The sequence below is a fragment of the Streptomyces sp. DSM 118878 genome, from assembly GCF_052936595.1.
In genome coordinates this window covers 6,440,343-6,498,013 of sequence record NZ_CP193622.1, presented here as the reverse complement: position 1 = coordinate 6,498,013, position 57,671 = coordinate 6,440,343, and the positions used below count along the sequence as shown (strand labels likewise).

The 57,671-nt window shown below is 71.1% G+C and carries 45 protein-coding genes and 1 riboswitch (2 of these 46 cut by a window edge); of the genes, 15 read left to right on the top strand and 30 right to left on the bottom strand.

Translation table 11 applies throughout. The features are described 5' to 3' along the window. Both ACRAKF_RS28825 and ACRAKF_RS28820 read left to right on the top strand, forming a co-directional pair. On the top strand, positions 1 to 775 hold the 3' portion of the coding sequence (locus ACRAKF_RS28825) for an MFS transporter (protein WP_447040452.1). Its footprint begins 464 nt before the window's first position; 775 of the gene's 1,239 nt are visible here — the last part of the coding sequence; the start codon falls outside the window, past its left edge; its stop codon occupies positions 773 to 775. After that, a complete protein-coding gene (locus tag ACRAKF_RS28820) occupies positions 735 to 2,054 on the top strand; it encodes a D-arabinono-1,4-lactone oxidase (RefSeq protein ID WP_447040451.1) in 1,320 nt (439 codons plus the stop codon). The genes ACRAKF_RS28825 and ACRAKF_RS28820 overlap by 41 nt, the downstream gene beginning before the upstream one ends. Before the next feature lie 6 nt (positions 2,055 to 2,060). Here the strand turns inward: ACRAKF_RS28820 and ACRAKF_RS28815 are convergent, their stop codons facing one another. After that, entirely contained in the window at positions 2,061 to 3,296 is a 1,236-nt protein-coding gene (locus ACRAKF_RS28815; protein WP_447040450.1) for a hypothetical protein, read from the bottom strand. Positions 3,297 to 3,768: 472 nt separating this feature from the next. On the opposite strand from ACRAKF_RS28815, the gene sepH reads away from it, so the two are divergent. Continuing rightward, positions 3,769 to 4,884, top strand: a complete 1,116-nt coding sequence (gene sepH / locus ACRAKF_RS28810) for a septation protein SepH (RefSeq protein WP_447040449.1) — start codon at positions 3,769 to 3,771, stop codon at positions 4,882 to 4,884. A 64-nt stretch (positions 4,885 to 4,948) separates the two neighbouring features. Here sepH and ACRAKF_RS28805 read toward each other — a convergent pair whose 3' ends face one another. After that, positions 4,949 to 5,776 (bottom strand): sulfurtransferase, encoded by an 828-nt coding sequence (locus tag ACRAKF_RS28805; protein WP_447040448.1) that lies wholly within the window; start codon positions 5,774 to 5,776, stop codon positions 4,949 to 4,951. A 400-nt stretch (positions 5,777 to 6,176) separates the two neighbouring features. Between ACRAKF_RS28805 and ACRAKF_RS28800 the strand changes: the two genes are divergently transcribed. Then, entirely contained in the window at positions 6,177 to 6,989 is an 813-nt protein-coding gene (locus ACRAKF_RS28800) for a VOC family protein (RefSeq protein ID WP_447040447.1), read from the top strand. A gap of 108 nt (positions 6,990 to 7,097) precedes the next feature. Here the strand turns inward: ACRAKF_RS28800 and ACRAKF_RS28795 are convergent, their stop codons facing one another. The 9 genes from ACRAKF_RS28795 to ACRAKF_RS28755 all read right to left on the bottom strand — a co-directional run bounded on the left by ACRAKF_RS28795 (position 7,098) and on the right by ACRAKF_RS28755 (position 18,744). Next, positions 7,098 to 9,704: an FtsX-like permease family protein gene (locus ACRAKF_RS28795; protein ID WP_447040446.1), complete on the bottom strand. Its 2,607-nt coding sequence runs from the start codon at positions 9,702 to 9,704 to the stop codon at positions 7,098 to 7,100. Then, positions 9,701 to 10,438, bottom strand: coding sequence for an ABC transporter ATP-binding protein (locus ACRAKF_RS28790; RefSeq protein ID WP_447040445.1), 738 nt, complete (start codon positions 10,436 to 10,438; stop codon positions 9,701 to 9,703). The genes ACRAKF_RS28795 and ACRAKF_RS28790 overlap by 4 nt, the downstream gene beginning before the upstream one ends. A gap of 24 nt (positions 10,439 to 10,462) precedes the next feature. Further along, positions 10,463 to 10,894, bottom strand: coding sequence for a hypothetical protein (locus ACRAKF_RS28785; protein WP_447040444.1), 432 nt, complete (start codon positions 10,892 to 10,894; stop codon positions 10,463 to 10,465). A 170-nt stretch (positions 10,895 to 11,064) separates the two neighbouring features. Beyond that, positions 11,065 to 11,739 (bottom strand): response regulator transcription factor, encoded by a 675-nt coding sequence (locus ACRAKF_RS28780; protein WP_447040443.1) that lies wholly within the window; start codon positions 11,737 to 11,739, stop codon positions 11,065 to 11,067. After that, a complete protein-coding gene (locus ACRAKF_RS28775) occupies positions 11,739 to 13,007 on the bottom strand; it encodes a histidine kinase (RefSeq protein WP_447040442.1) in 1,269 nt (422 codons plus the stop codon). The genes ACRAKF_RS28780 and ACRAKF_RS28775 overlap by 1 nt, the downstream gene beginning before the upstream one ends. Before the next feature lie 326 nt (positions 13,008 to 13,333). Continuing rightward, positions 13,334 to 13,984: a thymidine kinase gene (locus ACRAKF_RS28770; RefSeq protein WP_447040441.1), complete on the bottom strand. Its 651-nt coding sequence runs from the start codon at positions 13,982 to 13,984 to the stop codon at positions 13,334 to 13,336. 48 nt (positions 13,985 to 14,032) lie between these two features. Further along, positions 14,033 to 15,220, bottom strand: coding sequence for an alkaline phosphatase family protein (locus ACRAKF_RS28765; protein WP_447040440.1), 1,188 nt, complete (start codon positions 15,218 to 15,220; stop codon positions 14,033 to 14,035). After that, positions 15,220 to 15,807: a DUF5998 family protein gene (locus ACRAKF_RS28760; protein WP_447040439.1), complete on the bottom strand. Its 588-nt coding sequence runs from the start codon at positions 15,805 to 15,807 to the stop codon at positions 15,220 to 15,222. The genes ACRAKF_RS28765 and ACRAKF_RS28760 overlap by 1 nt, the downstream gene beginning before the upstream one ends. A 69-nt stretch (positions 15,808 to 15,876) precedes the next feature. Then, on the bottom strand, positions 15,877 to 18,744 hold the full coding sequence (locus ACRAKF_RS28755; protein WP_447040438.1) for a bifunctional acetate--CoA ligase family protein/GNAT family N-acetyltransferase: 2,868 nt from the start codon (positions 18,742 to 18,744) through the stop codon (positions 15,877 to 15,879). Between the two features lie 166 nt (positions 18,745 to 18,910). Between ACRAKF_RS28755 and ACRAKF_RS28750 the strand changes: the two genes are divergently transcribed. After that, positions 18,911 to 19,192, top strand: coding sequence for an HPr family phosphocarrier protein (locus ACRAKF_RS28750; RefSeq protein ID WP_062780101.1), 282 nt, complete (start codon positions 18,911 to 18,913; stop codon positions 19,190 to 19,192). 189 nt (positions 19,193 to 19,381) lie between these two features. Here the strand turns inward: ACRAKF_RS28750 and ACRAKF_RS28745 are convergent, their stop codons facing one another. The 4 genes from ACRAKF_RS28745 to ACRAKF_RS28730 form a co-directional block, all read right to left on the bottom strand. Further along, complete coding sequence (locus ACRAKF_RS28745) at positions 19,382 to 20,068, bottom strand: GntR family transcriptional regulator (RefSeq protein WP_447040437.1); 687 nt, start codon at positions 20,066 to 20,068, stop codon at positions 19,382 to 19,384. Positions 20,069 to 20,278: 210 nt separating this feature from the next. Continuing rightward, positions 20,279 to 21,094 (bottom strand): M23 family metallopeptidase, encoded by an 816-nt coding sequence (locus tag ACRAKF_RS28740; RefSeq protein ID WP_447040436.1) that lies wholly within the window; start codon positions 21,092 to 21,094, stop codon positions 20,279 to 20,281. Between the two features lie 12 nt (positions 21,095 to 21,106). Then, a riboswitch (cyclic di-AMP (ydaO/yuaA leader) is annotated at positions 21,107 to 21,269 on the bottom strand. A 227-nt stretch (positions 21,270 to 21,496) separates the two neighbouring features. Further along, entirely contained in the window at positions 21,497 to 22,882 is a 1,386-nt protein-coding gene (locus ACRAKF_RS28735) for a M16 family metallopeptidase (RefSeq protein ID WP_447040435.1), read from the bottom strand. Then, positions 22,879 to 24,267 (bottom strand): M16 family metallopeptidase, encoded by a 1,389-nt coding sequence (locus ACRAKF_RS28730; protein ID WP_447040434.1) that lies wholly within the window; start codon positions 24,265 to 24,267, stop codon positions 22,879 to 22,881. The genes ACRAKF_RS28735 and ACRAKF_RS28730 overlap by 4 nt, the downstream gene beginning before the upstream one ends. Before the next feature lie 214 nt (positions 24,268 to 24,481). Here ACRAKF_RS28730 and ACRAKF_RS28725 point away from each other — a divergent pair, with 214 nt between their 5' ends. Beyond that, the gene (locus tag ACRAKF_RS28725) at positions 24,482 to 26,935 is read left to right on the top strand and encodes a DNA gyrase/topoisomerase IV subunit A (RefSeq protein ID WP_447040433.1); all 2,454 of its coding nucleotides are present in this window, start codon (positions 24,482 to 24,484) and stop codon (positions 26,933 to 26,935) included. A gap of 188 nt (positions 26,936 to 27,123) precedes the next feature. Here ACRAKF_RS28725 and ACRAKF_RS28720 read toward each other — a convergent pair whose 3' ends face one another. Then, complete coding sequence (locus ACRAKF_RS28720; RefSeq protein ID WP_447040432.1) at positions 27,124 to 28,326, bottom strand: CobW family GTP-binding protein; 1,203 nt, start codon at positions 28,324 to 28,326, stop codon at positions 27,124 to 27,126. A gap of 372 nt (positions 28,327 to 28,698) precedes the next feature. Between ACRAKF_RS28720 and ACRAKF_RS28715 the strand changes: the two genes are divergently transcribed. Further along, positions 28,699 to 29,262, top strand: coding sequence for a DUF6082 family protein (locus ACRAKF_RS28715; protein ID WP_447040431.1), 564 nt, complete (start codon positions 28,699 to 28,701; stop codon positions 29,260 to 29,262). Positions 29,263 to 29,646: 384 nt separating this feature from the next. Continuing rightward, the gene (locus ACRAKF_RS28710; protein WP_369213559.1) at positions 29,647 to 29,886 is read left to right on the top strand and encodes a hypothetical protein; all 240 of its coding nucleotides are present in this window, start codon (positions 29,647 to 29,649) and stop codon (positions 29,884 to 29,886) included. Positions 29,887 to 29,924: 38 nt separating this feature from the next. On the opposite strand, the gene ACRAKF_RS28705 is transcribed toward ACRAKF_RS28710, so the two are convergent. After that, positions 29,925 to 31,106, bottom strand: a complete 1,182-nt coding sequence (locus tag ACRAKF_RS28705; protein ID WP_447040430.1) for a citrate synthase/methylcitrate synthase — start codon at positions 31,104 to 31,106, stop codon at positions 29,925 to 29,927. A 121-nt stretch (positions 31,107 to 31,227) separates the two neighbouring features. Here ACRAKF_RS28705 and ACRAKF_RS28700 point away from each other — a divergent pair, with 121 nt between their 5' ends. From ACRAKF_RS28700 to ACRAKF_RS28685, 4 genes are all read left to right on the top strand, one after another. Further along, positions 31,228 to 32,496, top strand: a complete 1,269-nt coding sequence (locus tag ACRAKF_RS28700) for a citrate synthase family protein (protein ID WP_447040429.1) — start codon at positions 31,228 to 31,230, stop codon at positions 32,494 to 32,496. 27 nt (positions 32,497 to 32,523) lie between these two features. Then, a complete protein-coding gene (locus tag ACRAKF_RS28695) occupies positions 32,524 to 33,477 on the top strand; it encodes a sucrase ferredoxin (protein WP_447040428.1) in 954 nt (317 codons plus the stop codon). A 191-nt stretch (positions 33,478 to 33,668) separates the two neighbouring features. Next, positions 33,669 to 35,306: an ATP-binding protein gene (locus ACRAKF_RS28690; RefSeq protein WP_447040427.1), complete on the top strand. Its 1,638-nt coding sequence runs from the start codon at positions 33,669 to 33,671 to the stop codon at positions 35,304 to 35,306. Then, on the top strand, positions 35,306 to 35,983 hold the full coding sequence (locus ACRAKF_RS28685; protein ID WP_447042225.1) for a response regulator: 678 nt from the start codon (positions 35,306 to 35,308) through the stop codon (positions 35,981 to 35,983). The genes ACRAKF_RS28690 and ACRAKF_RS28685 overlap by 1 nt, the downstream gene beginning before the upstream one ends. Positions 35,984 to 36,023: 40 nt before the next feature. Here ACRAKF_RS28685 and ACRAKF_RS28680 read toward each other — a convergent pair whose 3' ends face one another. The 3 genes from ACRAKF_RS28680 to ACRAKF_RS28670 form a co-directional block, all read right to left on the bottom strand. After that, complete coding sequence (locus ACRAKF_RS28680; RefSeq protein WP_447040426.1) at positions 36,024 to 37,616, bottom strand: solute symporter family protein; 1,593 nt, start codon at positions 37,614 to 37,616, stop codon at positions 36,024 to 36,026. Next, entirely contained in the window at positions 37,613 to 38,179 is a 567-nt protein-coding gene (locus tag ACRAKF_RS28675) for a DUF485 domain-containing protein (protein ID WP_447040425.1), read from the bottom strand. Before ACRAKF_RS28675 ends, ACRAKF_RS28680 begins: the two co-directional genes overlap by 4 nt. A gap of 140 nt (positions 38,180 to 38,319) precedes the next feature. After that, on the bottom strand, positions 38,320 to 40,443 hold the full coding sequence (locus tag ACRAKF_RS28670) for a DNA gyrase/topoisomerase IV subunit B (protein ID WP_447040424.1): 2,124 nt from the start codon (positions 40,441 to 40,443) through the stop codon (positions 38,320 to 38,322). 439 nt (positions 40,444 to 40,882) lie between these two features. Between ACRAKF_RS28670 and ACRAKF_RS28665 the strand changes: the two genes are divergently transcribed. Beyond that, positions 40,883 to 41,113, top strand: coding sequence for a DUF7455 domain-containing protein (locus ACRAKF_RS28665; protein ID WP_062780115.1), 231 nt, complete (start codon positions 40,883 to 40,885; stop codon positions 41,111 to 41,113). A gap of 156 nt (positions 41,114 to 41,269) precedes the next feature. Here ACRAKF_RS28665 and ACRAKF_RS28660 read toward each other — a convergent pair whose 3' ends face one another. From ACRAKF_RS28660 to ACRAKF_RS28630, 7 genes are all read right to left on the bottom strand, one after another. Next, positions 41,270 to 42,100 carry a S1 family peptidase gene (locus ACRAKF_RS28660; protein ID WP_447040423.1) on the bottom strand — a complete coding sequence of 277 codons (831 nt, stop codon included), beginning with the start codon at positions 42,098 to 42,100 and terminating at the stop codon, positions 41,270 to 41,272. A 133-nt stretch (positions 42,101 to 42,233) separates the two neighbouring features. After that, complete coding sequence (locus ACRAKF_RS28655) at positions 42,234 to 43,775, bottom strand: RNA polymerase sigma factor (RefSeq protein ID WP_447040422.1); 1,542 nt, start codon at positions 43,773 to 43,775, stop codon at positions 42,234 to 42,236. A gap of 441 nt (positions 43,776 to 44,216) precedes the next feature. Then, on the bottom strand, positions 44,217 to 45,104 hold the full coding sequence (locus ACRAKF_RS28650; RefSeq protein ID WP_447040421.1) for a FadR/GntR family transcriptional regulator: 888 nt from the start codon (positions 45,102 to 45,104) through the stop codon (positions 44,217 to 44,219). A 158-nt stretch (positions 45,105 to 45,262) separates the two neighbouring features. After that, complete coding sequence (locus ACRAKF_RS28645; protein ID WP_447040420.1) at positions 45,263 to 47,251, bottom strand: ABC transporter ATP-binding protein; 1,989 nt, start codon at positions 47,249 to 47,251, stop codon at positions 45,263 to 45,265. Between the two features lie 200 nt (positions 47,252 to 47,451). Continuing rightward, on the bottom strand, positions 47,452 to 48,213 hold the full coding sequence (locus ACRAKF_RS28640) for an NUDIX hydrolase (RefSeq protein ID WP_447040419.1): 762 nt from the start codon (positions 48,211 to 48,213) through the stop codon (positions 47,452 to 47,454). A 117-nt stretch (positions 48,214 to 48,330) separates the two neighbouring features. After that, positions 48,331 to 50,241 carry a glycogen debranching N-terminal domain-containing protein gene (locus tag ACRAKF_RS28635; protein ID WP_447040418.1) on the bottom strand — a complete coding sequence of 637 codons (1,911 nt, stop codon included), beginning with the start codon at positions 50,239 to 50,241 and terminating at the stop codon, positions 48,331 to 48,333. 381 nt (positions 50,242 to 50,622) lie between these two features. Beyond that, positions 50,623 to 52,101 (bottom strand): DUF4192 domain-containing protein, encoded by a 1,479-nt coding sequence (locus ACRAKF_RS28630; protein ID WP_447040417.1) that lies wholly within the window; start codon positions 52,099 to 52,101, stop codon positions 50,623 to 50,625. 310 nt (positions 52,102 to 52,411) lie between these two features. On the opposite strand from ACRAKF_RS28630, the gene argB reads away from it, so the two are divergent. Then, positions 52,412 to 53,443: an acetylglutamate kinase gene (argB, locus tag ACRAKF_RS28625; protein ID WP_447040416.1), complete on the top strand. Its 1,032-nt coding sequence runs from the start codon at positions 52,412 to 52,414 to the stop codon at positions 53,441 to 53,443. 127 nt (positions 53,444 to 53,570) lie between these two features. Here the strand turns inward: argB and ACRAKF_RS28620 are convergent, their stop codons facing one another. The 3 genes from ACRAKF_RS28620 to ACRAKF_RS28610 all read right to left on the bottom strand — a co-directional run bounded on the left by ACRAKF_RS28620 (position 53,571) and on the right by ACRAKF_RS28610 (position 56,239). Next, positions 53,571 to 54,092 (bottom strand): GNAT family N-acetyltransferase, encoded by a 522-nt coding sequence (locus ACRAKF_RS28620; RefSeq protein WP_447040415.1) that lies wholly within the window; start codon positions 54,090 to 54,092, stop codon positions 53,571 to 53,573. 203 nt (positions 54,093 to 54,295) lie between these two features. Continuing rightward, positions 54,296 to 55,879 carry an amidohydrolase gene (locus ACRAKF_RS28615; RefSeq protein ID WP_447040414.1) on the bottom strand — a complete coding sequence of 528 codons (1,584 nt, stop codon included), beginning with the start codon at positions 55,877 to 55,879 and terminating at the stop codon, positions 54,296 to 54,298. Between the two features lie 147 nt (positions 55,880 to 56,026). Beyond that, positions 56,027 to 56,239, bottom strand: coding sequence for an MbtH family protein (locus ACRAKF_RS28610; RefSeq protein WP_447040413.1), 213 nt, complete (start codon positions 56,237 to 56,239; stop codon positions 56,027 to 56,029). 310 nt (positions 56,240 to 56,549) lie between these two features. On the opposite strand from ACRAKF_RS28610, the gene ACRAKF_RS28605 reads away from it, so the two are divergent. Then, positions 56,550 to 57,671: the 5' portion of an alpha/beta hydrolase-fold protein gene (locus ACRAKF_RS28605; RefSeq protein ID WP_447040412.1), read on the top strand. The gene runs 147 nt beyond the window's last position; only the first 1,122 of its 1,269 coding nucleotides appear in the window; its start codon is at positions 56,550 to 56,552; the stop codon falls past the right edge of the window.

Below are 57,671 nucleotides of genomic sequence, written 5' to 3'. Positions count from 1 at the left end.
CGGGCCGATCATCTCGATCGGGCTCTCCACGGTGTGGTTCCCCGAGGCGGGGCCGCTGCTCGCCGGGGCCTTCCTCGCCGTGGGCGTCTTCTGGCTGACGGCCCAGCGGGAGACCGAGCCCGTCCCCCACCCGCGCGAACACCACACCAGCGGCTCGGCGTTGCGCTCCGGCGGCCTCCAGGTGCTCGTCGCCACCTTCGTGGCGACCGGCGCGATCTTCGGGGCGATCGACGTGGTCACCGTGGCCTACGCCGAGGACCAGGGGCACAAGTCCATGGCGAGCCTGGTGCTCGCCGTCTACGCGCTCGGCTCCTGCCTCGCCGGCGCCGCCTACGGCCTGCTGCACTTCAAAGGTGCGCCGGCCTCCAGGTGGCTGCTGGGCGTCTGTGCGATGGCCGTGAGTATGATCCCGCTGCAAGTGGCCGGGAACCTGCTGTTCCTGGCCGTGGCGCTGTTCGTGGCGGGGCTCTTCATCGCGCCGACGATGATCACGACGATGGCCCTCGTCGAGCAGCACGTACCACGCGCGAAACTGACCGAGGGCATGACCTGGGTGAGCACCGGGCTCGCGGTCGGCGTCGCGCTCGGCTCCTCCGCGGCCGGCTGGGTGATCGACGCCGCGGGCCCGGACGCCGGGTACGCGGTCCCGGGCGTCTCCGGAGCCGCCGCGGCCGTCATCGGGTTCTTGGGGTATCGCCGGCTGAAGCGGCCGGTTCCGCAACCGAGGGGGACCCATGAGCACGGGCAGCGCGAGGAGCACAGCGACGTGGCGTAACTGGGCGGGCAACGTGACCGCGCGGCCCGCCAGGGTGGCCACGCCCGCCTCGGTGGACGAGCTGGCAGAGGCGCTGCGCGGGGCCAGGGAGGACGGCCTCAGGGCGAAGCCCGTGGGCTCGGGGCACTCCTTCACCGCGGCCGCCGCGACCGACGGCCTCCTCATACGCCCGGACCTGCTCACCGGCATCCGCCGGATCGACCGCGAGGCCGGCACGGTCACCGTGGAGGCCGGCACCCCGCTGAAGCGGCTGAACACGGCCCTCGCGCGCGAGGGCATGTCCCTCACGAACATGGGCGACATCATGGAGCAGACGGTCTCCGGGGCCGTCAGCACCGGTACGCACGGCACGGGCCGGGACTCGGCGTCGATCGCGGCCCAGATCACCGCACTCGAACTGGTCACCGCCGACGGCACCGTCCTCACCTGCTCCGCGGAGGAGAACCCCGACGTCTTCGCCGCCGCCCGCGTCGGGCTCGGCGCCCTCGGCGTCATCACCGCGATCACCTTCGCCATCGAGCCGGTCTTCTACCTCACCGCCCGTGAGGAACCGATGACCTTCGACAAGGTCACCGCCGACTTCGACGCGCTCTTCACGGAGAACGAGCACTTCGAGTTCTACTGGTTCCCGCACACCGGCAACTGCACCACCAAGCGCAACAACCGCGGCCATGGCCCCGCCGCCCCGCCCGGCCGGATCAGCGCCTTCGTGGAGGACGAACTCCTGTCCAACGGCCTCTTCCAGGTGGTCAACATCATCGGCAGGGCCGTGCCCGCGACCATCCCGGGCATCGCCAAGATCTCCAGCAAGGCGCTCTCCGCGCGTTCGTACACGGACATCCCGTACAAGGTCTTCACCAGTCCGCGCCGGGTGCGCTTCACGGAGATGGAGTACGCCGTGCCGCGCGAGGCCCTGGTGGAGACCCTGCGCGAACTGAAGGCCATGGTGGAGCGCTCACGGCTGCGGATCAGCTTCCCCGTGGAGGTCCGCACGGCGCCCGCGGACGACATCGCGCTCTCCACGGCCTCGGGCCGGGAGAGCGCGTACATCGCCGTCCACATGTACAAGGGCACGCCGTACCAGGCCTACTTCACGGCCGCCGAGCGGATCTTCACCGCCCATGAGGGGCGGCCGCACTGGGGCAAGCTGCACACGCGCGACGCGGAGTACTTCGCCGGGGCGTACCCGCGCTTCGGCGAGTTCACTGCGCTGCGCGACCGCCTCGACCCCGACCGCATGTTCGGCAATGAGTACCTGCGGCGGGTCCTCGGCGACTGACCCCGCCTACGGACTGGGGGTCTCGCCCTGCTGTGCGCCTCCGTCGGTGTCCGTGCCGTCGCCGGTGCCGGTGCCGGTGCCGCTGGACGGGGTGGGCGTCGGGGGCGTGGTCGGCGTCGGGTCCGTCCGGGAGTCGTCGTTCCCCGAGCCGGAGCCCGTGTCCTTGTCGGTGTCGCCGCCGGAGTTCTCGTCGGCGTCCTTGGAGCCGGAACCGGAGCCGGAGCCCGAGTCGGTGCCGTCACCCGTGCCGGGGGTCCGGCCGCCGGTCCCCTCCGGATCCTGCATGGCGCCGCCGTCATCCTTTCGGGTGCCTTCGTCGTCCGTGCCCGAAGTGCCGTTGTCCGAGGGCTGTCCCGTCGGTTCGTCGGCGGGCGTGGACGGCTCCTTCGGAGAGGTGTGCCTGTTACCCGTGAGGTTGCTGATGGTGGTGCCGTCGCCGCCGCTGAAGTCCTTGCCGGCCACCAGCTCGTATGTGGTGATGCCGCCCATGGAGACGCCGAACACCACGGCCGCCGCGATCAACGGCCGCTTCCAGCTGCGGATCCGCGCGCGGTGCGTCGTCCCCTCGGTGAACTCCTCGGCCACCTCCCCGGCCGGGAGCGGCGGCATGGCCACCGTCTCGGGAACCGCCGTCTGGAGAACCGCCGTCTCGGGTGCCCCCGGCAGGGCGTCGGCGCGCAGCACGCGCGTGGCGTCGTCGGCCGCGGCGAGCGAGGGCAGCACCGTCGTCTCGTCGGCCTCGGCCTCGGCCTCGGCTTCGGCGGTCCGGGGTCTGCCCCACGTCGTGGTCACGGGCCCGGCAGCAGTGGTCCCCGCGCGCGTGGCCGTCTGGAACGTCACAGGCGTCGCGGAGGTCCCAGCCGCCGCGGACGTACCGGACGTACCGGACGTACCGGAGATCTTGGACGTCTCCGGTGGCTTGAAAGTGTCGGGCACCGACGAGGCCCTGGCCCCGGGAACCTGCTGCGCCTTGGGCTTGGCCTGGACGGCCACGACGCGTATCTGTTCACCCGTACGCCTGAAGAAGTGCTGGAATATGGTGCCGCCACAGGTCGCCACGCCGCTCACGACGCCGGCGCCGAGGATCGTCCCGTAGACGCCGAGGTTCGAGGCGAGCTTCGCCGCCACGACCGCGGCGATGGCGCTGCCCGCCACCTGCGGCACGCTGAGATCGAGGCGCCGCTTCTCCTTCGGCTCCTCCTGGTCCTGCGACTCCTTGCCGTAATCCGGCTTTTCTCGCATCTCCGCCCCTTGCCTACCTTTCTCGCCTTTCTCGACTGTCTGCACGAGAAAGGGACGCATGGGCGAAGTGATTAGTTCCGTTTCGGGTGATTCCGTGAAGTGCGCCACGCATGTGTGCGAACGCGGGAACGGGGAAGGCGTTCAACTCCGTTCACCTACGAGAAGTTCGGCGGCGCGGCGGTCCACCCGCGTGGCCCGAATGGAGTACTGTTGCGAGCCCTGGGTCCGGTCTCCCGCCAGGATGCCCGGGGCCTCCACGGACCGCCGGGTGGGGGGCTCGTTGCACAGGGTGACGAACTTCGTCACTTAGGGTTGCGAAAGGGTAACCGTGCCATAACGGCGCTGCAGGGCCCATGCCCGACACGCCGGGCAACTCGGCAAGGTTGTGGCAGGCTGCACCCGGGCAGGCCACACTCGACTAGCGGAAGCAGCGACGCACGTGACGTCGGCAGGCACCACCCGGGAGGTCCCCATGCCCGAACTGCGTGTCGTGGCCGTCAGCAACGACGGCACACGGCTGGTGCTGAAAGCTGCGGACAGCACGGAGTACACGCTTCCGATCGACGAGCGGTTGCGCGCGGCCGTCCGCGGTGACCGGCCCCGACTCGGCCAGATCGAGATCGAGGTGGAGAGCCACCTCCGCCCCCGTGACATCCAGGCGCGGATACGTGCCGGTGCCAGTGCGGAGGAAGTGGCCCAGTTCGCCGGCATCCCCGTCGACCGCGTCCGCCGCTTCGAGGGACCCGTCCTCGCGGAGCGCGCCTTCATGGCCGAGCGCGCACGGAAGACTCCCGTCCGCCGTCCCGGCGAGAACACGGGGCCCCAGCTCGGCGAGGCCGTCCAGGAGCGGCTGCTCCTTCGCGGCGCCGACAAGGAAACCGTCCAGTGGGACTCCTGGCGCCGCGACGACGGCACCTGGGAGGTCCTGCTGGTCTACCGCGTCGCGACCGAGCCGCACTCCGCAAGCTGGACGTACGACCCGCCCCGGCGGCTCGTCCAGGCCGTGGACGACGAGGCGCGCTCGCTGATCGGTGAGACCGACGACATCGCGGCGCCCGAGCCCAGCTTCCCGTTCGTGCCGCGCATCGCCCGCCTGCCCAGGGACCGGCCTCTCGACAGGCCGCTCGACCGGCCGCTGGACCGTGCCCTCGACCGGCAGATGGACCGCCCGAGCATCCCGCCGGTTCCCGTCGAGCCGCCGGAGGAGGGTGTCGGCGCGGGCTCCGCGGTGGCCGAACAGGAGCGCGACTCGCTGACCAGCCTCCTGGAGGCCGTGCCCAGCTTCCGCGGTGACATGGTCGTGCCCGAGCGCCCCTCGGTCGCGTCCACCACGGAACTGCCGCCCGTGCCCGCACAGGACGAGCCCGAGGAGGAGGCCGACGCCGAGGATCCTCCCGCGGCTTCGGCCGGCGCCGGGGCCGCCTATGCGGACGTGCTCATGCCGCGCGCGGTGGCCAGCCACCGCGACCGCCTCGTCGGCTCCACGGACCGTCAGGCCGAGGCCGACGGCGTGCGCCCTGGGCGCCGCGCGGCGGTGCCGAGCTGGGACGAGATCGTCTTCGGCACGCGCCGCAAGAAGCAGGAGTAGTCAGGTCGTACGCCGGCGGCCCCGCACCGTGAAGGTGCGGGGCCGCCGCGCGTGTGCCCGGCCGCTACTGCGGGTCCGCGCCCGTGGCGACCGGACGTGATCCGTCCGCCGACCACTCGGACCACGAGCCGACGTACAGCGCGGCCGGGATGCCCGCCACCGCGAGGGCGAGCACCTCATGGGCGCCCGAGACGCCTGAGCCGCAGTAGACGCCGACCTCCGTGCCGCCGTCCGCGCCGAGCGACGCGAAGCGGTCGGCCAGCTCGGCGGCCGGCTTGAAGCGGCCGTCCTCCTCGACGTTCTCCGTGGTCGGCGCCGAGACCGCGCCCGGGATGTGGCCCGCCACCTTGTCGATCGGCTCGACCTCGCCGCGGTAGCGCTCGGCCGCGCGGGCGTCCAGGAGCAGGCCCGAACGGGCGAGAGCCGCCGCGGAATCCGCGTCCAGGTAGTCCGTGCTGTTCGGGGCGGGCTCGAAGGAGCCTTCGGCCGGCGCCTGTCCCGCGCCCCGCTCCAGGGGGCCCGTCCACAGGGCGATGCCGCCGTCGAGGACACGGACGGACGTGTGCCCCGTCCAGCGCAGCATCCACCACAGACGCGCCGCCGCCCAGTTCTGGCCACCGTCGTACACCACCACGTCCCGGTCGGCCGAGACCCCCGCCGCCCGCATCACCGCCCCGAAACGGTCCACGTCGGGCAGGGGGTGCCGGCCGCCCTGTCCGGGAGGTCCCGCCAGGTCGGCGTCCAGGTCGACGAAGACGGCCGAGGGGATGTGCCCCTCCTCGTACGCGGAGCGCATCGAACCCTGGTGCTGCCAGCGGACGTCGAGGAGGACCGGCGGATTCTCGCCCGTCAGGTCGCTCGCGAGTTCGGTCACGGAGATGATGGCGTTCATGGGCCCATCCTTGCGCATGGGGTGGCCGAGCGGCCGAGCTCCGGCTAGCCTGCTCGGCCGGACCTCACCCGGACACAGGGTGTACGGAACCCGGCACTCCCCGTACAGGAAGCGGACAGTGATCGGACATAGGGCGTCGGCGGATCGATGGCCGGTGTCGGCGGATCGATGGCCGCGGTCAGCGGATTGACGTCCGCGAAACGGGCATCCTCCGCGGGAGGCGGGAAACCGCCGACGCGGCGCGGCCGGAACGCGCGGCGCGACGGGTGGTGCGAGCATCTGCACGGTGCGCGGGCGTGCGTCGAGGGCACACCGCGCGACAGCGGGCGTGCGTCCAAGGCACACCCGCGCGACGGAGAAGACGAAGCGGCCCTCACGAAGGGCCGAGGAGAAGGTGACGATGACCGAGGCACGGGCGTCCGCCGGACGGCGTGACGGCGCGGGAGCCGGTCCGAGCACACCCGGCACACCCTGCTGGGTGAGCCTGATGGCGCACGGCCTGGAAGCGACCCAGGAGTTCTACGGAGCGCTTTTCGGCTGGGAGTTCCGCCCGGGACCCGAACAGCTCGGCCCCTATGTGCGGGCGCTGCTGGACGGCCACGAGGTGGCCGGCATCGGCCAGCTCCCGCCCGGCAGGCAGCTCCCCATCGCCTGGACGCCGTATCTGGCGACGGACGACGCGGACGCGACGGCCGAGGCGGTACGGCACTGCGGCGGCACGGTGGGCGTCGGGCCCATCACGGCGGGCCGGGCCGGGCGCATGGCCGTGGCGCTGGATCCCACGGGCGCGGTGTTCGGGCTCTGGCAGGCCGCCCGCCACCTGGGCTCCGCGGTGGTCGGCGAGCCGGGGGCGCCCGCCTGGTACGAGCTGCTGACCCGGGAGACCTCCGGCGTCTTCCCGTTCTACCGGAACGTCTTCGGCTTCACCGAAGACGCCGTCGTTTCGGCCGACTTCGACTACGTGAAGCTGTGCATCGACGGCGTCCCTGTGGCGTCCATGCACGGCGTCGGCGACGCGCTGCCGCGCGACCGGGGCCCGCACTGGATGACGTACTTCGAGGTCGCCGACGCCGACGAGGCGGCGAGCCGGGTCGTCGAGCTCGGCGGCCACGTGGTCCGGCCGGCGTGGGACGACGCCTACGGACGGATGGCGGTCGTCGCCGACCCGGAGGGCGCGGTCTTCACCGTCGTACGCTCCGACCGCGAGAGCTGACGCACGCTCCCGGCGCGGACGGCGGCGGTAGACCGACGAGGCTCCATGCCCACCAGGCCCCCTGGTGGGCTGCCCGCCCGCCGGCCGCCCGCTTTCCGGCTGCTCGGCCTACTCGGCCCGGGCCACGGCGACCGTCGGCGAGGTCCGCGAGGCGCTGAGGGCGGGCACCATTCCCGCGGCGGCGGTCACCAGGACGAGGGCGGTGAAGACCGCCGCGAGCTCCCCGGTCGGCACGCTGAACGGGGCGTTCGTCTGGGCGACGCGGACCACCAGCCAGGAGTAGGGCACGCCGAGGGCCAGACCGAGGACCGCGCCCAGTACGCCGTAGAGCGCGCATTCCGCGGTGACCATGCGGTGCACGGCCGCCCGGCTGAGCCCCAGGGCCCGCAACAGGCCGAACTCGCGCTTGCGTTCGACGACGGTGAGGCTCGCCGTGGTCGCGACTCCGACGACCGCCACCAGGACGGTCAGCCCCAGGACCATGATCACTGTCGTGGCCATCGTCCGCAGGTCGTCGGACTCCCCTGCCTGTCCGGCCGAGTCCTCGGCGATGACGCGGCCGTCGCCACGCTGGGGACCGGTCAACGTGTCGGTGATGGCCCGCTGCGCGTCCATCCGCCCCTGGGCACCGCCTTCCGAGGCATTGGCGATGACCGTGGTGGGCGCCGCGCCCACTCCCATACGGGTGAGAGCCTCGGCGGTGACGAAGAAGTTCCCTCCGTAAGGACCTTCTCCGGGCAGCGTCCCCGCCACGGTGAGGCGGACGGTGCGGCCCTTGGCCTTCAGCGTCACGCGGTCGCCCGCTTCGACGCCGAGCCGGTGGGCGTTTTCGGCGTCCACGACGACCTCGGAGGGTTCGAGGCGGTCCAGGGTGCCCGTACGGGCGGTCAGGCCCACGCCGGAGCGGACGGTGCCGAGGCCGAGGTCGGAGATCGTCGCGCTGCGGGTGCTCTCGACGACCTCCGCCGTGCGGAACGCGGTCACGTCGATCAGTTCGGGGTGAGCCGTCAGATCGGCGGCCAGCGACCGGTCCAGCGAGTCGCTGTCCCTCGCGTGCAGGTGGAAGTCCGCGGGGGCCTCCACCGCCTGCTGGTGCCGATCGTAGGCTTGCAGGGAGGCGAGGCAGGTCAGCGTCGAGCCGACCAGGCAGACGCCGAGGGCCACGACGACCGAGACCGAGGCCGCCCTGCCCGGCGCGCCCCCGACGCCCGCGACCGCGAGCCGGCCGGCCGCACCGGTGCGGCGCAGGGGCACGGCGACGGCCGCGAGCACCGGCCGGACCAGACGGGGGCCGAGGGCGATCAGGGCCAGGAAGGCCAGCGCGCCCGAGACCACCACGACGGTCAGCGCCGTGAACCGGTCGTACTGCGTGTCGCCCGGCTGGGGCAGCCCGTCGTACTGCTGCCAGGCGAGCAGCGCGGCGCCCGCCGCGCACACCAGGCCCAGCACGGTCCGTCCGACGCCGCTCGCCGCGCCCTCCCCGGTGGCCGCGCTCCGCAGGGCCTGCATGGGAGAGATCCGTGAGGCGGTCAGGGACGGGGCCAGGACCGCGAGGACCGCGAGGAGGCCGACGCCGAGGACGGTGAGAGCGGCCTCCGTCAGCGGGACCTGGGAGGGTGCGTACAGGTCGTGCCCGAATCGCCGGGCGACCGGAGGGGTGAGTTGCCCGCAGCCCCAGGCCGCCAGGACACCGGTCGCGCCGGCCAGCAGGCCGACCACCGCCCCTTCGACGACGAGCGCGGTCGCGAGCCTGCGCCGAGTCGCCCCGATGGCGCGCAGCAGCGCCAGTTGGCGTACGCGCCGCGCGAAGACGATGCGGAAGGTGGACGTCGCGACGAGAACGGCCGCGCCGACGGCGACGGCGAGGAAGATGGTGACCAGCTCCAGGACGTCCTTCGCCTTCACCACCGCCTCGCGGGCCTCCTCGTCCCGCACCTCGTCCCCGGACCGCACCTGCGCTCCGGGCACCGCCCGCCGGATCCGCTCCGCCGACTCCGCCGAGGCGGAACCGGACGCGGAGGGCCCGGAACCGGACGCGGAGGACGCAGAGGACGCAGAGGACGCGGTGTCGGTGCGGACGTCGATGCGGGAGTAGCCCGACACGCCGAGCATCTTCCCGAGCTGGGGGCCGGGGGCGTAGCCCGTGGGCCCCGCCTCGTTCGTGGCGGTGGCGCGGACGATGCCGGTGACCTCGACCGTCACCCGTCGGCTGCCTTCGCCGTCGGGTTCGGGCCGCAGCAGGGTGAGCGACGATCCGGGAGCGAGATCGTAGTCCCGCGCGGCCCGCGTGTTGACGGCGAGCCGGCCGGGGCCGGATGGATACGTGCCGTTGACCAGCCGGACTTCCGCCAAGGCGCCGGTGCCCGGGTCGGCCGACAGATCGAGGTAGCGTTCGACGGCACTGCCGCCCAGCGGGCTGCCGCCGGTGATCCTGCCGACGGCCTCGGTGACTCCGGGCGTCTCGCGGATCTCGCGGAGGCGGGCCGCGCCGATGTCCTCCCCGTCGCCGGGCGTGACCACCAGCGACACCGCTTCGGGTGTTCCGCGGAACTTCTCGATGACGGTCGCGGTGATGATCTGCTGGGCCATGACGGCCCCGAAGACGACGAATGCCGCGATCAGCAGCGACAGTCCGGTGGCCGTGAACCGTCCCGGCCGCCTCAGGAGTTCCGCCACCTGCGAGCCCAGGACGGTCGCGCGCCACGGGGTTCTCATGGCCACCTCCCCGTGACGTCGGCGGCGAGCTCGTCCTTCACGACGCGTCCGTCCGCCAGGGTCAGCACCCGGTCCGCGTACCGCGCGGCCGCGGGGTCGTGGGTGACCATCACGACCGACTGGCCGAGGTCGTCGACGGACTGGCGCAGGATGGCGAGGACTTCGGCGCCGGACCGGGAGTCGAGGTTGCCGGTGGGCTCGTCGGCGAAGACGACGGCCGGCCGGGCCACCAGCGCCCGGGCCACGGCGACCCGCTGCTGCTGCCCCCCGGACAGCTCGGCGGGGCGGTGCGACGCCCGGTGGGCGATGCCCAGGACTTCGCAGAGGTGGTCCGCCAGGTCGCGGTCGGGGCGCCCGCCGGACATGGTGACGGGGAGCACGATGTTCTCGTAGGCCGTCAGCTGCGGCAGCAGGTTGAACGACTGGAAGACGAAACCGATCCGCTCCCTGCGGACCCGGGTCAGCTGCCGGTCGGAGAGCCCTGCGAGCTCCGTTCCGTCCAGGACGATGCTGCCGGAGGTGACGGTGTCGAGTCCGGCGGCGCAGTGCATCAGTGTCGACTTCCCCGACCCGGAGGGGCCGACGACGGCGGTGAACCGTGCCCTTTGGACACCGACGGAGACCTCGTCGAGGGCCCGCACCTCGGCGGTTCCCTGACGGTAGGTCTTCACCAGGGCGGTGGCGGTGATGACGTCGTCCGGTGCGTGGCCGCGGGCGGCGGTGTGGACAGCCATGGGTGACGGCTCTCGCGTTCCGGGTCAGGAGCCGAGCGGCGGCATGGACAGGGTGACGCCGGAATCCGAGCAGTGTCCCCGTGCCTCGCCCTGGAGGTTCTTCACGTCCTTCGCGGACGGCGCCTCGGGGGACTTCTTGGCGGTCGCGAGCGCCCAGCCCTCGTACTGGGAGATCTTGGCTCCGAGGTAGCCGTCCTTCATCTTCGCGCGGCGCTCGTCGCCCGTTTCCTTCCACCACTTCTCCGCTTCCGGCACGGGGCCGGTGGAGACCTCCTCGGCCTCGGTGATGATGCTCTGCGCCAGTCGGCAGTCCTCGGCGGACGCCTGGCTGAGCTCGTCGCGGTCCTGCCACCAGTAGCCCGCCCCGGCGACCAGGGCCGCGGCGATCACGGCCGTGGCCGTGCCGATGACGAGGCGGTTCCGCTTGCGGGTCTGCGTGGTGGCCGTGGTGTTCATCGAGTTCTCCAGTGTCTTCTTGGCCGCGTTCGGCGACAGTGAGAAGTCTGGAGTTCGGCGGCCCGCCGGGCATCGGCCACGAATCCGAGATCACAGGAAGCGGATCTGGCCCCTCGGTCGGGGTGGTTCCTGCACCCCCGGGGGCAGAAGCCGGGGGCACTCCTGCACCCTCAGGGGGAGGGACGGACCAGCCCGGACTCATAGGCGAACGCGACGGCCTGGGCACGGTCGCGCAGGTGCAGTTTCGCCATGAGGTTGCCCAGGTGCGTCTTCACCGTGGCCCCCGCGACATACAGCTCCGCCGCGATCTCGGCGTTGGACAGTCCCCGGGCGACCAGGGCGAGCACGTCCCGCTCGCGCGCGGTGAGAGCGTCCAGCCGTTCGGCCTGTCCGTTCGCCGGTGCCAGCTGGTCCGAGACCCGGTCGAGGAGCAGCCGGGTGATGCGCGGCGCCACCACCGACTCCCCGGCGGCCAGGACCCTGATGGCGTTCACGACCTCGGTGGCGGGGGCGTTCTTCAGGAGGAAGCCGCCGGCTCCGGCGCGCAGCGCCGCGAACGCGTCCTCGTCGTTGTCGAAGGTGGTCAGCACCAGCACGCCGGGCGGATCGTCCAGCCGCATCAACTGCTCCGTGGCCTGGATGCCGTCCATGACGGGCATGCGGATGTCCATGATGACGACGTCCGCCTCGATCCTCCGCAGCAGGTCGAGGGCGTCCGCCCCGTTCTCCGCCTCACCGACGACCTCGATGTCGTCCTGACCGGCCAGCACCATGGAGAAGCCGGCCCGGATCAGCGGCTGGTCGTCCACCACGGCCACCCGTATCGGCCTGTCTGCCTGCGTCATCACTTCGTCCTCGTCGGAATCTTCGCCCTTGTCGGAATCTTCGCTCTTGTCGGAATCGAGGCACGTACGTGCCATCCGCTGCCGAGCCGGGGGCCGGCCTCGAAGCTTCCGCCGGCGAGCTCCACCCGCTCCCGCATCCCCACGAGTCCGTTCCCTCCGGAGTGCCCGCCGATGCCGCGGCCCGCGAGGGTGCCCGCCCCGTCGTCGACCACGCTGATCAGCAGTGTGCCCTGCTCCTCATGGAGCCGGATGTCGACCCCGGCCCCTGATCCGGCGTGGCGGAGCACGTTCGTGAGGCACTCCTGGACGATGCGGAAGGCCGTCATCTCCTCCGCCGACGACAGGTGCCCTTCACCGACCTCGACCGACACGTCCACGGTCAGCCCCGCGGCCCGTGCGCGTTCGGCGACGACCTGGATCTCGTCGAGGCTGACCAGACGCCGTGGCGGGCCGCTGTCGGCGGAGTCCGGGTTTCCCTCGCGCAACACCCGGACGATGCGGTGCATGTCGTCGATCGCGTCCCGGCCCGTGGCGGAGATCGCCTTCAGCGCGGACTCCGCCATGTCCGGCGACTTCCGCAGCACGCACTCGGCGCCGTCGGCCTGAAGGATCATCACGGCCAGACTGTGTGCCACCACGTCGTGCAGTTCACGGGCGATCTCGGCCCGCTCCCGGGCCGCGGCGAGCCGGACCCGCTGCTCCTGTTCCCCCTCGACGGCCCGGGCGCGGGCCGCCTGGCTCTCGGCGTAGAGGCGCCGCGTGTGCAGGGCGAAGGCCGTCAGCCAGACCGTCAGCGTCAGTCCCCAGAAGGTCAGGAGCGTCTGGGGATCGGAGAACGGCTCGATGCCGAGAGCCGGCACCCCCACCATCCCGGCCCCCGTGGCCAGCAGCACCACGGCGCCCGCGAGATACGGCATCCAGGTGGTACGTGAATGGTGGATGACCGACATCATGGCGAACAGGACGGCCACGTTGTACGAGGCCGGCGCCGACGCCGAAGGAGAGTCGGACAGCCCGTGCAGGACGAACTGGACGACGCTCAGCGCCAGGATGACGGTCATCACCGTGCCGGGGAACCGTCTGCGGGCCAGCAGGCACAGTGCCATCAGCGCGCCCAGGAGCAGGTCGTAGTCGGCGTCGTAGTACTCCGCCGCCACCAGGACCACCAGCGCGAGACCGATGTCGCACGCCCGGGCGACGGCGCGTCCGGGCCCGCCGGACAGCGTCATCCAGGACGACGGGACCGGGACCGTCCTCTCCTCAGTCAACCGTCGTACCTTTCTCGTCCGGCAGCGGCGCGGCCGCGTGGCCCGCGGCACAAGTGCCGTCGAGCCGCGAGGACTTCGCGATCAGGGCGATGCCCTCAGAGCCTGTGTCATAACCCCGGCCGGGCGCGCGACGCCTGGCACGCACGCTCGCGGCGTTGCCGAAACGCCCTAGTAGCTCCGCTACGAGGACGCTCCGGCGCCTTGCGATCGCACGCACCAGACGCCGCGCGCTGATCCGACCGGGGTTATGACACAGGCTCTCACGCGCCCATACTGCCTCAGCGCGGGACCGGCGGGCGCCCGTGGCGGCCATGGCCGCCGCGGCGTCAAGCGGACGACACCGGCAGGACGTCCGGGGACAGCGCGCCCACGTGAGCGGACGCGGCCGTCATACGACGCCGGTGGTGACGGCGGCAGAGAACCTCGTAACCGGTCTCGCCCATCGGCCGGTTCACGTCACCCACCACGACCTGAGCCCCCTCGACGACCATCTCGCCGTCCATGGTCCGCGCGTTGTGCGTGGCACGGGCTCCGCACCAGCAGAGAGCCTCGACCTGGAGCTGCTCGATCCGGTCCGCCAGCTCGACCAGTCGCTGCGAACCGGGAAACAGCCTCGTGCGGAAGTCCGTCGTGATGCCGAAGGCGAAGACGTCCATCTCCAGGTCGTCCACGACGTGAGCGAGCTGATCGATCTGTGCCGGAGCCAGGAACTGCGCCTCGTCCACGATCACGTAGTCGACCCTGCCGCCCTTGGTCAGCTGGGCGACCAGGTACGCGTACAGGTCCATCCCCTCGTTCGCCTCGACAGCCTCCGTCACAAGGCCCAGCCGTGAGGACAGCTTGCCCTCACCCGCGCGGTCGTCCCGGGTGAAGATCACACCCTGGAGCCCCCGAGCCGACCGGTTGTGCCCGATCTGGAGAGCCAGGGTGCTCTTTCCGCAGTCCATCGTTCCGGAGAAGAACACGAGCTCGGGCATGGGAGGTGGTAGACCTTTCGAGACTTGCGGGGCGGGGCGGGGGTGCGGTCAGGACCGTACTTCGAGGAGGGGGACGAGCTGCTCGACGGGGGTCATGGAACCGTGCATGCCGATCAGTGCGGATTCGTTGGGCTCACGGCGCGTGGCGATGATCGCGGCGTCGTCGTACGCGGCGGCGACGACATCACCGATGCGCTCGTACACACGTTGATCAATGTGTGGACCGAACCAGCCCGCGGCGATCGCCTCGTCACGTGAGGCGATCCAGAACTGCTCGCCGAGCACCTCGCGCCACACCGTCAGGACGTCGCTCTGCGCGCCGGGCACCGCGTAGACATGGCGGGCACGGCCCTCGCCGCCGAGGTGGGCGACGCCGGCCCGCAGCTCCCAGTCCTCGTCGAAGTCGATGCGGGACTGCTCGTCGAAGGGGATGTCGAGCATGCCGTGGTCGGCGGTGACGTACAGGGCGCTGCGCGGCGGGAGCTGCTCGGCGAGGCGCTGGGCGAGCCGGTCGACGTACATGAGCTGGCCGCGCCAGGCGTCGGAGTCCACGCCGAAGCGGTGGCCCTTGCCGTCGACCTCCGCGTAGTACGTGTAGACCAGCGACCGGTCGCCCGCGGCCAGTTGCTCGGCGGCGAGGTCCATGCGGTCCTCGCCGGAGAGCTTGCCGCGGAAGGTGCCGCCACTGAGAGCGATCTTGGTCAGCGGGGTGTGCTCGAAGGTCGGTGCGGAGACCTGAGCGGTGTGCACCCCCGCCTCGTGGGCCTGCTGGAAGACGGTGGGGTACGGCTGCCAGGTGCGCGGGTCGGTCCACGGGTTCCAGCGGAGCTGGTTCATCAGCTCGCCGGTGGCGGGGTCGCGCACGGTGTAGCCCGGCAGGCCGTGCACGCCGGGCGGCAGGCCCGTGCCGACCGAGGCGAGCGACGTCGCCGTGGTGGCGGGGAAACCGGCGGTGATCGGCTCTCCCGTGCCGCCCCGCGAGCCCGGCATCAGCGAGCTCAGGAAGGGTGCCTCCGCGGCGTGCGCCTTGAGCTGCTCCCAGCCGAGGCCGTCGATGAGGAAGACGCAGTTGCGGTCGGCCGGGGCGAGCTCGGCGATGACCGGCGTGTGGCCGGGCACGCCCTGGTGGGCGACGAGCGTGGGCAGCAGGTCGGCGAGCGATCCCGAGCCGTACGCGGGCACGGGGGCGGTGTCGAGGGCGAGCGGCTCCACGTCGTCCCAGGCGGGCAGCGACATCAGCGGGCGGTCTCCGCGGTGGCCTCGGACAGCGCCTGGGCGAAGGTGAGCGTCTGCCGCACGGCGTCGGGGCCGTCACCGGCCTCGCTGACGCGCAGGCTGAGGTCGTCGGCGGTGGAGCTGCCGGTGTACCCGTGGTCGGCCTCGCAGTTGGGGTCGCCGCAGGCCGCGGGCTCCAGGTCGATGCGGGAGACCGCGCCCCAGCCGATGGTCAGGACGACCTCGCGGGGCGGTGTGCCGGGGACGTACTTCTCCGGGTTGGCGACGACGCGGCTGAGGACGACCGAGGAGATCCGGCCGATCTTGACCGACTCCGTGGAGGTCGTCGCGTACGGCGTCGGAGAGGTGCCGTCCGCCGCCTGCTCGTCGGTGTGGCTGACGATGAAGCGGGTGCCGGTCAGCACGAGGACCGTGACGTGCCTGCGCACTTCATTGGCGTCGAACGTCGTCTCTTGGTGGACCAGGTACGACCCGATGGCCTCGCCGCCGATGGCGGCCTCCACGGCCTCGGCCACGAGGGCCGGGTAGTAGCCACTGCGCTCGATCGCCGCGCGCAGCCCCTGGGTCGTCGTACCGGTCTTTGCCATGCCGTCCATCCTACGGCCCGGCGCGGGGCCCACGGCCCCCCGCGGGCGGCTCGGCGCCGGGAAGCGCCCTCAGTAGCCGGGGAGCGTCCGCGGGCCCAGGTCGTCGCGGGCGGGCGGGGGTGCGAGCCGGACCGACGCGCCGAGCACGGAGAGGCCGCGCGGGGCCACCACCACGGGTTCGAGGGAGACGCCGGCCACTTCCGGATGGTCGTCGACGAGCTGGGAGACCCGCTGGAGCAGCTCCTGGAGCGCCGGGGTGTCGACGGGGGCCGAGCCGCGCCAGCCGAACAGGAGCGGGGCGGTCCTGATGGACCTGACCAGGGAGGCCGCTTCCCGGTCGGTGACCGGGATCAGGCGGTGCGCGGTGTCGCCGAGCAGCTCGGACGGGGCGCCCGCGAGGCCGAAGGAGAGCACCGCTCCGGCCGCCGGGTCGATGACGGCGCGCACGACGGTGTCGACGCCGCGCGGCACCATGCCCTGTACGACGGGCCGCAGCTCGGCGGGCTTTCCGAACAGGTCGATCAACTCTTGATAGGCCCGTCGCAGCTGCTCCTCGTCGGCGAGGTCGAGCCGTACTCCGCCGAGGTCGGCGCGGTGCCGCAGATGCGGGGCGGTGGTCTTGAGGGCCACGGGGTAGCCGAGCCTGCGCGCGGCCTTCACGGCCTCGTCGGGGCCGGGCGCGGGCAGTGCCTCGCGTACGGGGATGCCGTACCGCCCGAGCAGTTCGTCGGCGTCGGCCGTGGCGAGGGTCAGGCCACGGCGGCCGTCCTCCCCCGCGAGCAGCTCCGCGATGCGCTCGGCGGTCCCGCTCTCGTCGATGTCGTCGTACTCGTGCACCCTGCCGGGCTCGGCCGCCTCGCGCCGCCACTGGGCGTACTTGACGGCTTCGGCGAGGGCACGGACGGCGCGCTCGGCCGCGGGGTAGGCGGGGATGCGGTGCGGCTGCTCCGGGGCGGGGCCGGCTTCGGGGGCGTCCGCGGCGGGGGCGGGGCCGGCGGGGGGCTTTGTGGGCGCGTCGTCCGCGGGCGCGGGCGCGGGGCGGCCGGTCCGGTCGCCGGGGGCCGCGTCGGGCCGGGTCCTGGCCGCGGCGGCCAGGGCTTCGGCGAGGCCGCCGAGCTCCACGTGGACCACGGCCACGGGCTTCGCCGGGCACCCCGCGGCGGCGGCGCTCAACTCACCGGCCAGCGTCTCCGGATCGGCGGCGACCTTGTCCTCCCGTACCCAGGGGATCGCGTTGACGATCACCGCGTCGCACCCGTCGTCCGACAGCGCCTCGGCGAGCGCGGCCCGGAAGTCGGCCGGGGTGGCCCCCGTGGTCAGGTCGCGCGGCGGCAGCGGTCGCAGCCCTTCGGCGATACAGGCGTCGTACGTGAGGAGCCCCAGCGACTCGGAGTTGCCGAGGATGCCCACCCGCGGCCCGGACGGCAGCGGCTGCCCGGCGAGCAGCAGCCCGGCGTCGACCATCTCCGTGACGGTGTCCATGCGGATGACACCCGCCTGGCGCAGCAGCGCCGACACCGTGGCGTACGGCAGCCGCGTGGCCTGCACGGCGTGCCCGGTGGGCGCGATGCCGCTGTGCCGGGCGCCCTGGACCACGACGAGCGGCTTGGCGGTCGCTGCCCTGCGGGCGAGGCGGGTGAACTTGCGCGGGTTGCCGATGGTCTCCAGGTACATCAGCGCGACGTCGGTGTCCGGGTCCTCGTACCAGTACTGGAGGACGTCGTTCCCTGAGACGTCGGCCCGGTTGCCGGAGCCGATGAACGTGGACAGGCCCGCGCCCCTGCGGTGCAGCCCGGAGAGCAGCGCGATGCCGATGGCCCCGGACTGGGTGAACAGGCCGATGCGCCCGCGCGCGGGTGACTGCGGGGCGAGCGAGGCGTTGAGCCGCGTCTCGGGGGACGTGTTGATGACGCCGAAGGCGTTCGGGCCGACGATGCGCATTCCGTACGAGCGCGCCTGGCGCACCAGTTCGCGCTGCCGCTCGCGCCCTTCGGCGCCGCTCTCCGCGTACCCGGCGGAGAGCACCACGAGCCCGCGCACCCCGTGCTCGCCGCACTCGGCGACGACCTGTGGCACGCGGTCGGCGGGCACGGTGACCACGGCGAGGTCGACGGGCTCGGCCACGGACGTCACGGAGGGGTGCGCGGGCACGCCCTCGATCCGTGTGCCCTCCTCGAAGGCGCTGTTCACCGCGTACAGGCGCCCGGTGAACCCGGCGTCGCGGAGGTTGCTCAGCACGCTGCGGCCGACCCCGCCGGGGGCCCGGCCCACGCCGATGACCGCGACCGAGCCCGGCGTCAGCAGACGCTGCACGGACCGGCCCTCGGCGCGCTGCTCACGGGCTCGCTGCACGGCGAGCGAGCGGTCGGTCGGCTCCAGGTCGAACTCCAGGCGCACGACGCCGTCCTCGAAGCTGCGCTTCTGCTGGTAGCCCGCGTCCGTGAACACCCTGATCATCTTGGTGTTATCGGGCAGCACCTCGGCCGCGAAGCGCCGGATGCCGCGCTCCCTGGCGACCGCCGCGATGTGTTCGAGGAGGGCGGAGGCCACCCCTCTGCCCTGGTGGGCGTCCTGCACGAGGAAGGCGACCTCGGCCTCGTCGGCGGGCGCGACGGCGGCCATGCCGCGCTCGTCGATGCGGTCGTAGCGCACGGTGGCGATGAACTCGCCGCCCACCGTCGCCGCGAGCCCCACGCGGTCCACCTGGTCGTGGTGGGTGAAGCGGTGCACGTCCTTGGCGGAGAGGCGGGGGTAGGGCGCGAAGAACCGGAGGTACTTCGACTCGTCGGAGACCTGCTCGTAGAAGCTGACCAGGCGGTCCGCGTCCTCGGCCGTGATGGGCCTGATCCGGGCGGTGCCTCCGTCGCGCAGCACCACATCGGCTTCCCAGTGCGCGGGATAGTCGTGCCGCTCCTGCTGATCCGACGGGGTCTGCATGGGGCCAGGGTACGGGGCGCGGGGCCGTATGGACCGTGGCGGAGCGGGGGTCCGGGTGACCGATGAGGCACGGCCGGACGACCAGGGCGTACGGTCGGCAGAGCACCCGTGTCGACATGAGACACTGGTCTAGACAAGTGTGAAACACCTGGAAGGGCAGCAACACATGGCTGAGCGCCGCGTCAACGTCGGCTGGGCCGAGGGCCTCCACGCCCGACCCGCCTCCATCTTCGTCCGCGCGGCCACGGCCGCCGGCGTCCCCGTGACGATCGCCAAGGCCGACGGCAACCCGGTCAACGCCGGCTCCATGCTCGCGGTGCTCGGCCTGGGCGCCCAGGGCGGCGAGGAGATCACCCTCGCCTCCGACGCCGAGGGCGCGGACGCCGCTCTCGACCGTCTGGCCAAGCTCGTCGCCGAGGGCCTTGAGGAGCTCCCGGAGACGGTCTGAACCGAGCAGCACCGACCGGAGGGTCCACCCTGATGCGGGGTGGGCCCTTCGGCGTATGCGGATACGGATACGGATACGGATACGGATACGGCACTACGGAATTCCCTGGGCGATGCGAAATGCGCGTGCGCGGTAAAACGGACGAGCCGCACTTCTGCCACTTCTGCACTTCTGTATACGGCGCCCGCGTTAATTCAAAAGGCTCGCCGTGTTTACGGCACGTTGCGGATCCCTCACGCGAGGGGCGCGCCCGGCGGGCCGCGGCCTGTACGCGGACGTCGCGCGCTCCACGTGCGCCGCGGTGAGCGCCCTGGCCCGTTCCGCGTCCCCGCGGGAGATCGCGTCGACGATCGCCGCGTGCTCGGCCCAGGCCTCGTCCGGCGCGGCGGAGGGCTCGACGACGTACATCCAGGCCGTCTTCTGCCGGAGCTGGGTGAGCAGCGCGATCAGCCCTGGATTGCCGGACGCCTGGGCGAGCGTCTCGTGGAACCAGCCGCCCAGCGAGCCCAGATCCTCCCCCTGGCCCCTCCTGCGGCGCTCCTGGCCCACCCTGACGAGACCGCGCAGGACCTTGAGGTGGGCGTCGGTGCGGCGCCGTGCCGCGCGCGCCGCGGCCAGCGGTTCGAGCAGCAGGCGGACCTCCAGGAGGTCGGCGGCCTCCTGCTCCGTGGGCTCGGCGACACACGCGCCCGCGTGCCTGCGCCTGACGACGAACCCCTCGGCCTCCAGGGTGCGCAGGGCCTCGCGCACGGGGACGCGGGAGACGCCGTAGCGGCGCGCGAGGAGGTCCTCGGTGAGCCGGCCGCCTCTTTCATGGACGCCGGAAATGATGTCGTCCCGTATCGCCGTGCATACAGAGTGCGCGGGAATGCGCATGACCGGTCCTCCGCCTTGATCCCCGCGCGACGCGGTCGATTGACGCTCTTTCCGTGACTCTATTGCAGGACGACGCGTTTTCCGAAGGGGGGACGGAATTCATGGATATCTTTTGGCCAGACTCCGAAAGCCCGGACACCGAAAGTCCAGACGCCGAAAGCCCCGGCTCTTCGTGAGCCGGGGCTTTCGGTACGACGTCAGTGGCGTCGGTCAGACGTTGACGCCGTGCGCGCGGAGGTACGCGACGGGGTCGATGTCCGAGCCGTACTCCTCGCCGGAGCGGGCCTCGAAGTGCAGGTGCGGGCCGCTGGAGTTGCCCGTGGAGCCGGAGAGGCCTATCTGCTGGCCCGGGGTGACCGCCTGGCCGACGGTGACGCCGAGGGAGGACAGGTGGCCGTACTGGGTGTACGTGCCGTCGTTCATCTTGATGACCACGTTGTTGCCGTAGGCACCGCCCCAGCCGGCCTCGACGACGGTGCCGGAGCCGACCGCGTGGACCGGGGTGCCGGACGAGGCGTGGAAGTCGACGCCGGTGTGGCTGCCGGAGGACCACATGGCCCCGCCGGTCTGGTAGCCCGTGGAGACGTAGGAACCGGAGATCGGGGAGACGTAGGTGTTCAGGCGCTTGCGCTCGGCCTCGCGGGCGGCGCGCTCCTTCGCCTCGCGCTCCTTCTTGGCCTTCGCCTCGGCCTTCGCCTTGGCCTCGGCCTCGGCCTTGCGCTTCTCCTCCGCGGCCTTCTTCTTGGCGGCCTCTTCGGCCTTCTTGGCGGCGGCGGCTTCCTCGGCGGCGTGGCGCTGGGCGGCGGCCTGCGCGTCGATGCCCTCGGCGAGCGTGTCGCCGACGGAGATCGCCTGGGTGAGTCCGGTGTGCTCGATGGCCGCGTCGTCGGCGGCGGCGAGCGCGGGAGCTGCCAGGCCTCCGATGACACCGGTGGTGGTGAGCGCGGCGACGCCCGCGGCATTCGCCGTGGTGCGCGTGAGGCGGCTCGGACGACGGTGCTTCCCGGTGGCACGGGTGAACGCCATGAAGCGGCTGATCCTTTCCTTCCCTCTCGCCTACCGGGTTAGCTGACGGGTTCGGAGCAGGAAGGTCTCCTACGAGCCCCTCACCTCGCGGCAAGGTTCCCGATTCACCCCAGGGGACATGTGGGTCCCCGGCTCCCCTGGCTCGCGCCGTACGGGGACTCGGCGATGACTGTCCGGTGCCGCGGCTGCGGCGTACTGCGTGACGAACAGCCGGACCGACGCTAAACGCGACGTCTTTCGAACGACAAACAGAACGCCTCTTTTGTAGCGCACGCCACACGGCAGACAGGCAACCTCCGTAGTAATTCGGACATATGAGGACCCCGGTGACCGTTTGGGTCACCGGGGTCCTCATATGTCGTGACTTGCTGGCTGTCGGCTGCCCGTCAGGCGGCCTGTCGCTCAGCCGGGGACGACGCTCACGTCGCCGATGCCGAGGGCCCTGACGGGCTCCTCGATGCGCGCGGCGTCACCCACGAGGATCGTCACCAGGTGGTCCTCCGGGAAGGCGCTCACGACGGCCGCGGTGGCCTCCACGGTGCCGGTGGCGGCCAACTGCCGGTAGAGCCGCGCCTGGAAGTCGTCCGGGAGGTTCTGCTCGACCTGGTCGGCGAGCGTGGCCGCCACGGAGGACGCCATCTCGTACTTGAGCGGGGCGACGCCCACCAGGTTCTGCACCGCCACGTCGCGCTCGGCGTCGGTCAGGCCCTCCGCGGCGAGCGTGCGCAGCACCTTCCAGAGGTCGTCGAGCGCGGGCCCCGTGGACTCCGTGTCGACCGATCCGCTGATGGCGAGCATCGCGGCGCCCGTGCCGTCCGGGGCGGAGCGCAGGACCTGGGCGAAGGAGCGCACTCCGTAGGTGTAGCCCTTCTCCTCCCGCAGGACCCGGTCCAGACGGGAGGTGAGGGTGCCGCCGAGGCAGTACGTGCCGAGGACCTGGGCCGGCCAGACGCGGTCGTGCCGGTCCGGGCCGATGCGGCCGATCAGGAGCTGCGTCTGGACCGCTCCGGGACGGTCGACGATGACCACGCGGCCGGTGTCGTCGGCGGTCACGGCCGGTACGGGGCGCGGCTCCGCCGTGCTGCCCGTCCAGGTGCCGACGGTGTCCGCGAGGATCGCGTCCAGGTCGGTGCCCTCCAGGTCGCCGACGATCACCAGGGTGGCCGCCGCCGGACGGACGTGCTTCTCGTAGAAGGCGCGCACCGCCGCCGAGTCGATGGCGGTGACCGTCTCCTCGGTGCCCTGGCGCGGCCGCGACATGCGCGAACCGGCCGGGAAGAGCTGCTTGGAGAGCTCCTTGGCGGCGCGGCGCGCCGGGTTGGCCGCCTCGTGCGGGATCTCGTCGAGCCGGTTGCGTACGAGGCGCTCGATCTCGCTGTCCGCGAAGGCGGGGGCGCGCAGGGCGTCGGAGAGCAGCCCGAGCGCCTTCGGGAGGCGGGAGACGGGCACTTCGAGGGAGACGCGGACGCCGGGGTGGTCGGCGTGCGCGTCCATGGAGGCGCCGCAGCGGTCGAGCTCGGCAGCGAACTCCTCCGCGGAGTGCTTGTCCGTGCCCTCGTTGAAGGCCCTCGCCATGATCGTGGCGACGCCGTCGAGGCCCTTCGGCTCGGCCTCCAGCGGGGCCTCCAGGTGGACCTCCACCGCGACGACCTGCTGGCCGGGGCGGTTGCAGCGCAGCACCGTCAGGCCGTTGGGCAGGGCGCCGCGCTCGGGCGCGGGAAAGGCCCACGGCTTGGCCGTGCCGGGCTGTGGCTGCGGGTGGAACTGCATGGTCGCGGCCTCCGTCACTTCGCCGCCTCCTCTTCCTGGTCGGTCTCGCCGGCGGCGGTCTCTTCGGTCCCGTCGGCGGCCGTCTCCTCGGCTCCTTCGGCGGCCACGGGCTCGTACACGAGCACCGCGCGGTTGTCGGGCCGCAGGCGGGCCTTGGCGACCTCCTGGACCTCCTCGGCGGTGACGTCGAGGACACGCCCGACGGCGGTGAGGGCGAGCTGCGGGTCACCGAAGAGGACGGCGTACCTGCACAGTTCGTCCGCGCGCCCCGAGACCGTGCCGAGCCGGTCGAGCCACTCGCGCTCCAACTGGGCCTGGGCGCGTTCCATCTCCTCCGGGGTGGGGCCCTCCGCGGCGAAGCGGGCGAGCTCCTCGTCGACGGCGGCCTCGATCACCGGGACCTCGACGTCACCGGACGTCTTCACGTCGAGCCAGCCGAGCGAGGGCGCGCCGGCGAGCCGCAGCAGACCGAACCCGGCGGCGACGGCGCTGCGGTCCCGGCGCACGAGCCGGTTGTAGAGCCGTGAGGACTCACCGCTGCCCAGGACGGTCAGCGCCAGGTCGGCCGCGTCGCACGCGCGTGTGCCGTCCTCCGGCAGCCGGTAGGCGGCCATCAGGGCGCGGGCCGGGACGTCCTCCTCGATGACCTCGCGGAGCTCCTTGCCGATGCGCTCGGGGAGGGAGCCGTCGCGCGGCGGCTGCTTGCCGTCGTGCGAGGGGATGGACCCGAAGTACTTCTCGACCCAGGCGAGCGTCCGCTCCGGGTCGATGTCGCCGACGACCGAGAGCACGGCGTTGTTCGGCGCGTAGTACGTGCGGAAGAACTGGCGCGCGTCCTCCAGGGTGGCCGCGTCCAGGTCGGCCATGGAGCCGATCGGCGTGTGGTGGTACGGGTGGCCCTCCGGATACGAGAGGGCGGTCAGCTTCTCGAAGGCGGTGCCGTAGGGAACGTTGTCGTAGCGCTGGCGGCGCTCGTTCTTGACGACGTCCCGCTGGTTCTCCATCGACTCCTCGTCGAGCGCGGAGAGCAGCGAGCCCATCCGGTCGGCCTCGAGCCACAGGGCCAGCTCCAGCTGGTGGGCGGGCATCGTCTCGAAGTAGTTCGTGCGCTCGAAGCTCGTCGTGCCGTTGAGCGAGCCGCCGGCGCCCTGGACCAGTTCGAAGTGTCCGTTGTTCGACACCTGCTGCGAACCCTGGAACATGAGGTGCTCGAAAAGGTGAGCGAGACCGGTTCGCCCCTTGACCTCGTGGCGTGAGCCGACGTCGTACCAGAGGCACACCGCGGCGACCGGGGTCAGGTGGTCCTCGGAGAGCACCACGCGCAGGCCATTGGCCAGCCGGTGCTCGGTCGCTGTCAGGCCGCCGGAGCCGGCCTCGGCTGTGGCCGTGTGACCCATGGGCATGTACGTCCCTTCGATCGCTGAAATCTGCAGAATCACTGCGAGTCCCGACACTGTATGCAGCGTGCCGACACCTCACGAAGTTCCCGGTCCGCTCACGGCGTAGTCCCGGCCGACGACGCCCGGTGCACGGGTCGTGGTCGGCGTTGTCAGTGGGACAGTCCACAATGGTCGGCGTCAGAACCCGCACTTGCTTGGTGAAGGAGCCGCAGCAGCGATGGCCCGCCGCAGCACGAAGACCCCGCCGCCCGACGAGTCGTTCGAGGAGAGGATCCTCGACATCGACGTCGTCGACGAGATGCAGGGCTCCTTCCTCGAGTACGCGTATTCGGTCATCTACTCGCGCGCCCTGCCGGACGCCCGCGACGGCATGAAGCCGGTGCACCGCAGGATCGTCTATCAGATGAACGAGATGGGCCTGCGCCCCGACCGCGGCTATGTGAAGTGTGCCCGTGTCGTCGGCGAGGTCATGGGTAAGTTGCACCCCCATGGCGACGCGTCGATCTATGACGCCCTGGTGCGCATGGCCCAGCCCTTCTCGATGCGCCTGCCCCTGGTGGACGGCCACGGCAACTTCGGCTCGCTGGGGAACGACGACCCGCCGGCCGCGATGCGGTACACCGAGTGCCGGATGGCCGACGCCACGTCCCTGATGACGGAGTCGATCGACGAGGACACGGTCGACTTCGAGCCGAACTACGACGGCCAGGAGAGGGAGCCGACCGCCCTCCCGGCGGCGTACCCGAACCTCCTGGTCAACGGCGCGTCGGGCATCGCCGTCGGCATGGCGACGAACATGCCGCCGCACAACCTCGGCGAGGTCATCGCCGCGGCCCGTCACCTGATCAAGCACCCGGGGGCCGACCTCGAGACGCTGATGAAGTACGTACCCGGCCCCGACCTGCCCACGGGCGGCAAGATCGTCGGCCTGACCGGCATCAGGGACGCGTACGAATCGGGCCGCGGCAGCTTCAAGATCCGCGCCACGGTCACCGTGGAGAACGTGACGGCGCGCCGCAAGGGCCTCGTCGTCACCGAACTGCCCTTCTCCGTGGGGCCCGAGAAGGTCATCTCCAAGATCAAGGACCTGGTCGGCTCGAAGAAGCTCCAGGGCATCGCCGACGTCAAGGACCTCACCGACCGCTCGCACGGTCTGCGCCTGGTCATCGAGATCAAGAACGGCTTCGTCCCGGAAGCCGTCCTGGAGCAGCTCTACAAACTGACGCCGATGGAGGAGTCCTTCGGCATCAACAACGTGGCGCTGGTCGACGGCCAGCCCCTCACGCTCGGCCTCAAGGAACTCCTCGAGGTCTACCTCGACCACCGCTTCAACGTGGTGCGCCGGCGCAGCGAGTTCCGCCGCGGCAAGAAGCGCGACCGCCTGCACCTGGTCGAGGGCCTCCTCGTCGCGCTCCTGGACATCGACGAGGTCATCCGCCTCATCCGCTCCAGCGACAACTCCGCGCAGGCCAAGGAGCGCCTGATCGGACGCTTCTCGCTGAGCGAGATCCAGACGCAGTACATCCTGGACACCCCCCTGCGCCGCCTGACGAAGTTCGACCGCATCGAGCTGGAGTCCGAGCGCGACAAGCTCACCGGTGAGATCGACGAGCTGACCGGAATCCTGGATTCGGACGCGGAGCTCCGCAAGCTGGTCTCCGCCGAGCTGGCCTCTGTCGCCAAGAAGTTCGGCACGGACCGGCGCACGGTGCTCCTGGAGTCGGCGGGCTCCCCCGCCGCCACGGTCTCGCTCCAGGTCGCCGACGACCCCTGCCGCGTGCTCCTGTCGTCCACGGGCCTGCTGGCCCGCACGGCCAACGGCGACCCCTTCAGCGAGGACAGCACCAAGCGCGTCAAGCACGACGTGATCGTCTCCGCGGTGCCCGCCACCGCGCGCGGCGAGGTCGGCGCCGTCACGTCCGATGGCCGGCTCCTCCGCCTCTCCGTGGTGGACCTCCCGCAGCTCCCGGAGACGATGGGCGCGCCCAACCTCTCCGGAGGCGCGCCCGTCTCCGAGCTGCTCCCCCTGGAGAAGGACGAGAGGCTCATCTGCCTGATGACCCTCGACGAGTCCTCGCCGGGCCTGGCCCTCGGCACCGAGCAGGGCGTGGTCAAGCGGGTGGTGCCCGACTATCCCTCGAACAAGGAGGAGCTGGAGGTCATCACCCTCAAGGACGGCGACCGGATCGTCGGCGCGGCCGAGCTGCGCACGGGCGAGGAGGACCTGGTCTTCGTCACGGACGACGCCCAGCTCCTGCGCTTCCAGGCCTCCCATGTCCGCCCCCAGGGGCGTCCCGCGGGCGGCATGACGGGCGTGAAACTGACTGCCGGGGCGAAGGTCATCTCCTTCACGGCGATCGACCCGGCGGTGGACGCGGTCGTCTTCACGGTGGCGGGCTCGCGCGGCACGCTCGACGACTCCGTCCAGACCACGGCCAAGCTGACACCGTTCGACCAGTATCCGCGCAAGGGCCGCGCCACGGGCGGCGTGCGCGTCCAGCGGTTCCTCAAGGGCGAGGACTGCCTGAGCTTCGCCTGGGCCGGCCCGACACCCCCGCACGCGGCGCAGCGCAACGGCACGCCGGCCACGCTCCCCGACATCGACCCGCGCCGCGACGGCTCGGGCGTCTCCCTGGCAAAGCCGGTGGCGGCGGTGGCGGGACCGGTGTGAATGGCGTGACCGGCGGGCTTCTGGTGTGACCGGCGGACTGCCGGTGTGACCGGGCGGTCCTGCGGGTTGCCGCGGCGGGTGCGAAGCGAGGCACGGGCACCCGTCGCGGAGCCGACCACGTCAGCGAGCTCTGCGTGAGGAGGGGCAGCGCGGCAACAGAGCGACTACGTCACCGCGTCTGCTTGCACCTACTCGCGCCCAGGATCGACGTCCGCCGCCTCCTCGGCCTCCTCGGCCTCCTGCACGTAACGCAGCACGCCCCACATGCCCTGCTCGTCGGCGGTGTGCGGGGCGTCCGCGCGACACGCGTCGAGGCCCTTCTCCAGGCCTGCCACGTCGATGCCCGATCCGATGAGCACCAGTTGGGTCAGCCGCGGCTCGTCGGGGCCCCAGGGCTCCGGGTAGAACCGCAGGAACCGCCCCACCGCGTGCACGGCGTACCGGTTCCGCGGATCGGAGGCGCCGAAATCCACGTAGCCCTTGATGCGGTAGAGCCCTTCCGGCCTGCTGTCCAGCAGAGCCATGAGGGGACGCGGGCCGAGAGGCGCCTCCGAGGTGAAGGAGAGGCTCTCGTAGGCGGAGTGCAGGTGATGGGCGTGGGCATGAGCATGGGCCCGGGAATGGTCGTGGGAATGCGCCCGGGAATGGTCGCGGACGTCGTGAGGACAGCCGCCTTCAGCGGAACAGCACCCCTCAGCGGACCACTCGTCTTCGGCGTCCCCCTCCTGGACAGCCGCCGCATCGTCGTCCCGCAGATCGTCGAAGGAGAGCTGCCCGACCCGCTCCCCCACGGGCGCCCGGTCGAAGAACAGCTCCACGTCGACGCGCCCGTACGAGGCGGCGACGACGGCCGCGCGCCCGGCGAGACCACGGACGACGTCGAGTACGCGCGCACGCTCCGCCTCGGGCACCCGGTCGGTCTTGTTGACGACGACGAGATCGGCGATGCCCAGGTGCCGGTTCACCTCGGGATGCCGCTCCCGGGTCGCATCGAACTCGGCGGCGTCGACGACCTCGACGAGCCCCCCGTACACGACGTTCGGGTTCTCACTGGCGAGCAGCATCTTGACGAGCTCCTGCGGCTCGGCGAGCCCGCTGGCCTCGATGACGATGACGTCGATCCGGGCTGCGGGCCGCGCGAGCCGCTCCAGGTACTCGTCGAGCTCACTGGCGTCCACGGCGCAGCACAGGCAGCCGTTGCCGAGCGAGACGGTGGAGTCACCGAGCTGTCCGGCGACCGACATGGCGTCGATCTCGATCGACCCGAAGTCGTTGACGATCGCCCCGATACGGGTGCCGCCGCTGCGGTGCAGCAGATGGTTGAGCAGGGTGGTCTTGCCGGAGCCGAGGAACCCGGCGAGGACGACGACGGGAATCTGCCGCTTGTTCACAACCGTGGGCCCCTCGCACCGACACTCGTACGGGCGTCGGTGAATTCCGTACGACGAATGAGACGGAGCCAGGATATGCGCGGTGCGCGGCGCGGGAGCCACACGGATGCGCGTGGAAAAGCGGCGCCACGTGCGCGTGGAGGGGCCACGAAGTGAACGATTGTTAGCGGCGCTCGCGGGGCACACATTGGGCACGGCGCCGGGATGTGCGACCACCGCTTCCTTCCGTGCGCCTCCTCTCCGCCTCCCCCGCCGATCAGAGCCGCTCGGCACCCTGGGAGACGGCAAGCGCACCGCCCATCGCTCGCCGGTCCGCTCCCTGTCGACCGCACCCCGACGACCGGCGGACGGTCGCCTAAATCGGGGGTTGACATGCTCACTAAAAGGTTCGCCGCCGGAGGTCTCCGGCCCGCCGTCGCGGCCGGGGTCGGCCTCGTGGCGGGAGCCATCGGCGCCCTGACCGCACAGCGCCACACCATCGAGGCGCTGCGCATCCGCCTCGAACGACTGGAACAGACCGCGCACAACCAGCACCACACCAACCTGGCGATGCAACAGCGCCTGCACTGGGAGCTGTTGAGCAAGGCGATGGACGACCAGGACCTGGCCGAGGTCCTGAACACCTACGAGGAAGACGTCACGCCGCAGCGACACCGCCAGTACCTCTTCGCCAATGCCCTGTACACGAATCTGCTTTTCTACCATCGCGTGGGAAATATCGACCGCGACGAATTCTTCGGGTTCGTGCGCGGAATCTTCCAGAACCCGATCGTCAGGGAGTACTGGAACGCGGGCAGACACCACAGGGCCACCATCGCGGACGCCTCCGACGAAGCCCGGCTCGGACGCCTGGTGGACGACCTCCTGATGCAACTGGAGGAGGCCGACATCGACGAATGGTGGGTCATCGGCGAGCCACCGAGCAGGGAAGCCTGAGAAAGAAAGCCGCAGCTCGCCGAGGCCCCGCGAGACTGCGGCACACTTCCCCGCCTCCTCGCGCCGCCCGGCGCCCCCGCCCGCTTCCGCGCCCCTGGTCGCGCCGTTCACGGCCATCACGCGGACGGGTGAGAAACCAGGGCGGGCACCGATCGTTCACTAAATGCCAACTTGGGCTGCTGACTGCGCGGACCGCGCAAGAAGCGGACCGCGCAAGAAATCACCCCGTCAGAACCGACGCCCCACGCCGCCGGCATGCCCACGAGGACGCCCGGTCAGTCTCAGTGTCAGCGCGTCACCTTGCGACCACGTCAGCTTGAGACGACGTCACCTTGCGACCACGTCAGCTTGAGACCACGTCACCTTGCGACCAGAGGGAAAACAGTGAGCCACATCATCCGTCGGATCGGCGCTTCTCCACGCGCGCGAGGCAGCGTATCCGGACAGAACTGCCCGGATATCTTCGAATTGTCCGACGGAGATTTCGCGGTGATCGGAACAGACGCCACCGCGAAACTCGATGCCGAACTCCCCTCGGACGCGTCCCGGGGCGACTACGAGCGCATCGTCATCGTCACCAGGGAAACACTGCTGCGCGCCAAGGCCGATATCCCCGACAGCTGACCCCGGGGCACGTCGAAGCCCGCCCGGCGACGTGATTCCTACGTCGCCGAAGCCGACGGCACCGCAACCGGCGGCTCCTCCCCCACGTACCGTGCCGCCGGGCGGATGATTTTCGGGTCACGCGCCTGCTCAAGGATGTTGGCCCCCCAACCCACCACCCGCGCACAAGCGAACGTCGGCGTGAACATCTCCCGTGGCAGCCCGCACAGCTCCATGACGACGCCCGCGTAGAACTCCACGTTCGTGTGCAGTTCCCGCCCGGGCTTCAGTTCGGCGAGGATCGCCTCGACCTGGCGCTCGACCTCCACGGCGAACTCCACCAGGTCACCGCCGAACTCTCGCGCGATCCCCCGCAGCATGCGCGAACGCGGGTCCTCCGTGCGGTAGACGGGGTGCCCGAAGCCCATGATGCGATCGCCCGCGAGAACCCGTTCGCGGATCCAGCCGTCAATGCGGTCAGCAGTGCCGATGGCGTCCAGGGTGTCGAGGGCCCGGCTCGGCGCACCGCCGTGCAAGGGGCCGGACAGCGCGCCGACCGCACCGACCAGGCAGGCCGCCACGTCCGCACCGGTCGAGGTGATGACCCGAGCCGTGAACGTCGACGCGTTGAATCCATGATCAATGGTTGAGATCAAGTACTGCTCGATCGCCCGCGCACGGGCCGCGTCCGGTGCGGAACCGGTCATCATGTAGAGGTAGTTGGCGGCGTACGACAGGTCCTCGCGCGGTTCCACCGGCTGGAGCCCCTGGCCGAGCCGGTACAGCGCGGTGAGCAGCGTCGGCACCACCGCGGACGCGGCCAGGGCGTCCGCGCGGCGGTGGTCGTCGTCGATGTCGTACACCGGACGCAGCCCCTTCGACGCCCCGAAGAGCGACAGGGCGGTACGCAGCCCGGAGAGCGGACCCGAGAGCACGCCGGCGCGCGCGATCGCGGGCAACGCCTCGCGCACCTCGACGGGCAGGTGCCGCAGCGACGCGGTGTGCGCGGCGAAGGCCGCGCTCCGACCGGCGTCCGGCAGCTCACCGTGGAACATCAGGTGCCATACGTCCTCGAAGCTTCGCTTCTGCGCGAGCTCGACGGCCGAGTACTGGCGGTAGTGGTAGAAGCCCTCATATCCCCGCACGTCCCCGAGTTGGGTCTCGGTGACCACGACACCCGCGAGTCCTCGTGGGACCTCGACGGGCTCGGTGGGGACGGCGGCGGAGCCATTGATCGGCATGTTGTTCCTCGACTTCCTCCCTGGACTTGATTCGACTGTCCATGCTTGACTGAACTTGTGTCAATATTGATTGGATCAATATGTACATCCACATACTGCCGCGGCGGATACGGTGGCGCCCATGACGGAGCAAGGAACCGCGCCCGAGGGTCGGCGGCTGAGCACCAAAGAGGCCGCCGAGCTGCTCGGCGTGAAGCCCGAGACCGTGTACGCGTACGTGAGCCGGGGCCAGCTGAGCAGCCGCCGCGGCCCGGGGTCCCGGGGCAGCACGTTCGATCCGGGAGAGGTCGAGGCGCTGGCCCGCAGGAATCGGCGGGAGCCCGCGGCGTCGGCCACGGGCGACCAGCTCTCCGTACGCACCCGCATCACGCTCATCGACGGCGACCGCTACTACTTCCGCGGGGTCGACGCCGTGCGGCTGGCGCTGGACCACTCCTACGAAGAGGTCGCCGAGTGGCTGTGGACCGGTGTCCTGCGCCCGGGCATCGAGTTCACCGCCCCCAAGGAGACCGTCTCCGCGGCCCGTAGGGCCGTCGGCGCGCTCCCCGAGCACAGCGGCCCGACCGACCGGCTGCGTGTGGCGGCCATCTCCGCCGCTGTAGCCGACCCCCTCCGCTTCGACCTCTCCGAAGAGGCCGTCATCGGCACCGGCCGTACGTTGATCCCGACCCTCGTCGCCGCGCTCCCGCCGGTACCGTCAGGCCGCCACGACGACGGCCCGCTGGCCCGACGCCTGTGGACACGGTTGACCGGCATCAAGCCCGACGAGGCCTCGCTGCACATCCTGGACACCGCCCTGGCCCTGCTCGTCGACCACGATCTCGCGGCGTCCACCCTCGCCGTCCGGGTCGCCGCATCGGCACGCGCCCACCCCTACGCGGCCGTGTCGGCGGGGCTCGGCGTCCTTGAGGGCCCTCTGCACGGCGCGGCCAGCGGTATGGCCCACCGTATGCTCCTGGACGTACTCGACCGGGGCAGCGCGGCTCCAGTGGTCGCCGACGAACTCCGCGCAGGCCGTCGCGTACCCGGCCTCGGCCACCGTCTCTACACCGGCGAGGACCCGCGCGCGCAGGCGTTGTTCGCCCTCCTGGAGAACAGGCCCAAGGCGGCTCCCGCCCTCGCCGCGGCCCGCGACGTCGTGGCCACCACCGCCCGCCACACCGATCTGCGGGCCAACGTCGACCTCGCCCTCGCCGTCCTCACCGCCTCCTCCGGGATGCCGGCGGAGGCGGGCGAGACGATCTTCGCGGTGGCCCGTACGGCGGGCTGGATCGCACACGCCCTGGAGGAGTACGACGAACGCCCGCTGCGGATGCGCCCGAGCGGCCAGTACGTGGGGCTGCGCCCGCCCCGGGCGATGCCCTCGCCGGATGAGGCGCCAAAGGCCTGAAGAGACCCGCGGGTTAGGCTCGCCCGCGTGAGCACCTGCGCGACCACCTCCCGAGAACTGGACGAGCCTCTCGCGGGCACCGCCGCCACCGCCAGAACGTGGCTCCTGATCGAGCAGCAGGGCCCCTGGGGCGCGAAAGCGCTGACGGGCAGCCACCTCGACACCGAGCTCGGACGCGCCCTGGAGACGGCCGCACAGGGGACCGGCGTCCGCGTGGCGCTCATCCGCCGCCCCGGCCCGCACGCCGACGGCCGGACGGCGTCCCGGCGCCAGGTGTACGTGGCCCATGCCGTCCCCGGCCGCACCTGGCTGCGCTCGTACGTGACGGAGGACCCGCGGCGGCTGCTCGACCTCGATTTCGCCGCCCTCGGCGCGGGCGACCACGGCGGCTTCGGCACCCCGTACACCGGCGCCCCGCTGGCTCTCGTCTGCACCAACGGCAAACGGGACCGCTGCTGTGCCCTGCTCGGCAGGCCGCTCGCCGCCGAGCTGGCCGCCGCGGGCGAGGAGGGCGTCTGGGAGATCACGCATCTGGGCGGACATCGCTTCGCGCCCACGGTGCTGGTCCTGCCGTACGGCTACGCGTACGGCAGGACCGAGGCGCACGCCGTCAAGGAAATCCTCGCGGCGGTGCGCATGGACCGCGTGGTCCTCAAGGGCTGCCGGGGCAACTCCGCGTGGGAACGGCCCGGGCAGGCGGCCGAGCTCGCGGTGCGCGCGACGACGGGCGAGGACGCCGCGGGAGCCCTGGACGTCGTCGGCACCCGGGAGGCGGACGGCGGCTGGGAGGTGTTCGTCGCCCACACCGACGGCCGCCGCTGGCAGGTCACGGTCACATCCGGCGCCTCGCTTCCGCCCCGCCCGGAAAGCTGCGGCGCGGCCCTCAAGACGCCGGCGCGAATGGACGTGGTGGCGGTCCGGGAGCTTCCGGCCGAGCCTGCCGACGCGGACGGCGGGCCTCCGGGCACGACGGGCCCGTAGACACCGAGGCAGGCGGAGACGGCGAACCCGCGAGGCGATGGCTGGACCCGACCGCGCCGGACCGACGGCCGGGCACGCGGTGATTCCGCGATTCCGCAGCCGCGCCCCAAGTGGACTCGGCAGCTCCGCGCACGAGATCCCCGCCACACCGGCTTCGGAGTACCCCGCTCACGGCCGTACCGTTCGTACACATGAGCCCGACCTCTCCCGCGCGACGCCTCCGCCTCGGTCTGCCGAGGCGCGTGTTCTCGCAGGTGCTGCTGATGCAGCTGGCGATCGCCGCCGGGGTGGCGGTGCTTGCCACCGGACTCTTCCTCGCACCGCTCGGCGATCAGCTCGACGACCAGGCGATGCGTCGCGCGCTCGCCATCGCGCAGACGACGGCGGCCCACCCGGAGATGGCCAAGGACCTGGAGGCCTCGCGGCCCGCCGCCGACGGGCCCGTCCAGACGGCGGCCGACCGAATCCGCAGGGCCAGCGGCGCCGAGTACGTCGTCATCATGAACAAGGAAGGCGTGCGCTGGTCACACACCGATCATGACCAGATCGGCAAGGTCGTCTCGACGGACCCCAGTGACGCGATCGCGGGCCGCGAGGTCATGGAGATCGACAACGGCACCCTGGGCCGCTCGGCGCGCGGCAAGGTGCCGCTGCGGGACGCCGACGGGGACATCGTGGGCGCGGTCTCCGTGGGCATCGAGTACGACAGCGTGCGGGCCATCCTGATCCACTCCATCCCGGGACTGCTCGCCTACGCGGGTGGCGCGCTCGCCGTCGGCGCGATCGCCGCGTATCTGATCTCGCGGCGGGTCCAGCGGCAGACCCGTGACCTGGCCTTCTCCGACATCTCGGCCTTGCTGGCGGAACGGGAAGCCATGCTGCACGGCATCCGCGAAGGGGTCGTGGCCCTGGACCGCGACGGCCGGGTCCGGCTGCTCAACGACGAGGCCCAGCGGCTGCTCGGCCTCGGCGAGGAGGCGATCGGGCAGCCGCTGGACGAGGCGCTGGGCTCCGGGCGCACCACGGACGTCCTGGCAGGCCGGGTCACCGGCACCGACCTGTTGACCGTCCGCGGACAGCGCGTACTGGTCGCCAACCGGATGCCCACCGACGACGGAGGCGCCGTCGCCACCCTCCGTGACCGCACGGAACTGGAGCAGCTCGGCCGTGAGCTCGACTCCACCCGCGGCCTCATCGACGCCCTGCGCGCCCAGGACCACGAGCACGCCAACCGTATGCACACGCTTCTTGGTCTGCTCGAACTGGAGATGTACGAGGAGGCCGCCGAGTTCGTCGGCGAGGTCGCCGGCGCCCACCGGGTGACCGCCGAGCAGATCACGGAGAAGATCCACGATCCGCTGCTCGCGGCCCTCCTGGTCGGCAAGGCCACGGTCGCCGCGGAGCGTGGCGTCACGCTGTCCGTGCCGTCGGACACCGCGCTGCCGGACCGGCTCGTCGATCCCGGCGGCCTCGTCACGATCGTCGGCAACCTCGTCGACAACGCGCTGGACGCCGCCGCGGGCACCGGCCACGCACGCGTGGAGGTCGCTGTGCGGGCCGAGAACCGTTCCGTCGTCCTCAGGGTGCGCGACACCGGGCCCGGGGTGCCCGCCGAGCGGCGCGAAACGATCTTCACCGAGGGGTGGACCACCAAGGAGCCGCCCGCGCACGGCAAGCGCGGCATCGGCCTCGCCCTGGTCCGCAGGCTCGCCCAGCGTCAGGGCGGCAGCGCGCGGGTCGGCGAAGCGCCCGAGGGAGGCGCGGAGTTCACCGTGGTTCTGCCCGAAGCGCTCACGGAGTCCGCGTTCGCCGCCACGGAGGAAGCATGATGATCGAGGTCCTTGTCGTGGACGACGACGTCCGGGTCGCGGACGTCAACGCCGCCTATGTCGCGAAGATCCCCGGCTTCCGCGTGGCGGCGAAGGCACACAACGCCACCGAGGCGCTGCGGCTCGTCGATGAGGTCCCCGTGGACCTGGTGCTTCTCGACCACTACCTGCCCGACGAGACGGGTCTGTCGGTCGTCCGAAGGCTGCGTGAGCGCGGGCACCAGACCGACGTGATCATGGTGACGGCGGCGCGCGACGTGGCCACGGTCCAGGCGGCGATGCGGCATGGCGCGCTCCAGTACCTGGTCAAGCCGTTCTCCTACGCGGGCCTGCGCGCCAAGCTCGACGCGTACGCGACGCTGCGCCGCACGCTGGACGGCGGGGGCGAGGCCGAGCAGGCCGAGGTCGACAAGATCTTCGGCGCCCTGTCGGCGACTCCGGCGCCGGAGCTGCCCAAGGGCCACTCCCCCACCACGGCGGAGCTCGTACGACGGGCTCTGATGGCCGCTGAGGGCCCTCTCTCCGCGGCGGAGCTGGCGGACCTCACCCAGCTGAGCCGGCAGACGGCACAGCGCTATCTGAAGCTCCTGGAGCGCACGGGCCGGGTCAGGCTGAGCCTCAAGTACGGCGACACGGGCCGCCCCGAACACCGCTACGAGTGGGCCGCGAGCGGCTAGCCCCATCCCGCCGACAGGGAATCGTCCCCGCAGGGAATCGTCACGCCGCTCCAGCTCCCGTCAGCGACCGCACCTCCGTCTCCGCGTGCTTGGCCTCGTCCGCCGGTTCGCGCGAGGTCACCGTGCCGAGCCAGCCCGTGAGGAAGCCGAGCGGGATGGAGACCAGGCCGGGATTCTCCAGAGGGAAGTACTGGAAGTCCAGGCCCGGAAAGAGTGAGCCGGACCCCCCGGAGACCACGGGCGAGAGCACGACGAGCACGAGCGCGGGCAGCAGCCCTCCGTACACCGACCACACCGCGCCCCGCGTGGTGAAGTTCCGCCAGAACAGCGAGTACAGCAGCACCGGCAGATTGGCGGAGGCCGCGACCGCGAAGGCGAGCCCCACGAGGAAGGCGACGTTGAGATCGCGGGCCAGCAGTCCGAGCCCGATCGCGGCCACGCCGATGCCGACCGCGGCGATACGTGCCACCGCCACCTCGCCGCGCGGCTTCGCGTGACGCCGCCGCAAGGACGCGTAGAGGTCATGGGCCACCGACGCCGAGGAGGCCAGCGTGATCCCCGCGACCACGGCGAGGATGGTGGCGAACGCGATGGCGGCGACGACCGCGAACAGAACCGTCCCCCCGGTGGAGTCCGCGCCGCCGCCCAGGTCCAGGGCCAGCAGCGGAATCGCCGTATTGCCCGCGGCGTTCGACCCCCGCACCGCGTCGGAGCCCACGATCGCGGCCGCACCGAACCCGAGCACGATCGTCATCAGATAGAAGCCGCCGATGAGACCGATGGACCAGACGACCGAACGGCGGGCGGCCCGCGCGGTCGGCACGGTGTAGAAGCGGGACAGGATGTGCGGCAGCCCCGCGGTGCCGAGCACCAGCGCGAGCCCGAGGCTGATGAAGTCGAGCCGCGCCGTCCAGTCGCCGCCGTACTTCAGCCCGGGCGCGAGGAACCGCTCGCCATGGCCACTGCGGTCGGCGGCCGAACGCAGCAGCTGATCGAAGTCCCCGTGAAAACGCATCAGCACCAGCACGGTCAGCACGATGGCGCCACCCATCAGCAGGACCGCCTTGACGATTTGAATCCACGTGGTGGCGCGCATCCCCCCGAACGACACATAGATCACCATGAGCGCGCCGACGCCGATCACCGTCCAGGACTGCGCCGCCCCGCTCGTCCCACCGAGCAGCAGCGCCACCAGCGAACCGGCCCCCACCATCTGCGCCACCAGATAGAGAACGGACACGGTCACCGAGGAAGTTCCCGCCGCGATCCGCACCGGACGCTCCCTCATCCGCGCTGCGACGACGTCGGCCAGCGTGAACCGCCCGCAGTTGCGCACCAGTTCGGCCACCAGGAACAGAATGACCAGCCAGGCGACCAGAAAGCCCACCGAGTACAGCATCCCGTCGTACCCGAACAGGGCGATCAGACCGGAGATGCCGAGGAACGACGCGGCCGACATGTAGTCACCGGCGATGGCGAAACCGTTCTCCATGGGGGTGAAGAGCCGTCCCCCCGCATAGAACTCCTCGGCCGAGCCACGCCGGCTCCGGCTCGCCCACGTCGTGATCGCGAGCGTGACGGCCACGAAGGCGCCGAACAGCAGCAGGCCGAGGGTCTGATGGCCGCCGGTCATCGCTCGGCCCCCGGCCCCCGGCCCGCGACCTGCTCCCGGCCCCAGTCCTGCTCCCGGCTTCTGTCCTGCTCCCGTTTCTGCTCCAGCACCAACCACCGCAGATCAAGCGCGGCCCGGTCCCTGCACAACCGCGCATGCCGGGTATACGCCCAGGTCAGCAGGAACGTGGTGAGAAACTGCCCGAGCCCCGCCAGCATCGCCACGTTCACGGCTCCGGCAACGGGACGCGCCATCAGCCCGGGAGCCGCCGTCGCGGTCACGACGTACGCCGCGTACCACGTGAAGAAGGCGGCGACTCCCGGGAAGACGAACCGCCGATACCGCCTGCGCACCTCCTGGAAGGCAGCACTGCGCTGCACTTCCAAGTAGATGTCCGCCGGGTCCGCGCTCGGCCGCCCGACGAAGCCCGGTGGATCAGCGACGGAGACCGGCGTGCCGGTGCCGTCCAGCTCCCCCCAGCCGGAAGCAAGCGCGTCGTACCAGGGGTCTCTCGGGCCGTTGACGCGACTACGCCCCGCGCTGCCCCGGCCCGTTCCGGCATCGGGCACGTCGTGCTTCTCCACCGAACTCTCCTTGCCCGCGGCTCCATTCGGCCGCGGGCACAAGAATGGACAGAACGGGAAGATCCCTGACTCTTCTCTCCGTGCTCTTCACCCCATCAGGTGAAACATCATCTTGTGTGTTCACCTCGTAAAGGCGCCCGCTAGGCGTCGATGCGCGAGCGGTCCAGCGTCGCCGCGGAACTGGTGATGAACTCCTTGCGGGGCGCGACGTCATTGCCCATCAGAAGGTCGAAGACCTGTTCGGCGGAGTCCAGGTCGGAGATGTTGATCCGGCGCAGGGTGCGGAAGCGCGGGTCCATCGTGGTCTCGGCGAGCTGGTCGGCGTCCATCTCGCCCAGGCCCTTGTAGCGCTGGATGGAGTCCTTGTAGCGCACGTTCTTGCGCTGAAGCTCGAGCAGCGTCTCGCGCAGCTCCCGGTCGGAGTACGTGTAGATGTACTTGTCCTGGCCCTTCTTGGGCTGGCTCAGCTCGATCCGGTGCAGCGGCGGCACCGCGGCGAACACGCGGCCCGCCTCGACCATGGGGCGCATGTAGCGCTGGAAGAGGGTCAGCAGCAGGATCCGGATGTGCGCGCCGTCGACGTCGGCGTCGACCAGCAGGATGATCTTCCCGTAGCGGGCCGCGTCGATGTCGAAGGTCCGCCCCGACCCTGCCCCTATGACCTGGATGATCGCGCCGCATTCGGCGTTCTTCAGCATGTCCGTGACGGACGCCTTCTGCACGTTGAGGATCTTGCCGCGGATCGGCAGCAGCGCCTGGAACTCGGAGTTCCGCGCCAGCTTGGCCGTGCCGAGCGCGGAGTCTCCCTCCACGATGAAGAGCTCGCTGCGCTCCACGTCGTCGCTGCGGCAGTCCGCCAGCTTCGCCGGCAGCGAGGAGGACTCCAGGGCCGTCTTGCGGCGCTGGGCGTCCTTGTGCTGGCGGGCGGCGATACGCGTGCGCGCCGCGGCCACGGCCTTGTCCATCACGGCCCTGGCCTGCGCCTTCGCGTCCCGCTTGGTGGACGTGAGGAACGCCTTGAGTTCCTTGGCGATGACGTTCGCCACGATGCGGTTGGCGGCAGAGGTGCCGAGGACCTCCTTGGTCTGTCCCTCGAACTGCGGCTCGGCGAGACGGACCGTGACCACCGCGGTAAGGCCCTCGAGGGCGTCGTCCTTGACGATGTCGTCCTCGGCCACCCGCAGCACCTTCTGGCTGCGCATCGCTTCGTTCATCGTCTTGGTCAGCGAACGCTCGAAGCCGCTCACATGGGTGCCGCCCTTGGGGGTGGCGATGATGTTCACGAAGGACCGGATCTTCGAGTCGTAGCCGGTGCCCCAGCGCATCGCCACGTCCACGGTGAGCTCACGGGTGACCTCGGTGGGGGACATCTGGCCGTGCTCGTCCAGGACCGGCACCGTCTCCTTGAAGGTGCCCTGCCCGGTGAACCGCAGGACGTCACAGACCGCCTTGTCCTGGGCCAGGTACTCACAGAACTCGCTGATGCCGCCGTCGAAGCGGAAGGATTCCTCGCCCTTCGAGCCGCCGTCGCCCAGGCCGAGCTCGTCGCGCACCACGATCGTCAGCCCCGGGACCAGGAAGGCGGTCTGCCGGGCCCGCTGGTGGAGGTTCTCCAGCGACAGCTTGGCGTCCTTCAGGAAGATCTGCCGGTCCGCCCAGTAGCGCACGCGCGTGCCGGAACGCGCCTTGGGGATCTTCTTGACCTTGGTGAGCTTCGCCGACGAGTCGAAGGCGGCCTCCGGGCCCGACTTCGCGAAGGCGCCGGGGACACCCCGCCGGAAGCTGATCGCGTGCGTGTGCCCGGCGCGGTCGACCTCGACGTCGAGGCGCGCGGACAGGGCGTTCACCACGGAGGCGCCCACGCCGTGCAGGCCGCCGGAGGCCGCGTACGAGCCACCGCCGAACTTGCCGCCCGCGTGCAGCTTGGTCATGACGACCTCGACTCCGGAGAGGCCGGTTTTGGGCTCGACATCCACCGGGATGCCACGACCGTTGTCCCGCACCTCCACGGAGGCGTCATCGTGGAGGATGACCTCGATGTGGTCGCAGTACCCGCCCAGGGCCTCGTCCACGGAGTTGTCGATGATCTCCCACAGGCAGTGCATCAGACCACGGCTGTCCGTGGACCCGATGTACATGCCAGGGCGCTTGCGGACCGCCTCCAGTCCCTCCAGGACGAGGAGATGCCGCGCGGTGTAGTTGGAACCGTCCCGGTCTGCTCCGGTCAGCAACGCTGTGGACGGCACGGACGTATCGGCGGTCACGCGGTTCGCTCCTCGCTGAATTTCAAAGGGGGCCCTTTGGGGTAAGGACTCGGCTGCGGTTCCCCGTCAGAGGGTACCGAGGCCTGGTAGAGCCGTTGTAACGCCACCCTCGGCTCAACTCAGACTAGTCCAGACTCGCATACGCGTTCGATCGCTCGATGGAGTGAAGCGCACGTCACGTTCCCTTCGAGGCATGAACCATTTAGGCTCCGGGCACGTCCTCATGAACGACCGGCAAGCCAGCCGGGAGGACCTGACCTGACAGACAGCGCGAAACCGTAAGACTCGTAAGAGACGCAATACGGCACATTCGCCGCCAACCGGCAACGGACAACCTCTCGGAAGAAATTTTCGAGGAAAAGCCACGAGCGGGAACGTTTTCGGCCTGGTTGGATGTTGACCCTGGTACGACAGCTCGTCGAGCTAGAGAAGAGGCGACGTGACTACTGTTCTGACCCCCGCGAGCCCCCTGACGGCCGCTGATCGCTGCGACCGCTGCGGCGCCCAGGCATACCTGCGCGTCGTCCTGTTGAGCGGCGGTGAACTGCTCTTCTGCGCCCACCACGGTCGCAAGTTCGAGCCGGAACTCAAGAAGATCGCCGCTGAGATACAGGATGAGACGGAGCGCCTGACCGCCGTTCCGGAGACCACATCCGAAGAGGAACGCTGACACCTCGCAACCACGACGAGCCAGCTCCGGCGCACCAGGCCGGCGACGGGCGGCGGCCCCTGCCCTACAGCAGGGGCCGCCGCCCGCTCTCGTCACAGGGGCCTCTGAGCCCCTTCTCAGGCCTACCGCACCGCCCCCTCCGGACGGCTTGTGGCGTCAGCCACGCGCGCGGACGACTTTGGCGGCGTCCGAGATCCGCGTGTAGACACCAGGGCGTCCTGGGCGGCCACAGCCGCTCCCCCAGGACACCAGGCCGATGAGTCGGCCCTGGGCGACGAGCGGCCCGCCGCTGTCCCCCTGGCAGGCGTCCTTGCCGCCTTGCGGCTCACCGGCACACAGCATGGTCGTGGCCAGGTACTTCCCGTCGACGCTGCCCGGGTACGCCTGCTCACACACCGTGTCGGCGAGGACGTGCACCTTCGCCGCGTGCAGCGAGCGCGCGTACTGCCCACTCCCCGTGGTGTCCCCCCAGCCGTAGACGGCGGCCTCCGTCCCCGCCCGATAGGCGGCGTCGCCCTGGCCCGCCATGGGAATCACGTACGACTCCGGCAGCGGGTCCGCCAGGGTCAGCGCCGCCACGTCGCCGGAGTTGGTGGAGCTGTTGTACTCCGGGTTGGTCTTGACGCCGCTCACGGTGATCTCGCTGCCCTCGGAGGTTCGCAGGTCGTTGCGCCCCGCGATGACCTTCAGGTCCCGCACCTCGCTCAGCGGCACGCCGAGCACGCCGGCGCTCACGCAGTGGGCCGCCGTGAGAACCGTTGTCCGGCCGACCACGGCCCCGCCGCAGAACTGCCCCGATCGGGTGCCCCCGAACCGGTCACGGCTGGCGATCGCCACCACCCAGGGATGGTCGGACACCTGGACCGGGCCGCCCCCGATGACCACGCTGTCGGCTGCCGCGGGCCCTGGGGCGGCCAGCGGCAGCACGGCGGCCCCGGCCGCCAGGGCCACTGCCCCCGTCCATGCTCGGATGATGTGACCACGCATGCGATCTCCTCACTCTGGGCTCCAACGCCTACCCAGAGTCATGCACAGTCACAGTGCGCGCACCCGCGCGAAAGGCCCGAAACCTCGAAAGAGGGATCGGGCCTTTCGGTCGCGCGGTGGTGTCTGCTGTCGCCTAGTCCAGGTAGTCGCGCAGGACCTGGGATCGCGACGGGTGACGCAGCTTCGACATCGTCTTCGACTCGATCTGGCGGATGCGCTCACGCGTCACTCCGTAGACCTTGCCGATCTCGTCGAGGGTCTTGGGCTGGCCGTCCGTGAGACCGAAGCGCATGGAGACCACGCCCGCCTCACGCTCGGACAGGGTGTCCAGGACCGAGTGCAGCTGCTCCTGGAGGAGCGTGAAGCTGACCGCATCAGCCGGAACGACCGCCTCGGAGTCCTCGATGAGGTCACCGAACTCGCTGTCGCCGTCCTCACCGAGGGGGGTGTGGAGGGAGATCGGCTCACGGCCGTACTTCTGGACCTCGATGACCTTCTCCGGGGTCATGTCGAGTTCCTTGGCCAGCTCCTCCGGGGTGGGCTCGCGGCCCAGGTCCTGGAGCATCTGGCGCTGGACACGGGCCAGCTTGTTGATGACCTCGACCATGTGCACCGGGATACGGATGGTGCGGGCCTGGTCGGCCATGGCACGGGTGATCGCCTGACGGATCCACCAGGTGGCGTACGTGGAGAACTTGTAGCCCTTGGTGTAGTCGAACTTCTCGACCGCGCGGATCAGACCGAGGTTGCCCTCCTGGATGAGGTCCAGGAAGAGCATGCCGCGGCCGGTGTAGCGCTTGGCCAGGGAGACCACCAGACGGAGGTTGGCCTCCAGGAGGTGGTTCTTGGCGCGGCGCCCGTCCTCGGCGATGATCTCCAGCTCGCGCTTGAGTTTCGGGGCGAGCTTGTCGGCGTTGGCCAGCTTGTCCTCGGCGAACAGGCCGGCCTCGATGCGCTTGGCGAGTTCGACCTCCTGCTCGGCGTTGAGGAGCGGGACCTTGCCGATCTGCTTCAGGTAGTCCTTGACCGGGTCGGCGGTGGCACCGGCGGCGGCGACCTGCTGGGCCGGCGCGTCGTCCTCGTCCTCGTCGGAGAGTACGAAGCCCTGGGCGCCTTCCTCGGCCGGCTCACCCTCGGCGGGCTTGCCGGCTGCGGGCGTCTCGTCGGTCGCCTCGTCGTCCAGGAGCTCGTCGGCGTCCTTCTTGGACGTGGTCTTCTTTGCCGCCGTCTTCTTGGCGGCGGTCTTCTTCGCGACGGCCTTCTTCGCCGTCGTCTTCTTGGCTGCGACCTTCTTCGCGGGCGCGTCGTCGGCGTCATCCGCGGTCGGCGCCTCAGTGGCGGCCGTGGCGGTGGGTTTCGCCGTGACGGTCTTGGCCGCGACCGTCTTGGTCGCGGTGCGCTTGACCGGGCTCTTCGCTGCGACGCTCTTGCGGGGGCGCTTGGGCTCCGCGGCACTGACCATCAGCGTCACACCCTCTTCCTCGAGGATCTGGTTGAGGCTGCGCAGAACGTTCTTCCACTGGGTGGCCGGAATCTGGTCAGCTTCGAAGGCACGACGCACGTCATCGCCGGCGATCTGCCCATCGGCCTTTCCCCGCTCGATGAGCGCCATGACAGAGACGGATTCGGCGATCTCCGGCGGGAGCGTACGGGATGTGCTGGCCGACACGAACAACCTCTCGGAACGTTGGAAAACGGCTTCCGGCCCCGTCCATTGTGGACCGGAGCCGACGACCGGCGGCAGGGGATTGGGCCGACGGCGCGGGCGGGGGCCGGGGAGCTCCACAGCGTCACGAACGACCGCTGTATTCCCTCCTCGGCTATCACCTCTTAGGTCATCGCGCTGTTCCTTGGAGCGTTACGCCCAATCCACGTGGCCCGAGTCACACCCCGTAAGTGATCAAAACCATCTATATACGGCCAGAACCTACCTATACGCATGCACGAATGATCCCCCGATACCCCACGAAACAATCCTTGCGATCTCGCCGCCGGACCGCGCCGAGCCCATGGGAGCCCGCGGCGATCCGGCGACACCTGCCGAGCGGAACCGTTCACTCAGAAGCGACGGAACACGGCGGCGAGGCGCGCGCACGACGGCGGCGTGAGAACGCGGTCAGTGCTCGCGGGGGGCGGGGACGACGCGCTCCACCTCGGGGTGGACGGTGAGGAGCTGCCGCATGGCGGCCTCGGCACCGGCACCGTCGCCCGCCGCGAGGGCGTCGACGACGCGGGAGTGGTGGACCAGGGAGCTCTCGCTGGGCCGGTCACAACCAGTGACCGGCCCGCCCGACACCTGGAGGGCGGCCGAGACGATGCCGGACAGGTGCTCGAGCATGCGGTTGCCGGCAACCTGGATGAGCAGCGAGTGGAACTCGGCGTCGGCACGGGAGAAGGTCAGCGCGTCACCCTGCGCCAAGGCGTGGCCCATGATCTCGACCATGTCGGCGAGGCGCTGCTGCACCTCCTCGCGGCCGTGCCCCGCGGCGAGGCGGGCGGCGAGCGGCTCGATCATCCAGCGGAGCTCTCCGAGCTCGCGGCGCTGGTCGTCGCGCTGCGGCCCGAAGGCCCGCCACTCGATGATGTCCGGGTCCAGGAGGTTCCAGTCGCTGACGGGACGCACGCGCGTGCCGACGTTGGGGCGGGCGCTGACCAGGCCCTTGGCCTCCAGCACCCGCAGCGACTCGCGGACGACGGTGCGGGAGACCTCGAAGCGCTGGCCGATCTCCTCGGGGACGAGCGGGCGGTCGGCGCCGAGGTCGCCGGAGACGATCATCTGGCCGAGCTGTTGGACGAGCTGGCCGTGCAGCCCGCGGCCGCGGCTGCCCGCGGCGCGCCGGCCCACACGCCCCAGGTCCTGGTCTGGGCCGTCCCACACGGGGGCGACTACGCGGTCCCGGCCATGGGACTCCGCGTAGGGATAGCGGTCGAGGTCGCCCGGACCCGAGAGACCGGAGTCGGCGGAGCGGGCGGTGGACATCATGGTGTGCGCAAGGGTACTCACGGATCAGTTGTCGGCGTGGCCCCCAACTCCCTTGAGGTCTTTGGTGAAAAGCACACGAAAGGGTGATCGCTCACCCCGCCGCAATTGACGCCTTATCGGAAAGAAATGAGCGTCGTACGGGAGTTGCGCGCAGGCCCGCCGCCGAGGGCACCGGACGGTCATCCTCGGACCCTGCTGCGCACCGTGGTGAGCAGATACGCACAGAGCAGGGTGGTCAGCGACAACATCAGTGCAGTACCCACGGGTTGGGTGATCATGCGAACCCCGGCCGCCAGATAGCGTTCACTGCCGAACGGCCACTGAACCAGCGCGAGATTCCGCAGCCGCCCCGGAAACCCTGCCGCCGACCGCACAGCAGTCCCCTCAACGGCCTTCTGTACGAGTGGCACCACGAGGATCGGCACCGCGAGCACCGCGGCAAGCCCAGCAGTGGTGGAACGGAACACTCCGGCGGCCAACACCCCCGCCCACGCACATCCCACCAACATGGCCGCCCAACTCGCGCTCAACACGGGCCACTCAGCGGGAACTCTGGAGATCTCCTCTCCGTATACAAGGTGGAGCAACGCGGCGTCGGTACCCACCGCGAGCATGCCGAGCAGCAGCGCCGTGGCGGCGGCGACGAGCAGCTTGGCGGCGAGCAGACCCAGCCGGCGCGGGACGGTGCCCCGGTCCGTCGCGAGGGCGGGGTGCCGGAACTCATCGCCGAAGGCGAGCGCACCCAGCAGCCCGGCACCCAGGGCTGCGGGCGGCAGCGGAAGTTCGCTCGGCCAGGCCGCCAACAGGCGGGGCCTCGGTGTATGCCCGACCCTCGCCAGGAAAAGGCTGACCACGGCAGACGCGGCGAGAACGGCCGCCAGGGTGAAGTAACCAGTGCCGACACCTGCGAGGCGACGCAGTTCATAGTGCAGGGGGCGCAGGGGTGTGCGCCCTGGCCGGACGGTGATGGGGGGCGGCAGAGCGGAGACGGGGTTCACGGGGGTGGGGTTCACGGGGGTGGGAGGGGGCGAGGGGGGTGATACCTCCGGCTTCGACCCCGGCTCCGGAATCTGCTTCGGCTTCGGCTCGGGATTCAGCTCCGGCTTCGGCTCCGGCTTCGGCTCCGGTTCCGCATCAGGTTCCTGCTTCGGCGTCGGCGTCGGCTTCGGCGTCGGCGTCGGCGTCGGCGTCGGCTTCGGCGTCGGCGTCGGCTTCGGCGTCGGCGTCGGCTTCGGCGTCGGCTTCGGCTTCGGCTTCGGCTTCGGCTGAGTTGGCGGGCCGGAAGGGGATGACGGGCCCGCGTCGCCGAGCTCGTCGGCGAGTTGGTGGACGAGGATGCCGTGGCGGTAGGCGGTTTCGCCCACTTCGGCACAGTTGCTGCCGTATACGGAAAGCCTGTTGCCCTCCTCCTTGACCACCTCGATGGGCTGTCGTGCCGCGCGGGCTTCCTTGGTGAGGAGCGCGCCGAGGCGGGCCGCATGGGGGGTGAGGACGGCGACGCGGGGGCGGAGCCTGGTCCGTGCGAAGTCCGTGGCTTCCTGGTCCGCGATGAGCCGCCCCGCGTCCAGGGTGACGACGCGGTCGGCGGTTCGCGCTGCTTCTTTGGGATCGCCGGTGGTGAACAGGACCGTGCCGCCCCGGCTCGCGTGGCCACGCAGGATCTCGTGGAGCCAGGCACCTTCCCTGGCCGAGAGTCCGTCGGCAGGGCCGTCGAGGACGAGGGTGTGCGGGTCGGCGAGCAGTGCGCAGGCCAGACCGAGGCGGCGGTCCATGCCGCGCGACAGGGTGCCGAGGCGCTGGTCCCGGAGGCTGACGAGGCCGACGGCCTCGAGGACGTCGTCCGCACGTCCGGTGGGCACCGCGACGGCGGCACACAGCATCCGCAGGTGATTGCGGACCGACCGCGCGGGATGGCCCGGGACCTCGCCCAGGAGGACGCCGACCTCGCGCGAGGGCTGGGCGATGCGGTGGAGCGGGCGCCCTCTGAAGTACGTGACACCGCGGCCTTGTTGGAGTTCGAGCATGAGCCGCAACGCCGTGGTCTTGCCGGCGGCCTCGGCGCCGAGCAGCGCCGTGACACGGCCGGCGTGTGCCTCGAAGGACACGTCGTCGACGGCGGGCGGGAGCTCCTGGCGGGGATTGCTGGTCAGTCCGATGGCCTGGATCATCGCTTCTCTCGCAGGATGTGCGACCGCTCGGCGGCCGGGGCCCGTCCTCCACCGGAAGAGGGGGACGAACCCCGCGGGTACCACAGCAAGATAACGCGACATATACGGCTTTTCGGGCAGGGCGGCCGTTACTGGTGTCCCTCCGCATGGCGCGGAAGGCGGATCGGCGGGCCGACCGGCGTCAGCGGTGAACGTCGGCGTCAGACCTCGGGGCGCAACATCGGGGGGTTGAGGAGTGTCGCGCCTCCCGCGCGGAAGAGCTGCGCGGGTCGACCGCCCTGCCGGGTCGTGGTGCCGCCGGTGGGTACGAGGAAGCCCGGGGTGCCCGTGACCTTGCGGTGAAAGTTGCGGGGGTCGAGGACGACGCCCCACACCGCCTCGTACACCCGCCGCAGCTCGCCGACGGTGAACTCCGGCGGGCAGAAGGCCGTGGCCAGCGAGGAGTACTCGATCTTGGATCTGGCCCGTTCGACCCCGTCCGCGAGGATCTGTCCGTGATCGAACGCGAGCGGCGCCGACGGCTCTCCCTCGCGTCCATACCCACCCTTTTCGAGCAGGGCTTCGACGGGCGCCCAGCGCGCGCTGTGCGCGTCGCCGCCCGCGCGGGGCGCGGGCAGGTCCGGGGCGAGGGCGAGGTGGGCGACGCTGACGACGCGCATCCGGGGATCGCGCTCGGGGCTGCCGTATGTGGCGAGCTGCTCGAGGTGCGCTCCGTTGGCCTGGGCCGGGGCGGCGGGGTCGTGGGCGCAGAGGCCCGTCTCCTCGCTCAGTTCGCGTGCCGCCGCGGACGACAGGTCCTCATCGGGACGGACGAATCCGCCGGGGAGTGCCCAACGCCTCTGGAAGGGCTGTTCACCGCGCCGCACGGCCAGCGCGCAGAGTGCGTGGCGGCGCACGGTCAGCACGACCAGGTCGACGGTGACGGCGAAGGGCGGGAAGGCCGACGGGTCGTAGGGCGACATGCCGCGATCATAGTCGTCTGCCTGACGATAAACATCTCCTCCGTCCACTGCTTACCGGCCCGTTTTCAGCGGCCGCCCGGCTGCCCCTCATCGGGGGCCGGCTCGATAGTCGCCAGGTCACACCCTCAACTGCAGTGTGTCGGCCGCTTCCTCGACCATGACCAGACCCAGCCGGCTCACCCGTACGGAGAAGGGGGCGCCGGCGACACTCAGCGAGGTCAGGCCCAGCTCTCCCAGCGGGGCGCCGGGAACGGGCCGCAGCGTCACCGTGCCCGCCGGTGCGTCGGGCCGGATCCCGACGAGTGCCGCGAGGACGTGCACCCCTGCTGCCGCGGTGGTGGCCGCGGGGCGGCAGGCGGCCGGGTGCGGGAGCGGAGCCGCGCCCTCTGATCGCTGCTCCCCCGCGTACATCTCGGGCAGCCGGTGGCCGAAGCTCTCGGCCGCCGACAGCATGCCTCGTAGCAGAGAGCTCGCCTCCTTCTCGTGGCCCGCCGCGAGAAGCCCCGCGACGGCGACCGCCGTCTCCTGCACGCGGACCGCTCCGCTCCGATGCCCGAACGGGTTGTACGCGACCTCCTTCGCGCCCAGGCTGCGCAGTCCCCATCCGGAGTCCATGGCGGGGCTGCTGAGCAGCCGGGCCAGTTGTCCGGTCCGGACCTTGTCGAGCAGTCCGGGGGCGAGCACTCCCGATCCGAGCAGGCCGGTGTCCAGGAGGTGGGCCGCTCCACCGGTGAGGTGCGGAACAAGGCGCCCGTCGGGCAGACGTGCCAGGGCCGGTCGGCCGCCCGCCCGGTCCTCCACCCAGAACTCCGCACGGAACGCGGTCCGCAGCGACTGGGCCCACTGCCGCAGCTCGGCAACGCCGTCACGGCCGTACGCGTCGAGCAGGTCCGCACCGAGGAGCGCGGCCCGGTGGGCGTGAGCCTGGGTGATGCAGCGCGCCGGTCCGTTCGGCTGTGCGTCCGACAGGAACGCTCTGTCGCCCACTGCGGTGCGCAGCCACCGCAGGCATCCCTCCGCGGCGGGCAGCAACTCCTCCACCTCTTCGCTCGGCAGCCCCCAACGCCACGCCTCCGCGAGGAGGGCCGGGAAGAGGAGGGTCGCCTCGGTCCCCGTGCAGTCGGGTGGCAGGTGTGGCCCTGCGTCCCTCAGCGGACCGGGGATCATGCCTGACCGCAGGTCCGGCCCGGTGAGTTGGCCGCGGGCCAGGGTGCGCAGCGTGCCGACGGCGAGTCTGGTCCCGAGCGGCAGCGTCATGCGGGCCGCGACCAGTGCCTCGGCGGGTGCGAGTCCGCAGCGCCACGGGGCACCAGCAGCCGCGTACACGTCGGCGGGATGTTCGTGATCCCGCAGCAGCAGTGCCCGCAGGTCCTCGACGGATCGGCCGAGGAGTGGCTGCACCCTGGCGTCGTCGCCGACTGCCCTCGCCGCGGCGAGGGGACGCGTCGGGCCGTGCCCTGCCGCGCGGGCAGGTCCTGCGCCGACGGATCGCACCCGCAACTCCAGGCTCCGCGAGCCGCCCGGCGGCAGTTCCACCTCCCAGCGCAGCAGTCCGGCGGAGGCCAGGGCGTCGACAGGTGCCGGGTCGGCCGTGACCAGGCTGTCGCCCGCAGCGGACGACCATCGCATGCCGGAGCCGTGTACGCAGGCCGGCAGCTCCGGGCCGGCTCTGCCGGACGCTACCGCGCCGAGCTCGGCCAGGTCCGTGGCGAGCGCGACCTCGACGGGCAGCCGCAGGGGGCGCATGGCCGAACTGCGCAGGGTGATCCTTTCCGTACCGTCGGCGTGCCGGATCCGTTCGACGACGATCTCCGGATCGGGGCCGGTACCGGTCGGCAGACGCAACGTCGCCATGAAGCGGGCACTGTCCGCGGTGACCATGCGGGCCTGCACCGGGACCGGCTCGCGACCGGCCACGCGCACCTGGCAACGGGACAGGATCCGCCGTCCCGCGCGGTAGAAGCCTTCCAGTCCTCGGCCGGTCAACTGTCCCTGTTCCGAGGAGATCACGAGGGCGGGTAGGGCCACGCAGACAAGGGACGCATGCGCGGGCGGAAGTTCGACGGAACCGGCGGGGCCGACTGGGCGCCGCGTTGCCGGGGCCGGTGGGCCGGGCGAGCGAGCCGGGGTCGGCGCGTCCCGCTGGGGCCCCTCTCTGTCGGATACGGGAGACGGAGCGGAAGGGGGCATGAGGCGGCTTCTTCGGCGTTGGCTGCGTGGCCCGGGTAGGTCGGGGGTGATACCGCGGCCTGCAACGGCCACTGATACCGCCACTCAGGTGAACGGTTCCGACCCACCGCAAGTCACGCGTCCACAGCATGAAGCCGACCGCATGGAGCCAATTTCTTATGGACGCCACCGCGGAACACAGACGTGTCACCAAGGTGAGCGACCATCCGGGCAGCGGGCTCATCGGCCGTTCCTCGCGTCTCGCCTGACCATGCGCCACCGGTTCTGCTGCGCCTGGCCGGGACCACTGGAGGGGCGGGTGTTGCCACGGGGAGCGGAGTCGGCTGTTCCAGCCGAGCGCGGCAGCCGACGGCGGCGGCGCCGACGGGTGGCGCCGCTTTCGGCTGGTGCGCGCGGGGGCGAATCGTCGTCCGTTGATTCGTCGTCCGGTTTCCCCGGCCGCTGGGAGGCTCCGGCTTGTGAGGTGCCACCGTCGTCTTTGCTCCGCAGGCAGCGCCGGATGGCTTCCGGGTCCAGGCCCTCGTTGCAGGCGCGGTGCAGCAGCAGGGCGAACATGTACTCCGGGTCGGCACACAGCGCCATGTCCAGGGCCTCCTGTCCCTCTACGAGGTCACCGAGGGACCAGGCCACCCAGCCCGCGAGGGACAAGGGTGCCGCCGCGTGCTCCGCGTACGCGCCGACACAGCGCCGCGCCAGCGCCCTCCAGAGCCGCAGGGCCGCGGGGGCCGCATCGCCCTCCATCCAGGCCGCGGCGTGATCGCGCGTCGTACGTACCTGGAGGCCGATGATGAGTGCGGCGGCCTCGTCGTGTGCGATCAGTCCGTCGTCCCTGCCGTCCTCGGCGGACGTGCCGGATACCGGCGGGGCGTCGGCCAACCGCCCCATGATGCGGCGAGCCAGGTCGAGCGTCTCCTCCGCGGTTTCGTGGCCCTCCTCGTTCAGCATCCTGGGGATGAGCGCAAGGCCCGCGGCGTCGAGTGCGCGCTCCTGCTCCACCGCGCCGCCGGTCACCCACGGCGCGAGCCGGCCCCTGATCTGGCTCTGCGTGGCATCCACTCGGACTCCCATGTACGTCGATGCGGCGGCCAGGACCGAGGTGCCAGGCCTGAGCAGAGGGATGCCTTCCGGCGGGCAGCAGCGGGTGTCCGGGCAGCAGTAGGTCCAGAAGCGGCCGTCCGAGATGCACACGACCTCGAACACCGGTACTTCCAGGGCGCCGCAGGCCGTGCGCAGTAGCTGCGCGAGCGGCCGCAGGTGTTCCACGACCTGCTGTCCGGAATCCCCGGCGCCGGGCTCGCGGCAGAGGAAGGCGACGATGCCGTCGGGGCGGTCACCCCGCCGCTCGCAACCGCTCACCAGACACTGCGCCAACTGATCAGCGACGCAGGACCAGTCCTCCGCGCGCTCGGGGATACCGAGCCGCACACGTCCACCGAACCGCCCGCGCTCGCCGTGCAGGGCGATGAGCACGATGCTCTCCTCCGGCTTGAAGCCGAGCAAATACGGCAAGGCGTCCGCCAGTTCGGCCGGGGTTCGCAGGGTGACCATGGGCTCGTCGAGCGGGTCACCGGTATGTGTCGGCGCGTCGAGTGCGACCGGGTCGCCCACACTCATCGCTTTCTCCGGCGCGATCGGCTCGCCGACCCTCATCGGCTCGTCGGGCTCGACCGGGCCGGCTGCTTCGCTGTGATTCGTCATGCGCCGACTCTGCCCCGGAAGTCGAGGCTCCGGTTGAGGCTGTGGATAACCCTGGACAGGGGCACGCCAAGGGTTATCCACAGCCTCAACCGGATGTCAGACCCGTCGTGTTGCATGGGGGCATGGCAGGCGACATCACCGCCACCGTCGTCCGCTGTTCGCACACGTCACGAGAGAGAGGTGATCCGCCAGGGCTACCATTAGCTAGGTTAGGCTTACCTAAGAAACATGAACGGGCGGCATGTCTCATAGGGCGGGCCGTGGACGGCACGAAGGCTACGCACAGACACCGCGAGAGAAGACGGGGACCATGACCGAACAGGCCGCGACGGCCGGACCAATTGACCATGCCGACGCCGACGCCGACGCCGACGGAGAGAGCTTCCGCCTGCTGGTGTCACATCCGGACTCGAATCCCTCCGCGGGGAAACGGCCGGAGGAACTGCAAGGCAGCGCGGTCGTCGTGAAGTTCGGCGGTCACGCCATGGTGGACGAGGCTTCTCAGCGGTCGTTCGCCCAGGACATCGTGGATCTGTGGCACGCGGGCCTGCGTCCGGTCGTCGTGCACGGCGGCGGACCTCAGATCAACGCGATGCTCGACCGGCTCAACCTGGAGACCCGTTTCGAGGCGGGCCTGCGGGTGACCACTCCGGAGACCATGGAGGTCGTGCGGATGGTTCTGACCGGCCGAGTACAGAGGGATTTGGTCGGGCACATCAACGCACACGGGCCCTTCGCCGTAGGCATGACGGGCGAGGACGCGCACACCATGACGGCGGTGCGGAGGGCGGCCTGGGTGGACGGCCGGCCCGTCGACCTCGGCCTCGTCGGCGACATCGTGGACGTGAACCCGGGCATGGTGCGCACGCTCCTGGAGCAGGGGCACATACCGGTGGTCTCCCCCGTGGCTCGCGGTGAGGACGGGCAGGTCTACAACGTCAACGCCGATCTCGCCGCGTCGGCCCTGGCCGTGGCACTCGATGCCGAGAGGCTGGTCATGCTCACCGACGTGGAGGGGCTGTATGCGAACTGGCCGCATAGCACCGACGTCATCAAGCACCTGACGGCCGATGCGCTGGACGCGATGCTGCCGGGGTTGGCCAGCGGGATGCTACCCAAGATGGAGGGTTGCTTGCGGGCAGTGCGCGGGGGTGTACGCAAGGCGCACGTACTTGATGGGCGTGTGCCGCACGCGGTACTGCGGGGCGTTCTCGACGAGATCAGCCCCGGCACCACCGTGGTCCCCGACCCCAGGGGCGACGTCACCACCCTGATAGGCAACGCCCGGGCGAACCCAGCCAACTCCGCCAGTCCCGCCAACGCCGCTGCCGTCGGCCCCTGACGACCAGCACCAGCCGGACGACGCCACCGTGGCGCCGCCCCTGAGCCCACATCCATCGCGACCCACGGGCGTCACCACGTCACGGTGTTACGACCTCCCGGCATCGCGGCACCGCGACACCGCGACATCACAACGCCCGTACAAGAACCTGTGCGTTGCGCCGAGGGTCGAGTGACTTTGCCCAGGAGGGCGGGGCCAGCGGTGCCGACGTGAGGGTGAAGCCGTGGCGGATGAAGAGGTTGCCGTCGCCGGTCGTGGCCGTGAACAGGGCGTTGAGGGACTGGGCGTGCGCCACGTGCAAGGCGGCGCGAAGGAGCTCGGCGCCCACGCCGCGGCCTTGCCGGTGGCCTGCCACGCAGAAGTTGTACAGGACTCCGGCCGGCTTGCGGTTCTCGGCGGAGCCGGACGCAGAGCCGGACACAGAGCCGGAGGCGTGGACGCTCAAGCCCACGCAGCCTTCGATCTCGCCCGCGGGGGTTTGCAGTATGAGGAAGTCGGCCGCCTGCGCGGCGTAGAGGGATGCGGGCCGGGCTCGGAGCGCCCCTGAGCGTGCGAAGGGCTCGGACAGGGCGGCGAGCGCGGGGGCATCCTCCTCGCGGGCCGCACGTACGAAGGATGTCGGGGCGGGGCGCGGCGTAGCCGTGATCAAGGCTTTCCTTCCTCGGTTCCACGAACAGAATCGAAGCAAGGTTAGCCTTGCCTAAGTTAAGGATTCATGCGGGGGTCCAAGTGAGTCTGTGGTTGCGGGTTTGGTTGCGGGTTTGGTTGCGGCTTTGGTTGCAGGGTCGGACGCAGATGCGGACGGAGACGCGGACACAGATGTGGACGCAGCCGTGGGCGGGTTTCCGGAGGTTAGTGCGATCCAGAGTTCGCCGGCTCCCGCCCATCGACGTACGTTGCGGCCACCTCGATGTTCCCGATGCGGGACACGTCCACGGACCGGGGGTCGTCGCCGAGTACCGCCAGGTCGGCTCGCTTGCCGGGGGTGAGGGTGCCGAGGCTGTTCTCCCAGTGGCAGGCGTGGGCGCCGGCGACCGTGTAGGCGTGCAGGGCCTCGTCCACCGTCATGGCCTCGGCCGGGCCGATGACCTCTCCGGACTCCGAAGCGCGCTCGACCATGAACTGGACGGCACGGAGGGGGGAACCGTCCGCGACCGGACGGTCGGAGCTGCCGACGACCGGGACGCCGTGGTCGAGGAATCCCCTGCCTCGATAGAGCCATGGCGCCCGCGCTTCGCCCATGATCGCCGCATAGTCGTCGCCGAAGTAACGCAGGAAGTTGGGCTGGACGACCGCGCTGACGCCGAGCTGTGCGAAGCGGGGCAGTTGGTCGGGACGGATCAGGCCGGCGTGTTCGATGCGGTGCCGGGCGTCGGGCCGCGGTCGGAGGCGCTGGGCCCGTTCCAGGGCGTCCAGGGCGATGTCGGCCGCGCGGTCGCCGATCGCGTGGACCGCGAGCTGCCATCCGGCCAGGTGCCCATCCACGATCATGTCCGCGAGCACGTCCGGGTCGTCCTGCAACTGGCCCGTATGACCAAGGCCTTCGTACGGGCCGCTGAGCGCCGCGGTCCTGGCCATCATGCCGCCGTCGGTGTAGATCTTCAGGGCGCCCACGGAGAGTCGGTCGTCGCCGAAGCCGGAGCGCAAGCCGAGGCCGAAGGCCCGCGGGATGCCGTCGGCCTCGTGCGCGGCGACCGGGCGCAGACACTCGGCGGAGACCATGAGCTGCGTCCGCAGCGGAAGCAGACCCTGCTCGCGGGCGAGCTGATAGGCGCCCAGCTCGACCGGGCTGTGGCCGAAGAGAGTGCCGCCGATGCCGGCCTCGGCGCAGGCGGTGATGCCCTCGGACAGGCACGTGCGGGCGGCGATGCCGATCGCCTCCGCCAACTCCTGCTGGGAGTACGGCAGCCGCAGCGCGCGGGCGGCACCCATGGCGCCCTCGGCGAGGAAGCCGTTCTCGTGCGGGAGGTCCGCGGGGAGGAGGTCCAGGACGGCGGAGTTGACGACGCAGCCGTGGCCGGAGTCGTGCAGTATGTACACTTTGCGCCCGTGGCTGACCCGGTCCAGTTCGGCCGCGGTCAGATGACGGCCGAGGGCCCGCTGGTCGTAGCCGACGAGGTTCAGCCAGGCACCGGCCGGCGCCTGCGTCGCGGACGCGGCTTTCTCCACGACGGCGAGCACATCGTCCACGCGCGTGCGGCCCGCAATGCTCGGCGTGCTCTCCTTGAGCCCGGTCCAGGCCAGGTGCACATGGGCGTCGATGAACCCGGGCAGCACGGTCGCGCCCTGAAGGTCGATCACCTCGCGCGCGGGCAGCGAGGTCACGGCCTCGTCGAGCCCCGCGACACGGCCCCGCCAGATGCCCAGGTCATGCGCTACGGGATGGTCCGGGTCCATGGTGAGGAAGCGGGCGTTCGTCAGCCTGGTGCAGAGCATCAACGGGGTGCCTCCGGAATATCGGCCGGCCCGTGGGCCGGTATGTCACGACCCGCGGGCCGGCGCGACGCTGCTGACGCCCGCTCAGCCGGCCCCCCTCTCCCCCTCCCTCACCGCGCCGGGGAGAACTCGGGAGAACTCAGGTGCTCAGCTGTCCATGGATGCCGCGAGGGATCGGGGACGCAGGTCCGTCCAGTGGGTCTCGACGTATTCGAGGCACGCGTCCCTGGTGTTCTCCTCGAAGGCGATCGTCCAGCCCCCGGGCACCTCGGCGAAGGAAGGCCAGATCGAGTGCTGCCCCTCGTCGTTCACCAGGACCAGGAAACGGCCTTCGGGGTCATCGAAGGGGTTGGTGCTCATGCGTCGGTTCCTCCTCGGGTCCGACGGGCCCTGGGGCCGCGCCGACGTGATGCGTATGCGTTCGATCTGCCTGTGCCGTGCCGTGCCGTGCCTGTGCGTACACGTACACGTGTGCCACGTGTACGTGTACGCACGTGCGTGTGCTCAGCTTTCGCTGAAGAGCGACCATGGCCGAACCTGCCCGCGGAGGCAAGCCATTGATCGCCGTCATGCTCACTGCATGGCCAGCATGTGATGAGCATATTAGGTTAGGCTCCCCTAATTAAAGCGAGCTTAGCCTCTCCCCTTTCCCGCTCACAAGGAGACGTTCATGTGCCCCGCCACGGAGCCCGCCTTCGCCGACTTCGGGTTGCCCGGCGCCCCCGGTACCGAGGAATTCTGGGCGGCGGCGCGTACCCCCGTCTCGATCCCCGTACCCGACGACGACGGCGGCGGTTGGAGAACGCTCTTCCTGTGGCGTGGACGTCCCTCCCCATCCACACGGGCCGCCTCCCCGGTCCTCATCGACTTCGAGAGCCTGCTGGAGCCCGTCCCCCTGCGCCAGTGGGGCGGCACGGACTGCTGGTACGCCGAAGTGCGCATGCCGGCGCGGCTTCGCGTGACCTATCGGTTCCTCGTCGGCGGCGAGGCGTACGCCGACCCGCTCAATCCGGTCGGCGCCGGCGGTGACCGGTCCATCGCCGCGACGCCGGACGCCCCCGCCCAGCCGCACTGGCCGACCGTCGGTCCCGACGACGTCCTGCCCGTGCCGCGCGCCCGGATTCGCTGGGCGAGTGAACGGCTCGGGGGCCGGCGCACCGTACGCGTGCATCCGGTGGGCGGTGGTGGTCCGGTGGTGCTGCTGCTCGACGGCGACGACTGGCTGTACCTGCACCCGGCCATGACCGCGTTCGACTCGGCCTTCGCGGCCGGTGAGATGCCGCCCGTCACCCTGGTCTTCCTGCCGAGCAAGGACCGGGAGGCCGAGTTCGGCTGCCGGCCCGAGCTGTGGGAGGCGGTACGGGACGAACTGCTGCCGCTGGTGGCGGAGTCCGGCATACCCGCCGACCCGGGCCGGCTCGTGGTGGCCGGGCAGAGCCTCGGCGGGCTGAGCGCGATGTACGCGGCGATCGAGTTCCCGGAGCTGGTCTCGCGCGTCGCCTGCCAGTCCGGGTCGTTCTGGTGGTCGCCCGAGGCCATGGAACTGGATGATCCTCTGGCCGACCCCCCGGCCGCCCCCGCGGATACCCCTCCGGCCGCCCCCGTAGCTGGCCCCGCGGCCGGCCCCGCGGCCGGCCCCCGAGCCGACCCCATGGATGACCCCCAGGCCGGCCCCCCGACCGACCGCCCGGCCGCCCCCCTGAGCGGCCGGACCGGTGGTGCCATCGCTGCGCGGCTCGACGGGCGTGACCTGTCCGGCCTGCGGATAGCCTTCGATCTGGGAGAGCACGAG

Excerpts from the sequence above, each read along its gene's own strand:
- ACRAKF_RS28820 (WP_447040451.1), top strand. The coding sequence starts at position 735 with ATGAGCACGGGCAGCGCGAGGAGCACAGCGACGTGGCGTAACTGGGCG.
- ACRAKF_RS28815 (WP_447040450.1), bottom strand. The coding sequence starts at position 3,296 with ATGCGAGAAAAGCCGGATTACGGCAAGGAGTCGCAGGACCAGGAGGAG.
- sepH (WP_447040449.1), top strand. The coding sequence starts at position 3,769 with ATGCCCGAACTGCGTGTCGTGGCCGTCAGCAACGACGGCACACGGCTG.
- ACRAKF_RS28805 (WP_447040448.1), bottom strand. The coding sequence starts at position 5,776 with ATGAACGCCATCATCTCCGTGACCGAACTCGCGAGCGACCTGACGGGC.
- ACRAKF_RS28800 (WP_447040447.1), top strand. The coding sequence starts at position 6,177 with ATGACCGAGGCACGGGCGTCCGCCGGACGGCGTGACGGCGCGGGAGCC.
- ACRAKF_RS28795 (WP_447040446.1), bottom strand. The coding sequence starts at position 9,704 with ATGAGAACCCCGTGGCGCGCGACCGTCCTGGGCTCGCAGGTGGCGGAA.
- ACRAKF_RS28790 (WP_447040445.1), bottom strand. The coding sequence starts at position 10,438 with ATGGCTGTCCACACCGCCGCCCGCGGCCACGCACCGGACGACGTCATC.
- ACRAKF_RS28785 (WP_447040444.1), bottom strand. The coding sequence starts at position 10,894 with ATGAACACCACGGCCACCACGCAGACCCGCAAGCGGAACCGCCTCGTC.
- ACRAKF_RS28780 (WP_447040443.1), bottom strand. The coding sequence starts at position 11,739 with ATGACGCAGGCAGACAGGCCGATACGGGTGGCCGTGGTGGACGACCAG.
- ACRAKF_RS28770 (WP_447040441.1), bottom strand. The coding sequence starts at position 13,984 with ATGCCCGAGCTCGTGTTCTTCTCCGGAACGATGGACTGCGGAAAGAGC.
- ACRAKF_RS28765 (WP_447040440.1), bottom strand. The coding sequence starts at position 15,220 with ATGTCGCTGCCCGCCTGGGACGACGTGGAGCCGCTCGCCCTCGACACC.
- ACRAKF_RS28760 (WP_447040439.1), bottom strand. The coding sequence starts at position 15,807 with ATGGCAAAGACCGGTACGACGACCCAGGGGCTGCGCGCGGCGATCGAG.
- ACRAKF_RS28755 (WP_447040438.1), bottom strand. The coding sequence starts at position 18,744 with ATGCAGACCCCGTCGGATCAGCAGGAGCGGCACGACTATCCCGCGCAC.
- ACRAKF_RS28750 (WP_062780101.1), top strand. The coding sequence starts at position 18,911 with ATGGCTGAGCGCCGCGTCAACGTCGGCTGGGCCGAGGGCCTCCACGCC.
- ACRAKF_RS28745 (WP_447040437.1), bottom strand. The coding sequence starts at position 20,068 with ATGCGCATTCCCGCGCACTCTGTATGCACGGCGATACGGGACGACATC.
- ACRAKF_RS28740 (WP_447040436.1), bottom strand. The coding sequence starts at position 21,094 with ATGGCGTTCACCCGTGCCACCGGGAAGCACCGTCGTCCGAGCCGCCTC.
- ACRAKF_RS28730 (WP_447040434.1), bottom strand. The coding sequence starts at position 24,267 with ATGCCCATGGGTCACACGGCCACAGCCGAGGCCGGCTCCGGCGGCCTG.
- ACRAKF_RS28725 (WP_447040433.1), top strand. The coding sequence starts at position 24,482 with ATGGCCCGCCGCAGCACGAAGACCCCGCCGCCCGACGAGTCGTTCGAG.
- ACRAKF_RS28715 (WP_447040431.1), top strand. The coding sequence starts at position 28,699 with ATGCTCACTAAAAGGTTCGCCGCCGGAGGTCTCCGGCCCGCCGTCGCG.
- ACRAKF_RS28705 (WP_447040430.1), bottom strand. The coding sequence starts at position 31,106 with ATGCCGATCAATGGCTCCGCCGCCGTCCCCACCGAGCCCGTCGAGGTC.
- ACRAKF_RS28700 (WP_447040429.1), top strand. The coding sequence starts at position 31,228 with ATGACGGAGCAAGGAACCGCGCCCGAGGGTCGGCGGCTGAGCACCAAA.
- ACRAKF_RS28690 (WP_447040427.1), top strand. The coding sequence starts at position 33,669 with ATGAGCCCGACCTCTCCCGCGCGACGCCTCCGCCTCGGTCTGCCGAGG.
- ACRAKF_RS28685 (WP_447042225.1), top strand. The coding sequence starts at position 35,306 with ATGATCGAGGTCCTTGTCGTGGACGACGACGTCCGGGTCGCGGACGTC.
- ACRAKF_RS28680 (WP_447040426.1), bottom strand. The coding sequence starts at position 37,616 with ATGACCGGCGGCCATCAGACCCTCGGCCTGCTGCTGTTCGGCGCCTTC.
- ACRAKF_RS28660 (WP_447040423.1), bottom strand. The coding sequence starts at position 42,100 with ATGCGTGGTCACATCATCCGAGCATGGACGGGGGCAGTGGCCCTGGCG.
- ACRAKF_RS28645 (WP_447040420.1), bottom strand. The coding sequence starts at position 47,251 with ATGATCCAGGCCATCGGACTGACCAGCAATCCCCGCCAGGAGCTCCCG.
- ACRAKF_RS28640 (WP_447040419.1), bottom strand. The coding sequence starts at position 48,213 with ATGTCGCCCTACGACCCGTCGGCCTTCCCGCCCTTCGCCGTCACCGTC.
- ACRAKF_RS28630 (WP_447040417.1), bottom strand. The coding sequence starts at position 52,101 with ATGACGAATCACAGCGAAGCAGCCGGCCCGGTCGAGCCCGACGAGCCG.
- argB (WP_447040416.1), top strand. The coding sequence starts at position 52,412 with ATGACCGAACAGGCCGCGACGGCCGGACCAATTGACCATGCCGACGCC.
- ACRAKF_RS28615 (WP_447040414.1), bottom strand. The coding sequence starts at position 55,879 with ATGCTCTGCACCAGGCTGACGAACGCCCGCTTCCTCACCATGGACCCG.
- ACRAKF_RS28610 (WP_447040413.1), bottom strand. The coding sequence starts at position 56,239 with ATGAGCACCAACCCCTTCGATGACCCCGAAGGCCGTTTCCTGGTCCTG.